46 protein-coding genes (1 of these 46 only partly in view) are annotated in these 49,859 nt (G+C 71.1%); 25 read left to right on the plus strand and 21 right to left on the minus strand.

Annotation, left to right across the window (positions count from 1 at the left end):
* The 3 genes from ACWED2_RS02175 to ACWED2_RS02185 form a co-directional block, all read left to right on the plus strand.
* Window positions 1-661: the 3' portion of a low temperature requirement protein A gene (locus ACWED2_RS02175; RefSeq protein WP_449688575.1), read on the plus strand. It extends 545 nt beyond the left edge of the window; the window shows 661 of its 1,206 coding nt (coding positions 546-1,206); its start codon lies beyond the left edge, outside the window; it ends in the stop codon at window positions 659-661.
* Between the two features lie 100 nt (window positions 662-761).
* Window positions 762-2,057, plus strand: coding sequence for an acyl-CoA dehydrogenase family protein (locus ACWED2_RS02180; RefSeq protein WP_449688648.1), 1,296 nt, complete (start codon window positions 762-764; stop codon window positions 2,055-2,057).
* A gap of 22 nt (window positions 2,058-2,079) precedes the next feature.
* Window positions 2,080-3,285 carry an acyl-CoA dehydrogenase family protein gene (locus ACWED2_RS02185; protein ID WP_449688576.1) on the plus strand — a complete coding sequence of 402 codons (1,206 nt, stop codon included), beginning with the start codon at window positions 2,080-2,082 and terminating at the stop codon, window positions 3,283-3,285.
* Between the two features lie 56 nt (window positions 3,286-3,341).
* On the opposite strand, the gene ACWED2_RS02190 is transcribed toward ACWED2_RS02185, so the two are convergent.
* The 4 genes from ACWED2_RS02190 to map form a co-directional block, all read right to left on the minus strand.
* Window positions 3,342-4,415 (minus strand): alpha/beta fold hydrolase, encoded by a 1,074-nt coding sequence (locus ACWED2_RS02190; protein WP_449688577.1) that lies wholly within the window; start codon window positions 4,413-4,415, stop codon window positions 3,342-3,344.
* Between the two features lie 113 nt (window positions 4,416-4,528).
* On the minus strand, window positions 4,529-5,377 hold the full coding sequence (locus ACWED2_RS02195; RefSeq protein WP_449688578.1) for an SDR family oxidoreductase: 849 nt from the start codon (window positions 5,375-5,377) through the stop codon (window positions 4,529-4,531).
* A 90-nt stretch (window positions 5,378-5,467) separates the two neighbouring features.
* A complete protein-coding gene (locus ACWED2_RS02200; protein WP_449688579.1) occupies window positions 5,468-5,980 on the minus strand; it encodes a GNAT family N-acetyltransferase in 513 nt (170 codons plus the stop codon).
* Window positions 5,981-5,989: 9 nt separating this feature from the next.
* Window positions 5,990-6,754 (minus strand): type I methionyl aminopeptidase, encoded by a 765-nt coding sequence (gene map / locus ACWED2_RS02205; RefSeq protein WP_449688581.1) that lies wholly within the window; start codon window positions 6,752-6,754, stop codon window positions 5,990-5,992.
* A 146-nt stretch (window positions 6,755-6,900) separates the two neighbouring features.
* Between map and ACWED2_RS02210 the strand changes: the two genes are divergently transcribed.
* The 3 genes from ACWED2_RS02210 to ACWED2_RS02220 are packed head-to-tail and all read left to right on the plus strand — an operon-like array spanning window position 6,901 to window position 9,022.
* Window positions 6,901-7,407, plus strand: a complete 507-nt coding sequence (locus ACWED2_RS02210) for a YbaB/EbfC family nucleoid-associated protein (protein ID WP_449688582.1) — start codon at window positions 6,901-6,903, stop codon at window positions 7,405-7,407.
* Between the two features lie 14 nt (window positions 7,408-7,421).
* Entirely contained in the window at window positions 7,422-7,757 is a 336-nt protein-coding gene (locus ACWED2_RS02215) for a hypothetical protein (protein WP_449688583.1), read from the plus strand.
* Window positions 7,754-9,022, plus strand: coding sequence for a hypothetical protein (locus ACWED2_RS02220; protein ID WP_449688584.1), 1,269 nt, complete (start codon window positions 7,754-7,756; stop codon window positions 9,020-9,022). The genes ACWED2_RS02215 and ACWED2_RS02220 overlap by 4 nt, the downstream gene beginning before the upstream one ends.
* 1 nt (window position 9,023) lies before the next feature.
* On the opposite strand, the gene ACWED2_RS02225 is transcribed toward ACWED2_RS02220, so the two are convergent.
* The 4 genes from ACWED2_RS02225 to ACWED2_RS02240 form a co-directional block, all read right to left on the minus strand.
* Window positions 9,024-10,178: an acyl-CoA dehydrogenase family protein gene (locus ACWED2_RS02225; protein WP_449688585.1), complete on the minus strand. Its 1,155-nt coding sequence runs from the start codon at window positions 10,176-10,178 to the stop codon at window positions 9,024-9,026.
* Entirely contained in the window at window positions 10,175-12,160 is a 1,986-nt protein-coding gene (locus ACWED2_RS02230; protein ID WP_449688586.1) for an acetyl-CoA carboxylase biotin carboxylase subunit, read from the minus strand. The genes ACWED2_RS02225 and ACWED2_RS02230 overlap by 4 nt, the downstream gene beginning before the upstream one ends.
* 5 nt (window positions 12,161-12,165) lie before the next feature.
* The gene (locus tag ACWED2_RS02235) at window positions 12,166-13,779 is read right to left on the minus strand and encodes a carboxyl transferase domain-containing protein (protein WP_449688587.1); all 1,614 of its coding nucleotides are present in this window, start codon (window positions 13,777-13,779) and stop codon (window positions 12,166-12,168) included.
* A gap of 126 nt (window positions 13,780-13,905) precedes the next feature.
* Window positions 13,906-14,676 (minus strand): SGNH/GDSL hydrolase family protein, encoded by a 771-nt coding sequence (locus ACWED2_RS02240; RefSeq protein WP_449688588.1) that lies wholly within the window; start codon window positions 14,674-14,676, stop codon window positions 13,906-13,908.
* Window positions 14,677-14,949: 273 nt separating this feature from the next.
* On the opposite strand from ACWED2_RS02240, the gene ACWED2_RS02245 reads away from it, so the two are divergent.
* From ACWED2_RS02245 to ACWED2_RS02255, 3 genes are all read left to right on the plus strand, one after another.
* The gene (locus tag ACWED2_RS02245) at window positions 14,950-15,417 is read left to right on the plus strand and encodes a hypothetical protein (RefSeq protein ID WP_449688589.1); all 468 of its coding nucleotides are present in this window, start codon (window positions 14,950-14,952) and stop codon (window positions 15,415-15,417) included.
* A gap of 71 nt (window positions 15,418-15,488) precedes the next feature.
* The gene (locus ACWED2_RS02250; RefSeq protein ID WP_167454987.1) at window positions 15,489-16,076 is read left to right on the plus strand and encodes an SACE_7040 family transcriptional regulator; all 588 of its coding nucleotides are present in this window, start codon (window positions 15,489-15,491) and stop codon (window positions 16,074-16,076) included.
* A 49-nt stretch (window positions 16,077-16,125) separates the two neighbouring features.
* Window positions 16,126-16,632 (plus strand): hypothetical protein, encoded by a 507-nt coding sequence (locus ACWED2_RS02255; RefSeq protein WP_449659945.1) that lies wholly within the window; start codon window positions 16,126-16,128, stop codon window positions 16,630-16,632.
* Between the two features lie 8 nt (window positions 16,633-16,640).
* On the opposite strand, the gene metX is transcribed toward ACWED2_RS02255, so the two are convergent.
* Together metX and ACWED2_RS02265 are read right to left on the minus strand one after the other, a co-directional pair.
* Window positions 16,641-17,750, minus strand: a complete 1,110-nt coding sequence (gene metX, locus ACWED2_RS02260) for a homoserine O-acetyltransferase MetX (protein ID WP_449688590.1) — start codon at window positions 17,748-17,750, stop codon at window positions 16,641-16,643.
* Window positions 17,747-19,051 (minus strand): bifunctional o-acetylhomoserine/o-acetylserine sulfhydrylase, encoded by a 1,305-nt coding sequence (locus ACWED2_RS02265; protein ID WP_449688591.1) that lies wholly within the window; start codon window positions 19,049-19,051, stop codon window positions 17,747-17,749. Before ACWED2_RS02265 ends, metX begins: the two co-directional genes overlap by 4 nt.
* Window positions 19,052-19,225: 174 nt before the next feature.
* On the opposite strand from ACWED2_RS02265, the gene rdmE reads away from it, so the two are divergent.
* Complete coding sequence (rdmE, locus tag ACWED2_RS02270; RefSeq protein ID WP_449688592.1) at window positions 19,226-20,779, plus strand: aklavinone 12-hydroxylase RdmE; 1,554 nt, start codon at window positions 19,226-19,228, stop codon at window positions 20,777-20,779.
* Here rdmE and ACWED2_RS02275 read toward each other — a convergent pair whose 3' ends face one another.
* The gene (locus ACWED2_RS02275; protein ID WP_449688593.1) at window positions 20,780-21,181 is read right to left on the minus strand and encodes a hypothetical protein; all 402 of its coding nucleotides are present in this window, start codon (window positions 21,179-21,181) and stop codon (window positions 20,780-20,782) included.
* A gap of 304 nt (window positions 21,182-21,485) precedes the next feature.
* Between ACWED2_RS02275 and ACWED2_RS02280 the strand changes: the two genes are divergently transcribed.
* From ACWED2_RS02280 to ACWED2_RS02295, 4 genes are all read left to right on the plus strand, one after another.
* Window positions 21,486-22,370, plus strand: a complete 885-nt coding sequence (locus ACWED2_RS02280) for a hypothetical protein (RefSeq protein ID WP_449688594.1) — start codon at window positions 21,486-21,488, stop codon at window positions 22,368-22,370.
* A 46-nt stretch (window positions 22,371-22,416) separates the two neighbouring features.
* Window positions 22,417-22,839, plus strand: a complete 423-nt coding sequence (locus ACWED2_RS02285; protein WP_449688595.1) for a hypothetical protein — start codon at window positions 22,417-22,419, stop codon at window positions 22,837-22,839.
* Between the two features lie 240 nt (window positions 22,840-23,079).
* Complete coding sequence (locus tag ACWED2_RS02290; protein ID WP_449688597.1) at window positions 23,080-24,636, plus strand: PucR family transcriptional regulator; 1,557 nt, start codon at window positions 23,080-23,082, stop codon at window positions 24,634-24,636.
* Window positions 24,637-24,799: 163 nt separating this feature from the next.
* Entirely contained in the window at window positions 24,800-25,720 is a 921-nt protein-coding gene (locus tag ACWED2_RS02295; RefSeq protein ID WP_449688598.1) for a zinc metalloprotease, read from the plus strand.
* Between the two features lie 60 nt (window positions 25,721-25,780).
* Here the strand turns inward: ACWED2_RS02295 and ACWED2_RS02300 are convergent, their stop codons facing one another.
* Both ACWED2_RS02300 and ACWED2_RS02305 read right to left on the minus strand, forming a co-directional pair.
* Entirely contained in the window at window positions 25,781-26,197 is a 417-nt protein-coding gene (locus ACWED2_RS02300; RefSeq protein WP_449688599.1) for a pyridoxamine 5'-phosphate oxidase family protein, read from the minus strand.
* Window positions 26,194-27,129, minus strand: a complete 936-nt coding sequence (locus tag ACWED2_RS02305; protein WP_449688600.1) for a zinc-binding dehydrogenase — start codon at window positions 27,127-27,129, stop codon at window positions 26,194-26,196. Before ACWED2_RS02305 ends, ACWED2_RS02300 begins: the two co-directional genes overlap by 4 nt.
* Window positions 27,130-27,301: 172 nt before the next feature.
* Here ACWED2_RS02305 and ald point away from each other — a divergent pair, with 172 nt between their 5' ends.
* Complete coding sequence (gene ald, locus ACWED2_RS02310; protein WP_449688601.1) at window positions 27,302-28,417, plus strand: alanine dehydrogenase; 1,116 nt, start codon at window positions 27,302-27,304, stop codon at window positions 28,415-28,417.
* A 76-nt stretch (window positions 28,418-28,493) separates the two neighbouring features.
* On the opposite strand, the gene ACWED2_RS02315 is transcribed toward ald, so the two are convergent.
* On the minus strand, window positions 28,494-29,171 hold the full coding sequence (locus tag ACWED2_RS02315; protein ID WP_449688602.1) for a response regulator transcription factor: 678 nt from the start codon (window positions 29,169-29,171) through the stop codon (window positions 28,494-28,496).
* A 667-nt stretch (window positions 29,172-29,838) separates the two neighbouring features.
* Here ACWED2_RS02315 and ACWED2_RS02320 point away from each other — a divergent pair.
* From ACWED2_RS02320 to ACWED2_RS02335, 4 genes are all read left to right on the plus strand, one after another.
* Window positions 29,839-30,900, plus strand: coding sequence for an ABC transporter ATP-binding protein (locus ACWED2_RS02320; RefSeq protein ID WP_449688603.1), 1,062 nt, complete (start codon window positions 29,839-29,841; stop codon window positions 30,898-30,900).
* Window positions 30,900-31,781 (plus strand): ABC transporter permease, encoded by an 882-nt coding sequence (locus tag ACWED2_RS02325; protein ID WP_449688604.1) that lies wholly within the window; start codon window positions 30,900-30,902, stop codon window positions 31,779-31,781. Before ACWED2_RS02320 ends, ACWED2_RS02325 begins: the two co-directional genes overlap by 1 nt.
* A gap of 96 nt (window positions 31,782-31,877) precedes the next feature.
* Complete coding sequence (locus tag ACWED2_RS02330) at window positions 31,878-35,636, plus strand: ABC transporter ATP-binding protein (protein WP_449688605.1); 3,759 nt, start codon at window positions 31,878-31,880, stop codon at window positions 35,634-35,636.
* Between the two features lie 122 nt (window positions 35,637-35,758).
* Entirely contained in the window at window positions 35,759-36,238 is a 480-nt protein-coding gene (locus ACWED2_RS02335; RefSeq protein ID WP_449688606.1) for a DUF4291 family protein, read from the plus strand.
* Here the strand turns inward: ACWED2_RS02335 and ACWED2_RS02340 are convergent.
* Entirely contained in the window at window positions 36,235-36,507 is a 273-nt protein-coding gene (locus ACWED2_RS02340) for a hypothetical protein (RefSeq protein ID WP_449688607.1), read from the minus strand. The genes ACWED2_RS02335 and ACWED2_RS02340 overlap by 4 nt on opposite strands.
* A gap of 258 nt (window positions 36,508-36,765) precedes the next feature.
* On the opposite strand from ACWED2_RS02340, the gene ACWED2_RS02345 reads away from it, so the two are divergent.
* Window positions 36,766-40,461 carry a multifunctional oxoglutarate decarboxylase/oxoglutarate dehydrogenase thiamine pyrophosphate-binding subunit/dihydrolipoyllysine-residue succinyltransferase subunit gene (locus ACWED2_RS02345; RefSeq protein WP_449688608.1) on the plus strand — a complete coding sequence of 1,232 codons (3,696 nt, stop codon included), beginning with the start codon at window positions 36,766-36,768 and terminating at the stop codon, window positions 40,459-40,461.
* Between the two features lie 53 nt (window positions 40,462-40,514).
* Here ACWED2_RS02345 and ACWED2_RS02350 read toward each other — a convergent pair whose 3' ends face one another.
* The gene (locus ACWED2_RS02350; RefSeq protein ID WP_449688609.1) at window positions 40,515-41,216 is read right to left on the minus strand and encodes a hypothetical protein; all 702 of its coding nucleotides are present in this window, start codon (window positions 41,214-41,216) and stop codon (window positions 40,515-40,517) included.
* 208 nt (window positions 41,217-41,424) lie between these two features.
* On the opposite strand from ACWED2_RS02350, the gene ACWED2_RS02355 reads away from it, so the two are divergent.
* From ACWED2_RS02355 to ACWED2_RS02365, 3 genes are read left to right on the plus strand one after another with little or no spacing between them, the layout of a single operon-like run.
* Entirely contained in the window at window positions 41,425-41,943 is a 519-nt protein-coding gene (locus ACWED2_RS02355; protein ID WP_449688610.1) for a GNAT family N-acetyltransferase, read from the plus strand.
* A 13-nt stretch (window positions 41,944-41,956) separates the two neighbouring features.
* Window positions 41,957-42,937, plus strand: a complete 981-nt coding sequence (locus tag ACWED2_RS02360; RefSeq protein ID WP_449688611.1) for an LLM class flavin-dependent oxidoreductase — start codon at window positions 41,957-41,959, stop codon at window positions 42,935-42,937.
* A 48-nt stretch (window positions 42,938-42,985) separates the two neighbouring features.
* The gene (locus ACWED2_RS02365) at window positions 42,986-43,591 is read left to right on the plus strand and encodes a LysE family translocator (RefSeq protein WP_449688612.1); all 606 of its coding nucleotides are present in this window, start codon (window positions 42,986-42,988) and stop codon (window positions 43,589-43,591) included.
* Here ACWED2_RS02365 and ACWED2_RS02370 read toward each other — a convergent pair.
* Window positions 43,585-44,133 carry a TetR/AcrR family transcriptional regulator gene (locus ACWED2_RS02370; protein ID WP_449688613.1) on the minus strand — a complete coding sequence of 183 codons (549 nt, stop codon included), beginning with the start codon at window positions 44,131-44,133 and terminating at the stop codon, window positions 43,585-43,587. The two genes, ACWED2_RS02365 and ACWED2_RS02370, sit on opposite strands and share 7 nt — an antisense overlap.
* 74 nt (window positions 44,134-44,207) lie before the next feature.
* Here ACWED2_RS02370 and ACWED2_RS02375 point away from each other — a divergent pair, with 74 nt between their 5' ends.
* Window positions 44,208-44,948 (plus strand): SDR family oxidoreductase, encoded by a 741-nt coding sequence (locus ACWED2_RS02375; RefSeq protein WP_449688614.1) that lies wholly within the window; start codon window positions 44,208-44,210, stop codon window positions 44,946-44,948.
* Here ACWED2_RS02375 and ACWED2_RS02380 read toward each other — a convergent pair.
* The 4 genes from ACWED2_RS02380 to ACWED2_RS02395 are packed head-to-tail and all read right to left on the minus strand — an operon-like array spanning window position 44,945 to window position 48,241.
* A complete protein-coding gene (locus ACWED2_RS02380) occupies window positions 44,945-45,817 on the minus strand; it encodes an ABC transporter substrate-binding protein (protein ID WP_449688616.1) in 873 nt (290 codons plus the stop codon). The two genes, ACWED2_RS02375 and ACWED2_RS02380, sit on opposite strands and share 4 nt — an antisense overlap.
* Complete coding sequence (locus ACWED2_RS02385; protein ID WP_449688617.1) at window positions 45,814-46,497, minus strand: ABC transporter permease; 684 nt, start codon at window positions 46,495-46,497, stop codon at window positions 45,814-45,816. The genes ACWED2_RS02380 and ACWED2_RS02385 overlap by 4 nt, the downstream gene beginning before the upstream one ends.
* Window positions 46,494-47,159, minus strand: a complete 666-nt coding sequence (locus ACWED2_RS02390; RefSeq protein ID WP_449688618.1) for an ABC transporter permease — start codon at window positions 47,157-47,159, stop codon at window positions 46,494-46,496. Before ACWED2_RS02390 ends, ACWED2_RS02385 begins: the two co-directional genes overlap by 4 nt.
* A complete protein-coding gene (locus tag ACWED2_RS02395) occupies window positions 47,156-48,241 on the minus strand; it encodes an ABC transporter ATP-binding protein (protein ID WP_449688619.1) in 1,086 nt (361 codons plus the stop codon). Before ACWED2_RS02395 ends, ACWED2_RS02390 begins: the two co-directional genes overlap by 4 nt.
* 92 nt (window positions 48,242-48,333) lie before the next feature.
* On the opposite strand from ACWED2_RS02395, the gene ACWED2_RS02400 reads away from it, so the two are divergent.
* Window positions 48,334-49,746 carry a bis-aminopropyl spermidine synthase family protein gene (locus ACWED2_RS02400; protein ID WP_449688620.1) on the plus strand — a complete coding sequence of 471 codons (1,413 nt, stop codon included), beginning with the start codon at window positions 48,334-48,336 and terminating at the stop codon, window positions 49,744-49,746.
* Window positions 49,747-49,859: the final 113 nt, after the last annotated feature.

Raw genomic sequence — 49,859 nt, forward strand, 5'->3', positions numbered from 1 at the left:
CGTCTACCTCACCGGGCCGGACGGGTGGCGGCTGAACTCGCCCGCGCACTTCGCCGAGCGGTTCGGGCTCATCGTGATCATCGCGCTCGGTGAGTCGATCGTCGCCATCGGGATCGGGATCGGGGCGCTGCCGATGTCGTGGCTGGTCGCCGGGGCCGCCGTGTGCGGGCTGGGGCTGGCCGCCGGGATGTGGTGGACCTACTTCGACGTCGTCGCGCGCGTGTCCGAACACCGGCTCACCCAGGCGACCGGGACCGAGCGCACGAAGCTGGCCACCGACTCCTACACCTTCCTGCACCTGCCGCTGATCGCCGGGATCGTGCTGGTCGCGCTCGGCCTGAAGAAGGCCTTCCTCTACATCGCCGACACCGAGCACCACACCCCCGGCGAGGCGCTGCACGGCGTGCCGATCTGGACACTGACCGGCGGCCTCGCGCTCTACCTGATCGCGCTGAGCGCCCTGCGCAAGCGCAACCTCGGCAGCTGGAACGTCCAGCGGCTGGTCGTCGGTCTCCTGTTGGTCGCGGTGACGCCGTTGCTGGAGCACGTGCCGGCCGCCGCGCTGCTGCTGATCACCGCGGCGCTGGTGCTCGGGCTCATCACTTTCGAGCGCATCCGGTTCGCCGAGTGGCGCAGGAAAGTGCACATCGCGCACTCCTGACCGACCCTGCACTGGCGCTATCCCGGCCCCCGGGTTAACCTACTGGCGAGTAGGTAACGGGATGGAGGGCCACATGGCTGCGCCAAGGAAACGGGACGCGATGGGCTGGGGCCTGTCCGCGCTGACCCGGCTCGCCGGGAGCAAGGTCGTCGATCGGGCCGGGTTGCGGAAGCCCCTCGAAGGCCTGGTCACCGCGGGGACCCGGAACGGCTTCCGCGTCGCCGGCGCGGCTACCCGGTCGTTCAAGTCGGTGCAGAAGCTGGGCAAGCCCGCCCGGCTCACGCCGGCCGCCGACACCGGGCTGTTCGACCTCACACCGACCGAGGACCAGCAGCTCATCGTCGAGACGGTGACCGAGTTCGCCGCCGAGCAGCTGCGGCCGGCCGCCGCGGACGCCGACGCCAAGCTCGAGGCGCCGGAAGGCCTGCTGAGCCGGGCCGCCGAGCTGGGCATCAGCCTGGTCGGCATCCCGGAGGAGCTCGGCGGTGTCGGCACGGAACGCTCGGTGGTGACCAACGCGCTCGTCGCGGAAGCGCTTGCGCACGGGGACCTCGGCCTGGCCGTGGCCGTGCTCGCGCCGTCCGCGGTCAGCACCGCGCTGGTCAGCTGGGGTGACGAGCAGCAGCAGGCCGACTACCTGCCCGCGTTCACCGGCGAGCACGTCCCGGCCGCCGCGCTGGCTCTGCAGGAGCAGAAAGCGCTCTACGACCCCTTCAAGCCCGTCACGAAGGCGCGCCGCACCCCGAAGGGCTACCAGCTCGACGGCGTGAAGTCGCTGGTCCCGCGGGCGACGCAGGCGGAGCTGTTCGTCGTGTCGGCCGATCTCGAAGGCCGCGGGCCGGCGCTGTTCCTCGTCGAGTCGTCGAGCGCCGGGGTGTCCATCGAGGCCGAGCCGGCGATGGGCCTGCGCGGCGCGGCGACCGGCAAGCTGCACTTGGAGCACGTCCACCTGCCCGCGGGTGCGTTGCTCGGCGGCGGGAAGGCGGACGTCTTCGCCGAGGTCGTCCGGCTCTCGCGGCTGGGCTGGGCGGCACTGGCGGCCGGCACCGCGAAGGCCGTCCTCGACTACGTCGTCCCCTACGTCAACGAGCGGGTGGCCTTCGGCGAGCCGATCAGCCACCGGCAGGCGGTCGCGTTCTCGGTCGCGGACATCGCGATCGAGCTGGAGGGCCTGCGGCTGGTCACGCTGCGCGCCGCGGCGCGGGCCGAGCAGGGCAAGTCCTACGCCCGCGAGGTCGCGCTGGCGCGGAAGCTGGCCGTGGACAAGGGCATGCAGATCGGCAACGCGGGCGTGCAGCTGCTCGGCGGGCACGGCTACGTCAAGGAGCACCCGGTCGAGCGCTGGTACCGGGACCTGCGCGCCATCGGCGTCATGGAAGGCGCCGTCCTTCTCTAGGCTTCGGAAAGGCTTTGGACCAATGATCAACCTGGAAGTCCCCAAGAAGGCCGGCGCGCTGATCAACCAGGCGTACCAGGCCGCGGCCGAGGTGTTCCGGCCGATCTCGCGCAAGTACGACCGCGCGGAGCACACGTACCCGAGCGAGCTGGACATGTTCGCGGCACTGCTGGACGGCTTGAATTCGTCCGGCGAGGGCGGCGCGGGCGCGGCGGGTGTGCGTCGCTCCGGCTCCGACGATTCCGCCAAGGGAAATCGCAACGGCGCCAACCTGAACGTCGTGCTCGGCACGATCGAGATGTGCTGGGGCGACGTCGGCCTGCTGCTGTCCATGCCGCGCCAGGGCCTCGGCAACGCGGCGATCGGCTCGGTGGCGACGGACGAGCAGCTCGAGCGTTTCAAGGGCATGTGGGCGGCGATGGCGATCACCGAGCCGTCCTTCGGTTCGGACTCGGCGGCGGTCAGCACGACGGCTCGTCTCGACGGCGACCACTACGTGTTGAACGGCGAGAAGATCTTCGTGACCTCGGGCGAGCGCGCGGACGCGGTGGTCGTGTGGGCGACGCTCGACAAGTCCAAGGGCCGCGCGGCGATCAAGTCGTTCGTGGTCGAAAAGGGCACTCCCGGTTTCGAGGTCGTGCGCACCGAGCACAAGCTCGGCATCCGCGCTTCGGACACGGCGGTGCTGCGCTTCGAGAACTGCCGCGTCCCTCGCGAGAATCTGCTGGGCACGCCGGAGATCGACACCAAAAAGGGTTTCGCGGGCGTCATGCAGACGTTCGACAACACCCGCCCCCTGGTGGCGGCGATGGCGATCGGCGTCGCGCGCGCGGCCCTGGAGGAGACGAAGCGCATCCTCACCGAGGCGGGCATCGAGATCGACTACGACCGCCCGGCCAACGCCCAGCACGCGGCGGCGGCCGAGTTCCTCCGCCTGGAAGCGGACTACGAGTCGGCGTACCTGCTGACGCTGGAATCGGCCTGGATGGCGGACAACCGCAAGCCGAACTCCCTGCAGGCATCCATGGCAAAGGCCAAGGCGGGGCGGTCGGTGGTGGAGATCGCGCTGAAGTGCGTCGAGCTGACCGGGGCCTACAGCGAGGAGTCGCTGCTCGAGAAGTGGGCGCGGGACGCGAAGATTCTGGACATCTTCGAGGGGACGCAGCAGATTCAGCAGCTCATCGTGGCTCGCCGGATCCTCGGGAAGACTTCGGCTGAGCTGAAGTGAAGTTTCTTCCGCGGCTTGTCGTGAGTGGTAATTAGGGTTAGAACCCTAATTACCACTCACGACCGCCGCGGCAGACTCGCTATCTGGTCGTCCAGGAACTCGTCCAAGTAACGCCAGGTAGTCCCGCGGGCCTTCCGGCCCGTCAAGACCCCCAGGTGCCCTCCCGGGGCCGTCTTGAAGCGGACCTCCGGGGCCTTGTCCAGCAGCTCCACCACGCGCTCCACCGACGGCCTCGGCGCGATCGTGTCGTTCTCACCCGCCACCACCAGGGTCGGCACTCGGACCGACGACAGCGAAATGATCCGGCCGTTCAGGTCCACCTTGCCCTCCGCCAGGTCGTTCGTGCGGAACAGGCGGTGGTACAGCTGGCCGAACGTGCGGCCCGGGTACGCGTACATGTTGCTCATGAAGTGGTCGACCGCCTCGATCTGGGCCAGATAATCACGGTCGTCGAGATGAGACAGGATCGCCAGTGGCTTGGTGATTTCCTTGCTGATGCCCGTGGCCCGAAAGACCCGGCTGACCAAATAGGACGGTGCGCCGCCGAACGCCCGGTAGATCGGGGTCAGGAGGTGGCCGTTCGTGAGGTCCACCAGCGGGCGGAACGGTGCCACGATCGGGATGGCCGTGAAGTCGACCGGCGAGCCGATCGCGGTGATCGAGGCGATCGGGAGGTCCGGCTGGTCCGCGTTCACCAGCAGCGAGAAGATGCCGCCCAGCGACCACGACACCAGGTGCACGTCCTGGCCCCCGGCGTCCGCGCTCACGCGGCGGATCGCGCGCGGCAGGACCTCGTCGATCCAGTGCTCGATGCCCAGGCGCCGGTCGGAGAACGCCACCATGCCGTAGTCGACCAGGTAGGTGTTGCGGCCGCCCTCGATCAGGTGCTCGATCAAGCTGCAGCCGCGGCGCAGGTCGAAGCAGATCGCCGGCGCCGCCAGTGGGGGTACCAGCAGGATCGGGGGGCCGGACACCGTCCCGCCGCTGTGCGTCATCCGGTACAGCGAGCGGTTGGGGCCCTGGTCGATCAGCACCCGCGGCATCGGGCGCAGGTCGGCGACGCCGCCGTGCAGCACCTTGCCGACCACGTTCGACGCCGCGGCGGCCAGCCGTGCGGGTGGTGAAACCATTGTTCTCGCGCCTCCAAAAGCCGATCCGGAGGCAATCTTGCCGGGCCGGGCGGGCGGACTCAACATCAGCACACCCGCAAGCACCCGGCAAGCACGTCCAATTCGGACGGTCGCTAGTCCGTCCGAGTTACCCCGGGCCCGCTCTCCGCGGCCCGGGCTTCGTAGGCCGCGCGGGCCGGGGAATGGGCTGCTGAAGCCAAAAGCCGGTCCGCTTTCAACGCCCGCGCGAACGCCTCACCGGCCCGCCGCGGCAGCAGCCGCGTGAGCTTGCCCATAGTGCCCAGCGAGCGGGGCACGAAGACGTCGAAACGAGGCTTGCGCAGCGCGGATACGATGGCGTCCGCCACATCTTCCGGCCGCACGGACTTGAACAGCTTCGCCTCGGCGAGGCCGCTCGCGAGCTCCGTCCGCACGATGCCCGGCATCACGCACGAGACGTGCACCCCGCTGCCGTGCAGCTCCAGGTGCACCGCCTCGGACAGCCCGACGACGGCGTGCTTGGTGGCGCAGTAGGTCGCCGCGCCGGGGAAGCCGGCCTTGCCCGCGAACGAAGCGACGTTGACGATGTGCCCGGACCGCCGCGGCCGCATCCGCTTCACCGCCTCGCGCGTGCCGTGGATGACGGCGTGCAGGTTGGTCTCCAGCTGACGCCGGGTCGTCGCGTCGCTTTCGGTGTCGAGGTCGCCGAGCGGCATGATGCCGGCGTTGTTGATCAGCACGTCGATCCGACCGTGGCGGCGCTCGACCTCGTCGAGGAATCCGGTGAACCCGCGGATGTCGGTGACGTCCAGCGGCAGCGCTTCGGCCCCCAGTTCGCCGGCGGTCTTCTCGGCGCGGACCTGGTCGAGGTCGCCGATCACCACCTTCGCGCCCCATCGCGACAGCGCCGACGCGGTCGCCGCGCCGATCCCCTGCCCGCCACCGGTGATGACGACGACCTTGCCCGCGAGTTCCTCGGCCATGGCGACTCCTTCGTCTGTTGGCACCGCGTCAACAGTGTCGCCCCTGAAGCGGGACGGCGCCACCCCGAGCCGCTCGCCCCGGCGCGGGTGCTAACCCACGCGCTGTTCCAGCACCTGGCCCACCCACTCGTCAACGGCGAACCGGACGGTCGGCTTGAACCCCTGGCTCTCGTAGTACCGCTGCAGTTCGCCGTCGCCGCCGGCCCAGCAGTCGACGCGCACGAGGTCGATGCCGCGCCGCCGGGCCTCGTCGAGCGCGTACTCGACCAGGCGCCCGCCGACGCGCCGCCCGGTGAACCGCCGCGACGTGATGAGCAGGCGGACGTACAGCTCGCGCTCGTCCACCGCGGGCACGTGCGGGTCGTGTTCCTCCGAAACGATCAGCGCGCCGGCGGGCTCGCCGTCGACCACCGCGATGCGCAGGCCCGGGTCGGCAGCCATGATCTTGACCCGTTCGACCCGCTTCGGGACGCGGCTCCACGGCTCGGTGCCCCACTGCTTCGCGCTGCCGCGGGCGACCAGCCATTCGACGGCCTCGTCGAAGAAGCGCAGCAGCGTGTCGACGTCCCCAGAATCACCCGACCGGATGACGATGTTGTCCATCCCCTCTGTCTACCGCACGGTGAGCACGCGCGGGCCGTCTTCGGTGATGGCGATGGTGTGCTCGACGTGCGCGGCCCGGCTGCCGTCGGCGGTCAGGATCGACCAGCCGTCCGCGGCGTACCGGTAGGCGTCGCCACCCCGGGTGAGCATCGGCTCGATCGCCAGCGCGAGACCGGGCTTGAGCCGCATTCCGCGGCCCGCGCGGCCTTCGTTCGGCAGGTGCGGGTCTTCGTGCATCGCCCGGCCGATGCCGTGCCCGCCGTGGTCCTCGACCATGCCGTAGCCCGACGCGCGGCCGGACGCACCGATCGCGTACGAGATGTCGCCGAGCTTCGCGCCCGGCTGGGCGGCGGCGATCCCCGCGACGAGCGCCCGCTCGGTCGCCTCGATCAGCGCGAGGTCGGCGGGGTCGGCCGTGCCGACGACGAAGCTGATCGCCGCGTCGCCGTTCCAGCCGTCGAGGATCGCGCCGCAGTCGATGCTCACCAGGTCGCCGTCCTGGATGCGGTACGCCGTCGGGATTCCGTGCACCACGACGTCGTTGACGCTGGCGCAGAGGACGTTCGGGTAGGGCGTCGGCGCGGACCGCGGCTGGTAGTGCAGGAACGACGGCTTCGCACCGGCCTCGCTGATGACCTGGGCAGCGACCTCGTCCAGCTCGCGCAGGGAGACGCCGATCGCGGCCGCTTCCTTGACCGCGTGCAGCGCGTTCGCCACCACCCGCCCCGCTTCGCGCATCATCGCCAGCTCGGACTCCGTTTTGATCTCGACCATGGCGATAACTATACCGGTATAGTTATCGTTGTCCAGCGCGAGCCGACCTGGCGGCGTTCAGCCGGTGGCTCCGTCCGTGTCATCCGCAGTTCAACGGGCGCTGATTGACTTCTCCTGTTCACGACCTCCTTTGCGAGAAGGACAAATTGACCCAGTCAGTGCCCGACGGCGACGCCTTGGCCGCGTTCGGCGCGGAGCTCGCGGAGATCCAGGCAAGAGCCGCGGCAGCCCAGGAAAAACTCCAAGCCGCCACGGCCAGCGTGCAATCGCCGGACGGAGCGGTCTCGGTGACGGTCGGCCCGAGCGGGGTCCTGCAGGACCTCCGGTTCGGCCCTCGCGCGTACGAGCGGCCCCCGCAAGCCCTTTCCGGCTTGGTGATGCAGCTGGTCGGCCGCGCGCAGCAGAAGGTCTCGGCCCAGGTCGCCGAGGCGTTCAGCGGCATGGTGGGCGAGAACTCGGCCGCCCGCGGGCTGCTCGACGAGTTCCTGCCGTCGCCCGAACCGGACGAAGGAACGCCACCCGGCAAGAGCGAGGTGTTCATGCCGGAGCAAGAGGTGCCGCCTGCGCACCGCCCGCCGCCACCGCAGCACGGTCCGCCGCGTCGCCGTCCCCGGCCCGAGCCGGACGAAGACGACGAGAGCAACCCCTGGTAGGAGGGAAGGGAACCGTGGTTTCCGGAGCAGGATTCTCGGTCGACCCGGCCGAGCTGCAGAAGTTCAGCCAGTTCCTGTCGGGCACCACGCAACCGGCGGTGCAGGACGCCGCGAACCGGATGCAGGCCGCCAACGGGTTCGACAACGCCGCGTTCGGCATCCTGCTCGCGCAGGTGCTCGCCGTGCCTTCGCGGATCACGATGGCGGTGATCACCGGCGAGATCGGCAAGCTCGCCGGGGACATCGGCAAGTCCGCGGCCGACGTGAAGAAGGCGGCCGAAACGTACGCCACCCACGACTCGAACACGGCGCAGGGTTTGAGCACCTTCGAGACGGAGCTGGGCAAGTGACCGTTCCCATCACGGCGTCGAACTCCACGACCGGGGCCGGCGTCTTCGACAGCTGGAAGCAGGTCGGCGACTCGATCGGCAAGGTCCGGACCGAGCACGGGGGCGACCTCGCGGCCGTCAGCGTGGAGCTGGGCATCAACCTCGTCAGCGCCGCGCTCGACACCGTCGCGTTCGTCATGGACCCGCTTTCGAAGCTGATCGCCGCGGGCCTGGGCTGGCTGATCGAGCACGTCTCGTTCCTGAAGTGGCCGCTGGACCAGGTCGCGGGCAACCCGTCGGAGGTCACGAAGGTCGCCAACGAGCTGCACAAGATCGGCGAAAGCCTGCGCAACACCGGCGAGGACCTCGACAAGACGCTCAAGTCGACGATCACCCAGTGGCAGGGCAAGGGCTACGACAGCTTCAAGAAGTCGATCGACGACCGGAAGGGCTGGATCGACGCGAACGCGAAGGCGTCGGACGTCGCCGGCTACATGGTCGAGACCACCGGCGCGCTGATCGCCGCGGTCCGCGCGCTGCTGCGCGACATCATCACGACGATCCTGGGCGACATCATCTCGACGATGCTGATCGCCCTCGCGATGGCCGCGTTCACCTTCGGCGCGTCGATCGCCGTCGGGGTGAGCAAGATCGTCGTGCAGGTCTCGGTGCAGGTGGCGGCGATGGCGGCCAAGCTCGCCAAGGTCGTCGCCTACGCCGGGCGCACGCTGGCCCGGCTCACCGGGCTGTCGAAGCTGGTCAAGGGGAAGCCTGGCTCCTCCTCGAGCGCGGGCCACGAAATGACGCCGGTGCCGCGCCCGGGCGGCGGGAACACCGTGCCCAACTTCTCGCGGCCGCTGCCGCCACCGCCGGGCACCGCGGTCACCCACAACACGCCGGGGGCCGGCGGCGCCACGCCGAGCACCCGGCCGCCGGGCGACGGCACCGTGCCGAACTTCTCGCGCCCGCTGCCACCCCCACCCAAGCCCGCGCCGCCGAAGTCGCACCTGAGCGACCACGACATCTCGACCATCAAGAAGCACGAGGACTGGCTGAAGACGAAGTTCGGCGACAGCTACAAGAAGACGAAGTTCGTCGAGGACTGGCTGAAGGCCAAGCACCCGGACTACTTCCCGATGCTGAAGGCCCTCTCCGACGCCAAGAGCTCGAAGAACTTCGTCGGCTGGGCGGGCAAGGACATCGTGCAGGTCGACCGCGGCCTCACCGACATCCAGATGCAGGCGGAAGCCGCGTGGGCCGAGGAGGACAAGAAGCAGCAGCCCTGAATCAGGCCACGCCGAGGTGGCGCGAGATCAGCATCTTCTGGACCTCGCTCGTCCCCTCGCCGATCTCCAGGATCTTCGCGTCGCGGTAGAAGCGGCTCACCGGGAACTCGTTCATGAACCCGTAGCCGCCGAAGATCTGCGTGGCGTCGCGCGCGTTGTCCATCGCCGCGTTCGACGCCACCAGCTTCGCGATCGACGCCTCCTTCTTGAACGGCTCGCCGCGCAGCATCTTCGACGCCGCCTGGTAGTACGCCAGGCGGGCGGTGTGCGTGCGGACCTCCATGTCCGCGATCTTGAACTGGATCGCCTGGTACTCGCCGATCCGCTTGCCGAACGCCACCCGGTCCTTCACGTAGCGCAGGCACTCGTCCACGCAGCCCTGCGCGAGACCGACCGACAGCGCGGCGATCGCGACCCGGCCTTCGTCCAGGATGGACAGGAACTGCGCGTACCCGCGGCCGCGGACGCCGATCAGGTTCTCCACCGGCACCCGAACGTCCGAAAAGGACAGTTCGTGGGTGTCCGAGCAGTTCCAGCCGACCTTCGAGTACTTGGGCGCCACGGCGAAGCCCGGCGTGCCGGACGGGATGAGGATCGCCGAGATCTCCTTGCGGCCGTTCTCCATCACGTCGGTGACCGCGGTGGCGGTGACGAACCGGGTGATGTCCGTGCCCGAGTTCGTGATGAACGCCTTGCTGCCGTTGACCACCCACTCGTCGCCGTCCTGGCGAGCGCGGGTGCGCGTCGCGCCGGCGTCCGAGCCGCCGCCCGGTTCCGTCAGGCCGAAGCCGCCCAACGCCGTCCCCGCGCACAGGTCGGGGAGCCACTTCTCCTTCTGCTCCTGCGTCCCGAATCGGTAGATCGGCATGGCGCCGAGGGAAACCCCTGCTTCCAGGGTGATCGCGACCGAGGAGTCGACCCGGGCCAGCTCCTCCAGCGCCAGGCACAGCGCGAAGTAGTCGCCGCCCATGCCGCCGAACTCCTCGGCGAACGGCAGGCCGAACAGGCCCATCTCGCCCATCTTCGCGACGATCGCGTACGGGAATTCTTCCTTCTCGTACAGCTCGCCGATCACCGGCGCGACCTCGGCGTGCGCGAAGTCCTCGACGGTCTTGCGGAGGGACTCGTACTCCTCGTCCAGGCGAAAGTCGATCACTGCTGCTCCTCGTGGGGCGTCACTACGGCTAGGGTTTCGTCGAGCGCGACCTGTTGGCCGGCCCGGACGGGGAGCTCGCTGACCACGCCGTCGATCGGCGCGGTGACCGTGTGCTCCATCTTCATCGCTTCGACGACCAGCAACGGCGTCCCGGCGCGCACGACGTCCCCGGCCGCGACCTTCACCACGAGCACCGTGCCCGGCATCGGGCTGGTGACCGGCCCGGCCCCGGCGGCCTCGCCGCGGGACGAGAGCACGAACTCCTGGTCCCCGAAGGGGAAGCTGAGCCCGTCACGCGCGAGCCAGACCGTCCGATCCGGACCGCAGGCCTGCCGGTAGCGGTGGAACCCGCCGGCGTGCCGGACCTCCAGAACGTCGCCGTCACGCCGGGCCGACACGTGCACCGGCGACGCGTCGTCGACGAACACCGTCGCCGCGGCGGGCGTGCCCTGCACCCGGACCACCGCACGGGCGGTGCCGGACTTCAGCCGGAACGTCACCCCGCCGGAGCCGCCCATCCGCCAGCCGTCCGGCACGTCCCACGGGTCCACGACGGGCCCGGACGGCTGCAGTTCGAGGAACCGGTCCAGCGCGGCCGCCACGAAGAACTCCGCGGGCACGTCCGAGGAGACCAAAGTGGACAGCCGCCGGTCGACGAGTTCGGTGTCGAGCTTGCCCGCTCGGACATCGGCGTCGGCCAGCAGGCCGCGCAGGAACGCCGTGTTCGTGCCGATGCCCAGCAACGCCGTGTCGGCCAGGGCCAGGTCGAGCCGGTGCAGCGCGGCCGCGCGGTCCGGGCCCCAGGCGATGACCTTGGCCAGCATCGGGTCGTAGTTCGAGCCGACCACCGCGCCCGGCGTCATCCACGAGTCGACGCGGACGCCGTCGCCGGATGGCTCGTGCACCGCCAGCACCGTGCCGCCGGTCGGGATGAAGCCGCGCGCCGGGTCTTCGGCGTACACGCGCGCCTCGACGGCGTGGCCGTTCAACACCACGTCGTCCTGCGCCACGGAAAGGTGTTCCCCCGCCGCCACCCGGACCTGCCACTCGACGAGGTCGAGGCCGGTGACCAGTTCGGTGACCGGGTGCTCGACCTGCAGCCGGGTGTTCATCTCCATGAAGAAGAACTCGTCGGGGTCGTGGGCCGACATGATGAACTCGACGGTCCCGGCGCCGACGTACCCGACCGAGCGCGCGGCCTCGGCCGCCGCCGAGCCCATCTTCTCCCGCGTCGCGGGATCGAGCAGCACCGAAGGCGCTTCCTCGATGATCTTCTGGTGCCGCCGCTGCAGGCTGCACTCGCGCTCGCCGAGGTGGATGACGTTGCCGTGCGTGTCGGCCAGCACCTGGATCTCGATGTGCCGTGGAGTCGTGACGAACCGTTCCATCAGCAGCGTGTCGTCGCCGAAGGACCCCTTGGCTTCCCGCCGCGCCGACTCGATCGCGGCGTCCAGCTCGTCGGGCGCGTGCACCAGCCGCATGCCCTTGCCACCACCGCCGGCGGACGGCTTGAGCAGCAGCGGGTAGCCGACTTTCGCGGCGGCCGAGGCGAAGTCGCCGTCCGGGATGTCCACATCGGACGCGCCGGGCACGACCGGAACACCGGCCGCGGACACCGTCGCCTTGGCGCGGATCTTGTCGCCCATGGCGTCGATCGCCGCGACGGGCGGCCCGATGAACACCAGCCCGGCGGCCTCGCAGGCGCGCGCGAACTCGGCGTTCTCGGCCAGGAAGCCGTACCCCGGGTGCACCGCCTGCGCACCGGAGGACACCGCGGCGTCCACAATGGCCGGAATGTTCAGGTAACTGCGAGCGGCCTCCGCCGGGCCGATGCGCACGGCCGTGTGCGCCTCCCGGACGTGCCGCGCGTCGGCGTCCGCGTCGCTGTACACGGCGACCGCGCGGATGCCGAGTGCTCGCAGCGTGCGGATGACCCGGACCGCGATCTCGCCCCGGTTCGCGACCAACACTGAGTCGAACATGCCCCTCACATCCGGAAGACGCCGTAGTTGACCTCGGCCAGCGGCGCATTGGCCGCGGCCGAGAGCGCGAGGCCGAGCACGGTGCGGGTGTCCGCCGGGTCGATGACGCCGTCGTCCCACAGCCGCGCGGTGGAGTAGTACGGGCTGCCCTGAGCCTCGTACTGCTCGCGGATCGGGTCCTTGAACGCCTCTTCGTCCTCGACGGACCATTCGCCGCCGCGGGCCTCGATCGAGTCGCGGCGGACGGTCGAGAGCACCGAAGCCGCCTGCTCGCCGCCCATCACCGAGATCCGCGCGTTCGGCCACATCCACAGGAACCGCGGCGAGTACGCGCGGCCGCACATCGAGTAGTTGCCCGCGCCGAACGAGCCGCCGATCACGACGGTCAGCTTCGGCACCCGCGCGCACGCCACCGCCGTGACCATCTTCGCGCCGTGCTTGGCGATGCCGCCCGCCTCGTACGCGCGCCCGACCATGAAGCCGGTGATGTTCTGCAGGAACAGCAGCGGGATCGAGCGCTTGTCGCACAGCTCGATGAAGTGCGCGCCCTTCATCGCCGACTCGGCGAACAGCACGCCGTTGTTCGCGATGATGCCGACCGGGTGGCCGTGGATCCGGGCGAAGCCGGTGACCAGCGTCGACCCGTACTCCTTCTTGAACTCGCCGAACCGGCTGCCGTCGACGATCCGGGCGATCACCTCGCGCACGTCGTAGGGCACGCGCGGGTCGGTCGGCACGACGCCGTACAGCTCGGCCGGGTCGACGGCGGGCGCTTCGGTCGGCAGGACGTCCCAGGGACGCGGGGTGCGCGGCCCGAGCGTCGATACGATCGAGCGGACGATCCGCAGCGCGTGGGCGTCGTCGTCGGCCAGGTGGTCGGTGACACCGGACTGGCGGGCGTGGACGTCGCCGCCGCCGAGCTCTTCCGCCGTGACGACCTCGCCGGTCGCCGCCTTCACCAGCGGCGGGCCGCCGAGGAAGATCGTGCCCTGGTTCCGGACGATCACGGCTTCGTCGCTCATCGCCGGGACGTACGCGCCGCCCGCGGTGCAGGAGCCGAGCACCGCGGCGATCTGCGGGATGCCGCGCGCGGACATCGTCGCCTGGTTGTAGAAGATCCGGCCGAAGTGTTCACGATCCGGGAAGACCTCGTCCTGCCGGGGCAGGAACGCGCCGCCGGAGTCCACCAGGTAGACGCACGGCAGGTTGTTGTGCAGCGCGACCTCCTGGGCGCGCAGGTGCTTCTTCACCGTCATCGGGTAGTACGTGCCGCCCTTGACGGTGGCGTCGTTGGCGACGACCACGCACTCCCGGCCCGAAACCCGCCCGACGCCGGTGATGATGCCGGCCGACGGCGCTTCGTCGTCGTAGAGGCCGTTCGCGGCCAGCGGGGACAGCTCGAGGAACGGCGAGCCCGGGTCCAGCAGCGTGTCGACGCGGTCGCGCGGCAGCAGCTTGCCGCGCTCGACGTGCCGGGTGCGGGCCTTCTCCGGCCCGCCGAGCCGGGCGGCCGACAGGCGTTTGCGGAGGTCTTCCACCAGCTCCGCGTGGGAGGTGGCGTTGCGGGCGTAGGCCTCGCTGTCCGGGGCGGCGGCCGTCCCCAGTACCGGCGTGTCCATGGGCTCCCTCGACGTTAGCGGTCGTTAACCTCCGCCTCGATGTTAGCGACCGCTAACGTGGGTGTCCAGTCGCCGGAACGCGCGAACGGCCACCCCGGCGGACCGGGGTGGCCGTCACGGGGCAGATCAGCCGATCGCCGCCCGCAGCGGGGCGTAGTAGCCGCCCGACTGCCCGGCCGCGGTCGGGTGATAGGACTCGATCACCGGCCAGGTCAGGCTGTGCAGGTAGTCATCCGCCGACGAGCAGATGTTGTGCCCGGCGAACGACGGCCGGACGTCGACGAAGGTCGCCCCCGCCGAGGCCGCCCGCGACTGGGTCACCGACGCGAGCGCGTCCGCGCCGGAGTTGATCGCCGACCGCTTGGTGTCGCTCAGCCCCACCCAGCAGGAGCCGGGCACGGTGTAGAAGCGCGGGTAGGACAGGACGACGAGCCGGGCACCCGGCGCCTTGGCCTTGATCGCGTTGTAGGTGTTGGTCAGCAGCGGCGGGAACGTGTTGTTCACGTACGCCTTGGCCGTGTTGACGCGGTTCACGCAGTCGGAGTCACTGCCCAGGGTGCAGGTGGTGATCACGTCGCTGAACCCGGCGTCGTTCCCGCCGACGGTCACCGTGACGAGCGTGGCCGACGAGGGGATCGAGTTCGCCTGGTTGATCACGTCCCCGGTCTTCGCCCCCGAGCAGGCGAGGAACGTGAACGAGGTGCCGCTGTGGGCGTTGGCCCACAGCTGCGAGTAGGCCTTGGAGCTGCGGTAACAGCTCCCGGAACTGCCGTAGCTGCCGGCTCCGACCCCCGAGGAGTAGGAGTCGCCGAGCGCGGCGTAGACGGTGCCGGCGGCTTGGGCGAGGCCCGTGACGCCGAGACTGGCAAGGACAACGGCCCCCAGGGCCGTGCTCAACCGTAGGAGGGATCGCCTGAAATTACGGGTGGGAACAGCCATGGGTCACTCCTTTGTGACAGGGCCGACCCAAATAGAACAGCAGGTGGGAGGCTGACAAGGAACCCCTTGTTACCGGTAGGTACCCACTCGGCCCACACCGGAAGTGTGAAACATCAGCGGTTCGTCAGCGACATTCGAGTGAATAGGCCGTTTGCCCCTCAACCACCGGCCCGCGCCACGCAATTACCCGGGGAAGCCCCGGCGACCGGGGCTCGACGAGAGGGGACTCCGATGGCGTTCACACGCAAAGCCGTCGCCGGCTTGATCACCGTCGCCGCGGGCCTGGGGCTGGCCGCGGCGACCACGGGCACCGCCGCGGCCGCGGAAAGCGGCTCCTGGCGCGCCTACGGCAACACCAACCCGATCACCTCCAGCTCCGCCACGTGGCACTGCGCCGGCTCGAAGACGATCGCCACCAGCGTGCTCGCCCAGGTCTGCGCGATCAGGTCGGCAAGCGGGGCCTCCGTGCAGGGGGCGGTGATCGTGCGCAACAACCGGACGGCCCTCTTCTCCGCGTACGCGGCCATGGACCTGTACACCTCGGCCGGGACCGAACTCGGCCTCTGGTCGTGCGCGTCGTCGGGCGTCGCGGCGAACTCCTGGTCGGTTTGCTTCGGGCGGGTTCTCACCCAGAGCGCCTCGGTGAACTCGATGGGTACCGCCAAGGGCGTGAACCTGGGCACGTCGCCGTTCGTGTGATCCGGCCCGGCCGGCATCCGCCCCGGACCGGGACGTTAGCGCTCGCTAACCTGCCGCTCTACTATGACCGGATGCCGGCCAATCCCACCCCTCTCGTGAACGGCGAGAAGGCGAGCAGGCGCGAACAGATCCTGTCCGCGGCCGCCGAGCTGTTCGCCCACCACGGCTTCCACGGCGTCGGCATCGACGACATCGGCGCCGCGGTCGGCATCTCCGGCCCGGGGCTGTACCGGCACTTCCGCAGCAAGGACGCGATCCTCGGCGAGATGCTGAACTCGATCAGCCGCTACCTGCTCGACGGCGGCACGGCCCGTGCGGCCCGGCCGGGTGCGCCGGACGACACGCTGACCGGCCTCGTGCGGTTCCACGTCGACTTCGCGCTCGCGCACCCGGCGTTGATCACCGTTCAGGAGCGCAACCTCGCCAACCTCACCGACGCCGACCGCAAGCAGGTGCGCGCGCTCCAGCGCCAGTACGTCGAGGTGTGGGTGCGCGTGATCCGCGAGGCCGTCCCGGAGCTGGGCGAACGGCAGGCGCGGTCGGCCGCGCACGCCGTGTTCGGACTGATCAACTCGACCCCGTACAACCGCCATCTCGGTGATGACGAACTCGCCGAACTGCTCTGCCGGCTCGCGCTGGGTGCCCTTCGCGCGGCCTGATGGCCATCGGCGGATCAAGGTATCCCGCCGAGCGCCGTCGTGGTGTTTGATGGGGCACGTGGACCCGGATTGGAGCGAGCAGGAGCGCCGGCTCGTCGAGAAGGCCCAGCGCGCGTTGACGGCGCTGAGCCTCGGCGACGACGCCGAAGCGCTGGGCGAGGTCGCCCCGACGGCGGCCGAGCCGCAGGCCCGCGCGGACGAGACGAAGGCCCTGATGCTGCTGCTCTTCGGCGAGTGCAGTGCGATGGTCTCCACCCTCGGCGACGGCGGCAGCGCCCCGGTGAAGGTCCAGGTGTTCGACGAGGACGGCGAAGAGGTCTCGATCGACCAGGCCGACCCGCCGGTGCGGACCGCGGTCCGCACGCTGCTCGCGGAAGTCCACGGCAACACCGAGGCCGCGCAGGAGCAGGTCGAGATCGCCCTCGCCAACGCGGCCCCGGACGAGGTCGACAGCCTCGTCCTGCAGGCGCTGCGCTGGACCATCCGGCTGTCGGTGGAGTGCCTGGACCGCGACCTGCCGGTGGCCCCCTGGATCTCCGAGGCCGTCTCCGACTAGGGCTTCCCTCAGCCGAGCAGGTGCTTCACCAGGGCGGCGATCTGACCGGTTTCGATGAGGAACGAATCGTGGCCGTAGGGCGACGACACCACCGACGGCTCCGGCGTACCCGGGATGCCGGCCGCGATCTCCGCCGACTGGTGGAGCGGGTAGAGCCGGTCGCTGTCGACGCCGGCGACCACCGCCCGGGCGGTCACCCGGCCCAGTGCCGCCGCCACGCCGCCGCGGCCGCGGCCGATGTCGTGGGTGTTCATCGACTCCGTCAGCACCAGGTAGCTGTTCGCGTCGAAGCGGCGGGCCAGCTTGGCCGCGTGGTGGTCCAAATAGGACTCCACGGCGAACCGGCCGCCGCGCAGGGGGTCTTCGCCGTCCTGCGGCGAACGGCCGAACCGCTGCGCCAGCTCCGGCTCGCTGCGGTAGGTGACGTGCGCGATCCGGCGGGCGATGCCGAGCCCGGCCACCGGTCCCGAAGGCGCCGAGTAGTAGTCGCCGCCGTGGAACGCCGGGTCGCTGCGGATCGCGTGCAGCTGCGGGGCGGCCCAGGCGATCTGCTCGGCCGACGCCCGCGCGGTCGACGCCAGCACCAGCACCGAAGCCACCCGCGAAGGCAACGACACCGCCCACTCCAGCGCGCGCATCCCGCCCATCGACCCGCCGATGACGGCCGCCCACCGGCCGACGCCCAGCGCGTCCGCCAGCGCCGCTTCGGCCGCGACCTGGTCCCACACGGTCACCACCGGGAACCGGCTGCCCCACGGCGTCCCGTCCGGATCGGGGGACGACGGCCCGGTCGAGCCCTGGCAGCCGCCGAGCACGTTCGGGACCACGACGAAGAACTCGTTCGTGTCCATCGCCTTGCCCGGCCCGATCAGCGCGTCCCACCAGCCCGCGCTCGGGTGCCCCGGCTCGGCGGGCCCGGCCGCGTGGCTGTCCCCGGTCAGCGCGTGCTCGACGAGGATCGCGTTGGACGCGTCGGAGTTCAGCGTCCCCCATGTCTCGTACGCGAGCGTGAAGGACGGCAGCACGCCACCGGCCTCGAGCGCGAGCGCGCCGGGGCCGGTGACGAACTTCCGGCGGCCCGGCGGGTCGCCGGCCCGCCAGGCGCCGGTGACGGTCACAGTTCCGCCTTGGCCGCCCGGAATCCGGCCTCGAGGTCGGCCTTGAGGTCCTCGATGCCCTCCAGCCCGACGGCGAGCCGGACCAGCCCGGGCGTGACGCCGCTGGAGAGCTGCTCCTCCGGCGTCAGCTGGCTGTGGGTGGTCGACGCCGGGTGCACGATCAGGCTGCGGACGTCGCCGATGTTCACCAGCTGGCTGTGCAGCTCGGTGCCGTCGACGAACTTCCGGCCCGCCTCGACGCCGCCGCGCAGGTCGAACGACAGGACCGCGCCCGCGCCGCGCGGCAGGTATTTCTGCGCGTTGGCGTGGTGCGGGCTCGACGGCAGGCCGGCGTAGTACACCTTCTCGACCTCGTCGCGCTGCTCCAGCCACTCGGCCAGCGCCTGCGCGTTCGAGACGTGCCGCTCGAGCCGCAGCGACAGCGTCTCGATGCCCTGCAGGATCAGGAAGCTGTTCAGCGGCGAGATCGCCGCACCGGTGTCACGCAGGATCTGGACGCGCGCCTTGGCCGCGTACGCGCCCGGGCCGAGCGCCTCCCAGTACTTCAGGCCGTGGTAGCTCGGGTCGGGCTCGTTGAAGCCGGGGAACCGCTCCGGGTCCTTGCCGAAGTCGAACGTCCCGCCGTCCACCAGCACGCCGGCCACCGTGGTCCCGTGGCCGCCGAGGTACTTCGTCGCGGAGTGCACGACGACGTCGGCGCCGTGCTCGATCGGGCGCAGCAGGTACGGCGTCGGCACGGTGTTGTCGACGACGAGCGGCACCCCGGCCTCGTGCGCGACGTCGGCGACGCCGCGGATGTCCAGGACGTTGCTGCCCGGGTTGGCCAGCGTCTCGGCGAAGAACAGCTTCGTGTTCGGCCGGACGGCGGCGCGCCACTGCTCCAGGTCGTCCTGGTCCTCGATGAAGGTGACCTCGACGCCGAGCTTCGGCAGCGTGTAGTGGAACAGGTTGTAGGTGCCGCCGTAGAGCGACGGGCTGGAGACGAAGTGGTCGCCGGCGCCGGCGAGGTTCAGGATCGCCGCCGTGGTCGCGGCCGAGCCGGAGGCGAACGCCAGCGCCGCGACGCCGCCCTCGAGCGCGGCGAGGCGCTGCTCCAGCACGTCCTGGGTCGGGTTCATGATCCGCGTGTAGATGTTGCCGGGCTCGGCGAGGCTGAACAGGTCGGCGCCGTGCTGGCTGTCGCGGAAGACGTACGACGTCGTCTGGTAGATCGGCGTCGCCCGCGCCCCGGTGGCCGGGTCCGGCGCGGCGCCCGCGTGGATCTGCTTGGTCTCGAAGGACCACGCCGAAGTCTCGGTCATCGGTTTTCTCCTTGCGGCTCAAGGGGTTCGTGGAAGGGCTGCCGGGACGAAGCTACTTGCGCCGAACGGCCTACCCAACCCTTCCCACCTCCTGGGAGCCAAATTGCCTTGCCGGTCGAATATCTTTGTGTCTAAGATATCAACACAGGAAGATTCACGGGCAGGGAGGAAGTCATGACCGAGCGGGTTCAGGTGCTGGTCGTCGGGGCGGGGCTGGGCGGGCTGTCGGCATCGCTGTTCCTGGCGCAGGCCGGAGTGGACGTGCTGACCGTCGAGCGGCACGCGGGGACGTCGATCCACTCGCGCGCGGCCGGCCAGAGCTGGCGCACGATGGAGTTGTTCCACTGGGCGGGAATCGACCGCGAAGTGCTGGCAGCGAGCCCACGGGCGTCGCAGGGGCTGCGGATCACCGTCGCGACCAGCCTGGCCGGCCGCGTGCTGCACCGGCTCGTCCAGGACGGCAGCGAGTTCGACGTCTCGGCGGCGACGACGCTGCCCGCCGGCATGGCCGGCCAGGACGTCGTCGAGCCGATCCTGCTGGCGCACGCCGAAAAGGCGGGCGCGCGGGTGCGGTTCCGGACCGAGCTGACGCACCTGACGCCGGACGACGACGGCGTCACCGCGACGCTGCGCCACCGCGACTCCGGCGAGGAAACCGTGGTGCGCGCGGACTACGTCGTCGCCGCCGACGGCGGGCGCAGCGGGATCCGGCAGCGGCTCGGCATCGGGACCACCGGGATGGACGCGCTGAGCCACTGCCTCGGCGTGGTGTTCGACGCCGACCTCGGCGACCGCGTCCACCCCTCGCTGTCCGACCTGTTCTACCTGCAGCACCCGGACTTCACCGCCGGGTTCGTCAGCACCGACGTGCCGGACCGGTACGTCTTCGCCCCGGACTACTTCCCGGACCGCGGCGAAAGCCCGGCGGACTTCACCCACGACCGGCTGGTCGCGATGATCCGCGCGGCCACCGACCTGCCGGACCTCGACCCGGAGATCGTCTGGACCGGCTCGTGGGAGGTCGCCGCGCGGCTCGCCGACCGGTTCCGGGCCGGGCGCGTCTTCCTGATCGGCGACGCGGCGAAGGTGACGCCGCCGACCGGCGGGATGGGCGGCAACACGGCGGTCGGCGACGCCGCGGACATCGCGTGGAAGCTCGCCGCGGTGCTGCGCGGCGAAGCGGGCCCGGCGCTGCTGGACACCTACGAAGCCGAGCGGAAGCCGATCGCGCGGATGGTCATCGACACCTCGCTGCACAACATGAAGCAGCGCATGCACCCCGGCCTCGACGTTTCCGGGCTGACGAAGGCCGAAGACCAGCTCGCGATCCTGCTGGCGTTCCGCTACCGCTCGACGGCGGTGCTCTCGGAGGAGCCGGACGACGGCGAGCGCGTCGAGGACGTGCAGGCGCCGACCGGGCGGCCCGGCTTCCGGTCGCCCGGCCTGGCGTCCACTGTGGACCTGCTCGGGCACTCGTGGGTGCTGCTGTGCGCGGGCGACGGCACGCGGTGGCAGCCCGCCGCCGCGGACGTCGCGGCGGAGCTGGACGTCCGCCTCGCCTGCCACGCGATCGACGACGAACTTTTCGTCTCCCGCCACGGTCTTTCGGCGGGTGGCGCTTCCCTCGTCCGGCCCGATGGCATCGTCGCGTGGCGGTCCCCGGAGCCGGCCGAGGACCCGGCCGGCGAGCTGTGGCGGGTCCTGACCGCCGTCCTGTCACGCTCCTGATCATCCCGCGGCGGGCCGCCGGCCGACCCCGGCGAAGTGTTCGTGCAGCTCACGCACGTGCTGAGCCCAGAACAGCTGGCGCCCACCGCGGGTGCGCGGCACGGCCAGGCCCTTGCCGGCCGCCAGCCGGTAGAAGCCGGGCCCGGCGTCGTCGGCGCCGAGGTTCCGGACGAGCGCGCCGAGCAGCCGCCCGCCCGCCTCGTCGAACGCGGCTTCGGAGATGCGGTCGAGCAGGTAGGCCATGCTCGCGCGGCCGGCGCTGGTGGTGAAGTCGAACCCGGCCACCCCGGTCCGCCGGGTCAGCGCGGCGGCGAATTCACCGAAGGAAGTCGTCCTGTCCACGACCGCGCGGGCGATCAGAATCGCCTTGCCCTCGTCGATCATCTTTTGCCATTCCGCCACGTCACGTCCGTACAAGCCGACCACCTCTCGCGCTTTCCCGGCGAAACCGCCGGGTCGATCGCGAGAGGATGCCACACGTCCGATCCACTCCGAAACCGGGGCCGGTTTCCCTTGCCAGCACGGAAAACTTCGGCCTCCCTGACGGTTTCTTTCGCTCTCCCGGCCGGTCCGGCCGGAGTTTTCCGCCGTTGCGATGAATGGGGGAACCGGCTGGGAAACCGTACCGGGATGAAATAGAGTCGGCGCCTTCCCGGACCCGGGACCGATCGCCGGGTCCGGCATTCGGAGAAATCACAGGAGCGCAGTGAGCCATACCCGAGCCCGGTCTTCGTTCGGCTTCCTCGCCCGTGCACTGGGCGCGTGCCGGGCCGACCGGACCACCGGTTCGCTGTACCTCGCCGGCCACCCCGGCGGCGTGGTCCACCTGCGCGAGGGCACGGTGGCGGCGGTCGACAGCCCGGGCGCGCCCGGGACGGACGCGCTGCTGCTGCGATCGGGCCGGATCAGCGAGCCGGACTGGTCGGCGGCCCTGCGCGCCGGCGGCGCCCCGCACGGGATCGGCGGCACCGAACTGCGGCTGGTCGCCACGATGGCCGCTCAGGACGGCGCCTTCGCCATCGTCGCGGGGACCATCGACGAGTACGCCGTCGACCCCGACCCGTTGGAGGTACCGCTGCCGATCAGCCCGGGTATCGAACCCGACCGGCTGCTGACCGAAACCGCGCGACGGCTCCACGCGCTCGCCTCGCTGCCCACGCCGGTGTCCCCGCACCGGGAACGCCTCGCCGCCGTCTCCGGGGCCGACCCGGCCGCGCTGAGCGGCACGCGCCGCGCCATCATCACCCGCGCCGACGGCCGGCGCTGTGCGCGGGACATCGCGTTCCTCTTGGGACGCAACGTCTTCCCGGTGACGGTCGAGGTGTCCAGGATGGTCGGCGACGGGCTGCTCGCCATCACCGACCGAGTGCCCGGCGGCACCACGGGTTCACTCGCTCCCCTGCGGCCACGCGCCCCGGAGACCGGCGCGGCAGCCGACGTCACGGACCCGAAGCCGCCCCTCCCGCGCCGCAGTCCCGGCGCGAGCGGTGCCGGGGACACCCCGCCGAGGCCGTCCGGCTGGCAGGTGCTGCCCCGGTTGCTCAACCGCATCCGGGCCGGGCCCCGCGACGACGTCCCCCGTGCACCGTGACGCGCCCCGCCTGCTGAACCCCAACCCCCGAAGAAGGAGAACCGCCGTGCTGGGCAAAGGCCAGACCCTGTCCGACCAGATGGAGCTGATGGTGAAGCGGATGCGGAAGGAGGTGCCCGACTGCCTGGCCTCCGGCGTCGTCGACCTGGCGACCGGCATGCTGCTGGCCGTCGAGACCACCGACGCCCACCCGCCCGAAGTGCTGGACCTGCTGGCCGGGGCGACGCTCGACCTGTTCCAGGGCCGCACGGTGGTGATGATCGAGGACATCTTCAAGGAGCGCCGCGGGATCGCCAGCGGTGAGCACTACTTCCAGGAGATCCTGGTCAACAGCGCCAACCTGACCCACCTGTTCGTCCGCAACAACCAGAACGCCGACGTGGTCGCGGTCGTGGTCTGCCCGAAATCGGTGAACATCGGCATGCTCCTCGCCGGTGCGCGCCGCGTGGTCAAGAGCCTGGAGCTCTGACCCCCGGAACGCCTGCCGGGGTGGCGCGTCCGCCCGCCGCCACCCCGGTAGGCCCCGGCCACCGTTCACCCGCGGCGGGGAAGCGGCGCCGCCGTCCGGAAAGGACAGTGGGGCGGGTCACCCTGCTCGCCGTGCCACTGCGCGCCACGCCGCCGTAACCGCTTCCCACGCCCCGCCCGGCGTCGCCCGCCCCGGCGACCCTACCGAGCCGTCCACAGGTTTCTCGGCGAGAATGCTCTTGTGGTTTCGGTGCGGAGCGTGGTCGACCGGGTGGGGCCGACGCTGCTCCACGCGCTCCAGGTGCCCGACGACTCGCCCGCGGTCGCCGACGTCGTGATCGCCGAACCCGGCGGGGCGCTCACCCTGTCCGCCGGCGACCTCGTGCTCGGCGTGGCCACGACCGGGCCCGAAGACGCCGCCGATCTCGTCAAGCGGAGCGCCGGGCAGGGCGCCGCGGCTGTGCTGCTGAAGCCGCCGCTGGCCGCGAAACCGGCGGTCAAGCGGGCCGCGAAGGCCAGCGGGATCGCGCTGGTCCAGGTGCACGCCGCGACGTCGTGGGCGCAGCTCGTCTGGCTTTTGCGGACCGTCCTCGACGCCCTCGCCGACGAGTCGGAGGACCTCGACCCGGGCTCCGGTGACCTGTTCCGGCTGGCCGACGCCGTCGCGAGCGTCGTCGACGCGCCGGTGACCATCGAGGACACCAACTCGCGTGTGCTCGCCTACTCCGCGCGCCAGGACCTGACCGACCCGGCCCGCGTGGCCACGATCATGGGCCGGCGCATCCCCGACGACGTCCTCGCGCGGTTCCGGTCGCGCGGGGTGTTCCGCGAGCTGTCGCGCGGCCGGCAGACGATCTTCGTCCCGGCCCAGCGCGACGGCACGCTGCCCCGGCTGATCGTGCCGATCCGGATGGGCGGCGAGCTGCTCGGCTCGATGTGGGCGGTGGTCGCCGGGCCGGTGTCCGACGAGCGCGCGGCCGCGTTCGCCGACGCCGCCCCGGTCGTCGCGCTGCACCTGCTGCGGCGCCGCGCGCACACCGACGCGCAGCGGCGCGCGTCGGCCGAACTGCTGCGCGCGGTGCTCGAAGGCAACGCGAACCCGCGCAAGGCGATGGCGGAGCTGGACCTGTCCGACGAGCCGCACCGCGTGGTCGTCATCGAGGTCACCGGCGGCGACGGGCGCGACGCCGAGGGCCTGCGGCTCGCCCTGCTCGAACGGATCTCCCAGGGCATCGGCAGCCGCCCGGTGGCGACCGAGCTCGGCGGGCTGCTGTACGCCGTGGTGCCGGACCGGCCGGGTCCGGGTGGCTGGGCCGAGCTGCGGCAGGCGCTGGCGCTGCAACCGGCGTCCCGGCGCGGCGGGGCCCCGCGGGCGGCGGCGGGCGCACCAGGCGGGATCGGAGATCTCTCGGCGTCACGCGCCCAGGCCGACGAAGCCCTGGGCCTGCTGCGCGCCGAGATCCTGGCCGAGCGCGTGATCGCCTTCGACGAGGCCTGGACGGCGCTGACCCTGCACCGCGGCGCGACGGCGGCGGCCGCGGCGCGGGTCGCCGACCTCGGCCCGCTGCGCGCCCTGCGCGCGCACGACGAATCGGGCCGGGCCGGCTACGTCGAGACGCTCTACGAGTGGCTGCGGCACGCCGGCGACCCGCGGGCGGCGGCGCGGGAGCTGCGGATCCACCCGAACACCTTGCGGTACCGGATGCGGAAGCTCCTCGAACTGGTGCCGCTGGACCTCGACGACCCTGACGTCCGGCTGGCGCTGCTGACCCAGCTGGTGGCCGCGCGCTGGAGCTGATGGGCCATTCGGCCCAACGTGGGACTTATGCGTTACTCCGCATGGATCGCGCCGATCGTTCCGATTGTCTTTTCCCGCCGAAAGACGGTGGATTTCGAAGATCGCGTGCCGCATTTTCTCCTGACCACCCGGGGTAGCCGGGTCGTGGCAGAGGAGTTCGTCCATGAGCAGTTCGGAGCGGTTCGGCCGGGCCGTCAAGGTGGGTGCGGTGTCCGCACTCTCCCTGGTCGCCCTGGCCGTCCCGGCCGCAGGAGCCGGAAGCGCCGTCGCGGCGCCGAGCGGCGACTGCTTCACCCCCACCCACGCCGCGGACCGCAGCAAGGACGGCCACGCCGACACGGTGTCCCCGGCCGAGGCGGCCCGCATGGAAGCGGACCTGCAGAGCAAGCTCGCCGGCAAGCGCACGGCGTTCTCGGCCCAGGCCGCGGCCGCGGTGTCGATCCCGGTGTACTTCCACGTGATCACCAGCGGTTCGACCGGCAACCTGCCCGCGTCGACGATCAGCAAGCAGATCTCGGTCCTGAACAGCGCGTACGCGTCGAGCGGCTTCAGCTTCTCGCTGGTCAGCACCGACTACACGAACAACTCGACCTGGTACAACGGCATCACCGACGGCACCTCGGCCGAGCGCAACATGAAGAACGCGCTGCGCAAGGGCGGCAAGAACGCGCTGAACATCTACACGGCCAGCCTCGGCGGCGGCCTGCTCGGCTGGGCGACGTTCCCGTCGAACTACAGCTCCCAGCCGAAGCTGGACGGCGTGGTCATCCTCGACGAGTCCCTCCCGGGCCGCTCGGCGACGAACTACAACGAGGGCGACACGGCAACGCACGAGGTCGGCCACTGGATGGGCCTCTACCACACGTTCCAGGGCGGCTGCTCCGGCTCGGGCGACTACGTGTCGGACACCCCGGCCGAAGCGACGGCGACGTCGGGCTGCCCGGCGAACAAGGACACCTGCTCGTCGACGGGCAAGGACCCGGTCCACAACTTCATGGACTACAGCTACGACAGCTGCATGTACGAGTTCACCGCGGGCCAGGCCACGCGGATGAACAGCGCGTGGTCGGCGTACCGCGCCTGAGTTCTCCGTCTTCCCGCGGCGGAACCCGTGAAGGCCTTCTCGAGCTCTTCGAGGGGGCCTTCACGGCTTTTCCGGCACTCGGTAGCTGAGGTCCTGCATCACCAGCCGCGAAGGCCGCAGGTGCACCCACACCGCGCCGACGTCCCCGTGCAGGTACTCGCGGAACCGCGGATCCCACCGCTGTTCGTCGGCCCCCAGGTACCGCACCAGCTTCCGCCGCCCGCGCGCCACGTCGAACGGCCGCACCTCCGCCTCACCACGGGCCAGCACCTGCACGACCACCCCGGTGCCGAGCTCGCAGACGTCCACCGTCAGCGCGATCCGCGGCCGCTCGCGCAGGAGCGCCGGCAGGCGGGACCACGGGCCGCTGAGGATCCAGAACGCGCCGTCCTCCCAGAGGTACCAGACCGGCCGGACCGTCGGGCCGTCCGTCGCCACCCGGGCCGTGAGCGGCCGGGCCAGGAAGTCGTCGATCATGTGACCAGCAACGTCTTGCCCACCGTCGCGCGCGACTCGATCGCCGCGTGGGCGTCCGCCGCCTTCTCCAGCGGGAAGCGCCGGCCGATCACCGGCACCAGCCGCCCGGCCGCCGCCGCGGCCAATGCCGATTCCGTGAACCCCCGCAGGTCCGACGGCGACCCGATCGACCGCACCAGCGAAACGCCGCGCGCCGCAGCGTCCTCTTCGGACACTTCCGCCCACGAGCCACCGGCCAGGCCGTACACCGCCATCCGCCCGCCTGGGCGCACCAGCCCGAACGCCGCCGTGCCGATCGCCCCGCCCACGCCATCGAACACGACGTCCACCGGGCCCACCGAAGCCGGCCAATCCGGCCGTAGGTAGTCGACCACCGAATCGGCCCCGCGGACGTGGGCCACCTTCGCCGGCCCGCCCGCCGCGCCGATCACCGTGGCCCCCGCCGCCTTCGCCAGCTGGACCAGGAGGCCGCCCACGCCGCCCGCCGCCGCCTCGACCAGGACCCGGTCGCCCGGGCGCACGCCGGTCGCGTGCACCAAGCCGGTCGCCGTCCGGCCGTCCGCGAGGAGCGCCACCGCCGCGTCGAGCGGCAGCGCGGAGGGCACTTCGAACACCGCCGCCGCGTCCACCGCGACGCGCTCGGCGTACCCGCCGGACCCGCCCGTCGATGTCACCACCCGCTGCCCCGCCAGCCCCGGGTCCACCCCCGCGCCGACCACGCTGATCACGCCGCCGACGCCGTTGCCCGGGATGACCGGCAGCGCGGCCCGGAACGGCCCCGGTGCACCGGCCCGGAACTGCGTCTCCACGAACGTCGTGTTCGCGAACGCCACCTCCACCAGCACCTGGCCCGGCCCGGGGACCGGATCCGGCGCCTCCCCCGGGACGAGGGCTTCCGGACCACCGAACTCTTTCAACCACACCGCACGCATGCCGCAACGGTGCAACTTCAAGTGAAGTCGAGGTCAAGGAGCTTGTTCGCACAGCACTACGAATACCGCCGTAAACTGTCCGTTCAGCACGATGACACCGCCGTCCGGGTGGCTCACCGTGAGTGGCAACACCGCACCGATTCCGGACGCAGACCGACCCAGGAGGCCGACCGTGCGTATCGCCGTTCCCCGTGAGATCAAGAAGCACGAATACCGGGTCGCGCTGACCCCGGCCGGGGTGCACGAGCTGGTCGGCCGCGGGCACGACGTCTTCGTCGAGACCGGCGCCGGGGTGGGTTCGTCCATCACCGACGAGGAGTACGTCGCCGCCGGTGCGAAGATCCTCGCCACCGCCGCGGAGACCTGGGCCGAGGGCGAGCTCGTCCTCAAGGTCAAGGAGCCCGTCGCCGAGGAGTACGGCCGGCTCCGGCGCGACCAGGTCCTCTTCACCTACCTCCACATCGCCGCCGACCGGCCGCTGACCGACGCGCTGCTGGCCGCCGGCACCACCGCGATCGCCTACGAGACGGTGCAGACCGCGAGCGGCGCGCTGCCGCTGCTCGCCCCGATGTCCGAGGTCGCGGGCCGGCTGGCCCCGCAGGTCGGCGCGTTCTCCCTGATGAAGCCGAGCGGCGGGCGCGGTGTCCTGCCCGGCGGCATCCCCGGTGTGCACCCGGCGCGCGTCGTGGTCATCGGCGGCGGTGTCGCGGGCCTCAACGCCGCCCGCGTCGCGCTCGGCCTCGGCTCCGACGTCGAGATCCTGGACACGAACGTCGACCGCCTCCGCCAGATCGACAACGACTTCGGCGGCCGCATCCGCACGGTGACCTCGAACCGGCTCTCGGTCGAGGAGTCCGTGCTGCAGGCCGACATGGTCATCGGCGCGGTGCTGGTGCCCGGCGCGAAGGCGCCGAAGCTGGTCTCGAACGACCTGGTGGCCCGGATGAAGCCGGGCAGCGTGCTCGTCGACATCGCGATCGACCAGGGCGGCTGCTTCGCCGACTCGCGCCCGACCACGCACGACGAGCCGACCTACACCGTGCACGAGTCGGTCTTCTACTGCGTGGCGAACATGCCGGGCGCGGTGCCCCGGACCTCGACGTACGGTCTCACGAACGTCACCCTGCCCTACGCGGTCCAGCTGGCCGAGCACGGCTGGAAGGCCGCGCTGCAGGCCGACGCCGCGCTGGCCAAGGGTCTCAACACGCACGGCGGCGCGCTGACGAACGGCCCGGTCGCGGTGGCCCACGACCTGCCGCACACGCCGCTGGACTCCGTCCTCGCCTGAGCCATCCCGCCCGAGCGGGCTCCTGTCGCGTCGCGGCAGGGGCCCGCTCCCCTTTACCGGTGACCGGCGCCGGCGGTCAGGCGCCCGCGGTCACCACGTGGTAGCCGGCGCCGCGGACGGTCCGGATGGTCTCGACCCCGAACGGCAGGTCGATCTTCCGCCGCAGCGCGCTGACGTGTACTTCCACCAGGTTGGCGGTGGCGGAGGCGGCGAAGTCCCAGAGGTTGTCGACCAGTTCGGCCTTGGTGACGACCTGGCCGGGCCGTTGCATGAGGTAGGCGAGGAGGGCGAACTCCTTGCCGGTGAGCGTGATGTCGGCGGTTCCGCGTCGGCAGGTCCGCCCGGCCTGGTCGAGTTCGAGGTCGCCCAGTTTGAGAACACCGGCCCGGGTGGCGCCGCCACGCCGGATGAGTGCCCGCAGCCGCGACAGCAGCACGCCGTAGGAGAAGGGCTTGGGCAGGAAGTCGTCGGCGCCGGTGTCCAGCGCCTCGATCTCGTCGTCCTCACCATCCTTGGCGGTGAGCATGAGGATGGGTGTGCTGTTCCCCTCTTCCCGAAGCCGCCGGCAGACCCGATAGCCGTTCAGTCCGGGAAGCATGATGTCGAGCACGATGGCGGCATAGGGGTGCTCACCGGCAAGCCACAAGGCATCCCGCCCATTGTGCGCAACATCAACGGCATAACCCTCAGCACTCAGCCCGCCTCGCAGCGCCTCGGCAAGCCGCTGTTCATCCTCGACGAGCAAGATCCGCACGCGGATCACGATGCCACAGCCCACCCCCACAAGGCACCCGCCAACCCCGCCCCGCCCCGCCCCGCCCCGCCCCGCCCCGGCGACCCGACACCCCGGCGACACGACACCCCACCGCCACCCGGCGACACGACAACCCAGGCCCGCCACCCCACCGACACGGCACCCCACCACCACCGCCCCGGCAACACGACAACTCACCGCCCCCACCCCGGCGACACGACAAACTCACCGCCCACCCCGGCGACACGACAACCCACCACCGGCAGGGGCAAGCCACGGCAGGGCTGGAAGCCATCACAAAGGCACCGTGGGGGGTCCGGGGGGGCTCGGCCCCCCGGGAGAAACGACAAAGTCGACATGAGCGGCGAAGCCGCGATGCAGAGACGAAGGGGCGACCCGCTCAACCAGCCTGGGGGTCACTGGGAGCGGGCCGCCGAGTCCTAGCTTAGAGGGCTTTGGCGGAGTTGGCTGCACCGGGTCGGCAAGTCGCACGAATTCTTTACCAAGTTGATCTGCCGGAGATCGAAAACCCTGTGGTCAGCGGCGCCGGAGGCCCTACTGGCCGGTAGCGGAAAGTGACGAAGGTCGCTCTCGGGCGTTCCGTGCGCGCGAGCGGCGCCGGTAGGGCAGGATGACGCCGCATCAGCGGGGAACGTTAGGGGACGGTATGCACGACGGCAGTGGCCGGATTGTGGTGCAGAACCTGAGCAAGCGGTTCGGCGCAGTGAACGCCGTGCAGAACCTGAGCTTCACGGTCGAGCCTGGTTCGGTGACGGGTTTCCTGGGCCCGAACGGCGCCGGCAAGACGACGACGTTGCGGATGTTGCTCGGGTTGGTGGCGCCGACGTCGGGGTCGGCGACGATCAACGGGCGGCCGCACTCGCAGCTGGGGAATCCGGCGCGGGTGGTGGGCTCGGTGCTGGAGAACGAGGGCTTCCACCCGGGCCGGACGGCCCGCAACCACCTTCGGGTGTACGCGGCGGCCATCGGGGTGCCGGATCGGCGGGCGGACGAGGTGCTCGGCCTGGTGGGTCTGGGCAGCGCCGCGGACCGCAAGGCGGGCGGGTTCTCCCTCGGCATGCGGCAGCGGCTGGCGCTGGCGACGGCGCTGCTGGGCGACCCGCAGGTGCTGGTGCTCGACGAGCCGACGAACGGCCTCGACCCGGAAGGCATCCTGTGGCTGCGCAACTTCCTGCGCTCCTACGCGCGGGAGCAGCGGCGGACGGTGCTGGTGTCGAGTCACCTGCTCAACGAGGTCGAGCAGCTGATCGATCAGGTGGTGATCATCAGTCAGGGTGTCACGCGCTACTACGGTCCGCTGGAGCAGCTGCGCAAGAGCCAGCAGTCGCGGGTGCTGGTGCAGCCCGCGGATCCGTCGGCGCTGGTGAAGGCGTTGCAGGACAACGGCATCACCGGGGTTTCGCCGACGCCGGACGGCCGGGTCGCGGTCGCCGGGTCGAGTGTCCAGCAGATCGGTGACATCGCCGCGAAGGCCGGGATCGCCGTCTACGGGATGCAGGAGGAGCACGCCGATCTGGAGCGGATGTTCTTCCAGCTGACGCAGGGTCAGTACGCCGGCGGCCCGCCCGGGTACCCGCCGCCGCAGCCGCAGTACCAGGGGCCGCCACAGCAGCAGTACCCGCCGCAGCCCCCGCCGCAGCACTACCAGCAGGGCCCGCCGTCGGGTCCGCAGCAGCAACAGCAGTACTGGGGAGGACCGCAGCAGTGATGGGCAACCTGATCAAGGCGGAGTTCCGCAAGACGCTCTCGCTGAACACGTGGTGGGTGCTGTTGATCCCGCTGGCGCTGGTGGCGTTCTGGCTGACGTTCTTCTGGGGCAAGCTCACGAACAACTTCGTGGACTACATCGGCGGCTCCGACGCCCGGGAGATCGCGGCCGCGGTCGGCCTGGACGCGAGCAAGCTGCCGGTGGGGCTGCTGGCGTTCGCGCACGGCGTGAACATCGCGCAGCTGATCCCCGGCCTGTTCGGCGTGTTCGCGCTGGCCGGCGAGTACCGCAACAAGACGATCACGACGACGTTCCTGACGGCGCCGAACCGGGTCACCGCGCTGACCGCGAAGATGCTCACGTACGTGGCGTGGGGCGCGATCTACGGCCTGGTGAGCGCCGGTGTCTCGGCGATCGCGGTGATGGCCTCGGTCGATTCCACGCGGTGGCCGAGTGCGGGTCAGTGGCTCGCCGCGCTCGGCGGCACGATCCTGGCCTCGGTGCTGGTGACGCTGTTCGGCATCGGGTTCGGCGCGGTGCTGCGCAACGTGCCGCTGGCCGTGGTGATGTTCCTGGTGTGGTTCCTGATCGTGGAGAACGTGCTGGTCGTCGCGCTCTGGGGCCCGGCTGACGTCCTGGGCGGGATCCTGCCGAACGGCACCGCCAACGGGATCGTGGGCGGGATCGCGGCGGACGCGTTCGGGATCAACTCGCTGAACCTGCCGGGCGGGGTCGACCACTGGTCGGCGCTCGGCCTGCAGCTCGCGGCGGGTGCTCCCGGCGTGATCTCGTGGTGGGCCTCGGCGCTGATCTTCTTCGCCTGGACGATGGTGTTCTTCGGCCTCGGCTGGGCGGGCAACCAGAAGCGCGACATCACGTAGTTCTCCCTGCCCGGGAAGGCCACCTCGAGCAGCTCGAGGTGGCCTTCTCCGCGTTCGGGGAAATATTTTGTCGGTGGTGGCGCTTACTGTCACAACGTGACCGTCGCTCCGCCTCGCTCCCGTCAAGAGCTTCCACCCACCGAGACGGCCGGCTGGATCCGCCGGCTGTCGGCGGCGGCGTGGGAGCACCGCGTGCTCGTCGTGCTGTCGCTGCTCGCCGCCGCGGTCGGTGTCGGCGTGCAGGCCGCGAGCCCGCTGCTGGTGCGCACGGCGGTGGACGACGCGGTGGCCGGGCAGACCGGCGGCCTGCCCGGGATCGCCGTCTTCCTGGTCGTGCTGCAGCTGGTCGCCTTCGGCACCGCGTTCGCGCGCCGCTACCTCGGCGGGAAGCTCGCCCTCGACGTGCAGCACGATCTGCGCCAGCGCGTCTTCAGCGCGGTTTCGCGGCTGGACGGCGGCAAGCAGGACGCCCTGCGCACCGGCCAGGTCGCCTCGCGCGCGATCTCCGACCTGCAGCTGGTGACCGGGATCCTGATGCAGGTCCCGCTGTCGTTCGGCTCGGTGGTCTTCGCGCTGCTGTCGTTCGTCGCGATGCTGTGGCTGTCTCCGGTGCTGACGTTGATCGCGCTGGTCGTCACGCCCGCGGTCGGCGTCATCGTGGCGCGCAGCCGCAAGCGCCTGTTCCCGGCCACGTGGTCGGCGCAGCAGCGCGCGGCGGACGTCGCCCAGCAGGTCGAGGAGACCGTCACCGGCGTTCGGGTGGTCAAGGGCTTCGGCCAGGAGGCGCGCGAAGTCTCGAAGCTGGAAGCGACCGCGCGCAAGCTGTTCGGGGAGCGGCTTCGCGCGGCGAAGCTCTCGGCGGTCCCGACGGCGACCACCGCCGCCCTGCCGGCCGCCGGCCAGGTCGCCGTGCTCGGCATCGGCGGCGTCCTCGCGCTGAACGGGTCGATCACGCTCGGCACCTTCCTGGCCTTCGCCACCTACCTCGCGACGCTGATCGGCCCGGCCCGGATGCTCTCCGGCCTGGTGGTGCAGGCGCAGCTGACGCGCGCCGGCGCCGAGCGGGTGTACGAGCTGATCGACGCGCAGCCGGAGGTCGTCGACGCGCCGGACGCGCGGCCGCTGCCGGAGGGCCCGCTGGGCGTGGAGCTCGACGCCGTCCGGTTCGGTTACACCCGCAGCGAGCCGGTGCTGGACGGGCTGTCGGTCACCGCGCGCCCGGGTGAGACCCTCGCGCTGGTCGGCACCGCGGGCTCGGGGAAGTCGACGATCTCCCTGCTGCTGCCGCGCTTCTACGACGTGCACGAGGGCGCGGTGCGGGTCGGCGGGCTCGACGTCCGTGACGTGCCGCTGCGGCAGTTGCGGCAGGCGATCGGCGTGGTGTTCGAAGAGGCGTTCCTGTTCTCCTCGTCGATCCGGGAGAACATCGCCTACGGCCGTCCGGACGCGACCGAAGAGGAGATCGTCGCGGCGGCCAGTGCCGCGGAGGCGGACGGCTTCATCCGCGCCCTGCCGGAGGGCTACGACACGCTGGTCGGCGAGCGCGGGCTGACGCTCTCGGGCGGGCAGCGGCAGCGGCTCGGGCTGGCCAGGGCGCTGATCACCGACCCGAGGATCCTCGTCCTCGACGACGCGACCTCGGCCATCGACACCGTCACCGAGGCGGCGATCCACGACACGTTGCGGTCGGTGACCGCGGCTCGGACCACCCTGCTGATCGCCCACCGGCGCTCCACGCTGGCCCTGGCCGACCGGATCGCGGTGCTCGACGAGGGCCGCGTCGTCGACGTCGGCACCGAGGCCGAGCTGATGGCGCGCTGCCCGCTGTTCCGCGAGCTGGTGGCCGGTCCGGGTGACGACGTCGAGGAGAAGCACCGCTGCGAGGGCCTGGACTGCGGGCCGGGCGGGGTGACGCCTTCGCTGTGGCCTCGCGACGAGCGACAGGACGAGGTCGATGCCCTGGCCGAAGCCGCGCGGATGCGCAGCGGCAATCCGAACAGCAGCGGGTTCGTCGGCGGGGGCCCCGGCGGGGGTGGCGGCCTCGACGTGCCGCCGACGCCGGAGCTGATCGAGGGTGTGCGCAAGCTCCCGCCGTCCGTCGACGAGCCGCGGCTGCCCGGGGTGGACGTCACCGCGCCCGATCCGAAGTTCCGGCTGGCCGGGCTGCTGCGGCCGGTCCGCTGGCCACTGGCCGTGGTGATCGCGCTGGTGGCGGCGGACGCGCTGGCGTCGATCGCGCTGCCGGGGCTCTACCAGTTCGGCGTCGACCACGGCGTCCGCGCGGGCGTCGAGTGGCTGATCTGGCTGGCCGCCGGCATCGGCGCCGCGGTGATCGCGGCCGACTGGCTGGTGGTCTTCGCGCAGACGCGGCTGACCTCACGAGTGGGTGAGACGGTCCTGTACGCGTTGCGCGTCCGCAGCTACGCGCACCTGCAGCGGCTCGGGCTCGACTACTACGAGCGGGAGCTGTCCGGGAAGATCATGACCCGGATGACGACGGACGTCGACGCGCTCTCGACGTTCCTCCAGACCGGGCTGGCCACCGCGGTGGTCAGCGCGCTGACGCTGGCCGGGATCACGGCCGCGCTGCTGGTCACCGACGCCGGGCTGGCGCTGTACGCGCTGGCGATGGTGCCGGTGCTGGCGGTGGCCACGGTGATCTTCCGGCGATCGGCGTCGAAGGCGTACAACGAGGCCCGCGAGCGGGTCAGCGTCGTGAACGCGGACATGCAGGAGAACGTCAGCGGGCTGCGCGTGGCGCAGGCGTACACGCGTGAAGACCGCTCCGCGGAGGCGTTCGCTTCGCGCAGTGACGACTACCGCCGCTCGCGGCTGCGCGCCCAGCGGTACGTGGCGACGTACTTCCCGCTGGTGGCGCTGCTGTCGGACCTGGCGACCACGACGGTGCTGGTGGTGGGCGCGGGCCGCGTCTCGGCGGGCACGCTGTCGGCCGGGGTGCTGCTGGCGTTCCTGCTGTACCTGCAGCAGTTCTTCTCGCCGATCCAGCAGCTGTCGGCGGTGTTCGACGGCTACCAGCAGGCGAGCGTCGGCCTGAACCGGATCGGCGACCTGCTGCGCACGCCGACGTCGGTCCCGGCGGCGGAGAACCCGGTGGCGGTGCCGTCCCGGCTGCGCGGCGAAGTGTCGTTCAAGGAGGTCGATTTCTCCTACGCCGGTGCCGAGACCCCGGCGCTGGCGGAGTTCTCGCTGGACGTCGCGGCCGGCGAGACGATCGCGCTGGTCGGCGCGACCGGGGCCGGGAAGTCGACGGCGGTGAAGCTGGTGGCGCGCTACTACGACGTCACCGGCGGCGAGGTCCGGATCGACGGCACGGACGTCCGCGAGTTCGAGCTGGCCGGCCTGCGGCGCCGGATGGGCGTGGTGCCGCAGGAGGCGCACCTGTTCTCGGGCACGGTGGCCGACAACGTCCGCTACGGGCGCCCGTCGGCGACCGACGCCGAGGTCGAGGCGGCGGTCCGCGCGGTGGGCGCGCTCGACGGCGTCGCGGCCCTGCCGGCGGGCTTCCTGCAGCCGGTGGGCGAGCGCGGCCGCTCGCTGTCGGCGGGCCAGCGCCAGCTGGTGGCCCTGGCCCGGGCGGAGCTGGTCGATCCCGACGTTCTCCTCCTCGACGAAGCCACCGCGGCACTGGACCCCTCGACGGAGGCGGCGGTCCTCCGCGCCACGGAGACGGTCGCCCGCCGCCGCACGACGTTCGTGGTCGCCCACCGCCTGGCCACCGCGGCCCGCGCCGACCGCATCGTGGTCCTGGACCACGGCCGCATCGTCGAAACCGGAACCCACGCCGAGCTCCTGGCCGCCAACGGCCCCTACGCCCGCCTCTGGTCCCTCGGCTGAGTCCGTAACTCGCGTGATCAGGCCCGTAACTCGCGTGATTGAAGCCGGATCTCACGAGTTACGGCTTCAATCACGCGAGTTCCGCCTCCAATCACGCGGGATACGGGTGGGAACCTGGGAGGATGGCGGGCATGTTCGAGGAGAAGCGGGTGCCAGACCGGCAGGTCCGGGCGGCGCAGGCGGGGAACACCGTCCGGGTCTACCTGACCTGCTCGCCCGCCGTCGCCGACGCCGCGCTCGAGAAGCAGGCCTTCGTGCGGGGCGAGACCCTGGAGTTCACGCCGTCGTTCCGGCTCGCGGCCCACGACAGCGACAACGGGCGCAAGCCCGGCCACGAGCGCGTCCTGGCCGTCGACCTCACCCGTGAAGGCTTCGAGCGAGCCCTCCGGGGGCACGTCGAGTGGGTGCCGGAGCGAGATCTCGACCACACACCGCTGAACTTCCAGGCGATCCGGATCGTCGGCGAGCTCCCCGACGAGTGGATCACCGGCATCACCGACGTCACACCGGTGATCCGCGACATAGCCGGGCTGCTGGCCACCGATCAGCTGCACCTGGCGGTCAAGCTCGTCCCCCACGAACCGCCGTACGAGCTCGGCTAAGGCAGTGCGCGCCACCTCAGCGCACCCATCCCGGCCGCCTCGACGTCGGGCCGCGACGCCCAGCGGACCGTCCCCGGCCGGACGTGGATCCCGGCCCCGACCAGCCAGTCCGGCTCGTCGGGCTCGACCCACGCCATCTCCTCGAAGTCGGCCGGCGTCGGCCAGACGGCGGAGCACGAATCACACCGCAGCACGACCGTGCCGGACTCCGTCACCAGCGGCCGCACCAGGCCCTGGTCCCAGAACGAAGGACATTCGACCAGCCACATCGCCCCAGCAGAACCCACCGCGGTGAACGCGCGCGGGACAAGAAGAGAAGCCGGGCGAAAGAGCCCGGGAACCCTGTACCCGGTCCAGTGCTTAAGGTTCCCTTAGCACATCTTGATCGAGTCAGTGACCGATACCCTAGTGCGCCACGCCTCACACAGGCCGGTTCCATCACATCGCGGTCACCGAGGGGGTTAGCCTGGTAGGCGCATCAGCGGATTCAAGATCGAGATCGAGACGGATAGAGGCGAGCCCCAGCCGTGTCCAGCAGCAGCCCTGCGTCACAGTTCGGCCCCAATGAGTGGCTGGTCGAAGAGATGTACGACCAGTTCCTCGCCGACCCTTCCTCAGTCGATGCCGCATGGCACGACTTCTTCGCGGACTTCAAGCCGACGCAGAGCGCGCAGGCCAAGGCGGACACCGCCCGGCAGCAGGCCGACGCCAAGCCCGCCACCAACGGCCAGGCCGCGCAGCCGTCGGCCAAGGCCGTGCAGAACGCGGAGTCGGCGGCCAAGCAGGCCGCGCCCGCCAAGCCGGCCCCCAAGGCCGAGCCGAAGGCGGCCCCGAAGCCGGCGGCCGCGAAGGCCGAGCCCAAGGCCGAGGCGAAGAAGGAAGAGCCGGAGTCGAAGCAGCTGCGCGGCGCCGCGGCGGCCATCGCCAAGAACATGGACGCCTCGCTGAGCGTCCCCACCGCGACCAGCGTGCGCGCGGTCCCGGCGAAGCTGATGGCGGACAACCGCATCGTCATCAACAACCACCTCAAGCGCACCCGCGGCGGCAAGATCTCCTTCACGCACCTCATCGGCTACGCCATGGTGCGGGCGCTGAAGGACTACCCGAACATGAACCGGCACTACCAGCAGATCGACGGGAAGCCGTTCGCGATCACGCCGGAGCACGTCAACTTCGGGCTCGCCATCGACATGAAGGGCAAGGACGGGTCCCGCAACCTCGTCGTGGCCTCGGTCAAGAACGTCGAGGACATGACGTTCCTGCAGTTCTGGCAGGCCTACGAGGACATCGTCAAGAAGGCCCGCAACAACAAGCTGACGGCCGACGACTTCTCCGGCACCACGATCTCGCTGACCAACCCGGGCGGCATCGGCACCAACCACTCGGTGCCGCGCCTGCAGGCCGGCCAGGGCGCCATCATCGGCGTCGGCGCCATGCAGTACCCGGCGGCCTTCGAGGGCACCAGCGAGAAGACCCTGGTCGACCTCGGCATCAGCAAGATCATGACGCTGACCTCGACCTACGACCACCGCATCATCCAGGGCGCGGAGTCGGGCGAGTTCCTCAAGCGCATCCACCAGCTGCTGCTCGGCGAGGACGGCTTCTACGACGACGTCTTCACCAGCCTGCGCCTGCCGTACGAGCCGATCCGCTGGGTCGCCGACATCCCGGACGGCCCGGTCGACAAGACCGCCCGCGTGATCGAGCTGATCGACGCGTTCCGGATGCGCGGCCACCTGATGGCCGACACCGACCCGCTGAACTACCGCCAGCGCAGCCACGCGGACCTGGACGTCCTGTCCCACGGTCTCACCCTCTGGGACCTCGACCGCGAGTTCCCGGTCGGCGGCTTCGCCGGCCAGGAGCGGATGAAGCTGCGCGACATCCTGGGCGTGCTGCGCAACTCGTACTGCCGCACGGTCGGCATCGAGTACACCCACATCCTCGACCCCGAGGAGCGCCGCTGGATTCAGGAGCGCGTCGAGATCCCGCACGAGAAGCCGGACCCCGCGGTCCAGAAGTACGTGCTCTCGAAGCTGAACGCCGCCGAGGCGTTCGAGACGTTCCTGCAGACCAAGTACGTCGGCCAGAAGCGGTTCTCGCTGGAGGGCGGCGAGACGGCGATCCCGCTGCTCGACACGCTGCTGGACAAGGCCGCCGAGCACGAGCTCGACGAGGTCGTCATCGGCATGCCGCACCGCGGCCGGCTGAACGTGCTGGCCAACATCGTCGGCAAGCCGATCAGCCAGATCTTCCAGGAGTTCGAGGGCAACCTCGACCCGGGCCAGGCGCACGGCTCCGGTGACGTGAAGTACCACCTCGGCGCCGAGGGCAAGTACTTCCGGATGTTCGGCGACGGCGAGACGAAGGTGTCGCTGACGGCGAACCCGTCGCACCTCGAGACCGTGGACCCGGTGCTCGAGGGCATCGTCCGCGCGAAGCAGGACCTCCTGGACAAGGGCGGCGAGGGCTACACCGTGCTGCCGGTCCTGATGCACGGCGACGCGGCCTTCGCGGGCCAGGGCGTCGTGGCCGAGACGCTGAACCTGGCGCTGCTGCGCGGCTACCGCACCGGCGGCACCGTGCACGTCATCGTCAACAACCAGGTCGGCTTCACGACCGCGCCGGAGCACTCGCGCTCGTCGCAGTACGCCACCGACGTCGCGAAGATGATCGGTTCGCCGATCTTCCACGTGAACGGTGACGACCCGGAAGCCGCGCACTGGGTGGCCAAGCTGGCCGTCGAGTACCGGCAGGCGTTCCACAAGGACGTCGTCATCGACCTGATCTGCTACCGCCGCCGCGGCCACAACGAGGGCGACGACCCGTCGATGACCCAGCCGGCGATGTACGACATCATCGACACCAAGCGCTCGGTCCGGAAGACCTACACCGAGTCGCTGATCGGCCGCGGCGACATCTCCGTCGAGGAGGCCGAGGCGGCGCTGCGCGACTTCTCGAGCCAGCTGGAGCACGTCTTCAACGAGGTCCGCGAGCTGGAGAAGCACCCGGCGAAGGCCAGCCCCTCCGTCGAGGAGGAGCAGCAGGTCCCGGCCAAGGTGAAGACGTCGGTGAGCAACGAGGTCATCGAGCGCATCGGCGACGCGTTCGTCCAGGTGCCCGAGGGCTTCACGCCGCACCCGCGCGTCAAGCCGGTGATGGAGCGCCGCCACAAGATGTCCCGCGAAGGCGACATCGACTGGGCGTTCGGCGAGCTGCTGGCCTTCGGGTCGCTGGCGATGGAGGGCCGGCTGGTCCGGCTGTCCGGCCAGGACTCCCGCCGCGGCACGTTCACCCAGCGGCACTCGGTGTTCATCGACCGCAAGACCGGCCAGGAGTACGCGCCGCTGCAGAACCTGGCCGACGGCCAGGGCCGCGTGATGATCTACGACTCGGCGCTGTCGGAGTACGCGGCCGTCGGCTTCGAGTACGGCTACTCGGTGGCGAACTCCGAGGCGCTGGTGATGTGGGAAGCGCAGTTCGGCGACTTCGTCAACGGCGCCCAGACGGTCATCGACGAGTACATCTCCTCGGGCGAGGCCAAGTGGGGCCAGCGCTCGGACGTCGTGCTGCTGCTGCCGCACGGCCACGAGGGCCAGGGCCCGGACCACACGTCCGGCCGCATCGAGCGCTTCCTCTCGCTGTGCGCGGAGGGCTCGATGACGGTGGCGGTGCCGTCCACCCCGGCGAACTACTTCCACCTGCTGCGCCGCCACGCCCTCGACGGCATCCAGCGCCCGCTGGTGGTCTTCACGCCGAAGTCGATGCTGCGCAACAAGGCGGCGACGTCGGCGGTCGAGGACTTCACCGGCGAGAGCCGGTTCATGTCGGTCATCGACGACGTTACGCCGGACCCGTCGAAGATCCGCAAGGTGCTGCTGACCTCCGGGAAGCTGTACTGGGAGCTGGTGGCGGAGCGGGCGAAGCGCGAGGCCGACGACGTCGCGATCGTGCGGATCGAGCAGTACTACCCGCTGCCGAAGAAGAAGCTGCTGGCGGCGCTGGAGCGCTACACGAACGCGTCGCAGGTCGCGTGGGTCCAGGAGGAGCCGGAAAACCAGGGTGCGTGGCCGTTCTTCGGCCTGAACCTGCCCCGGAAGTTCCCGGAGGTGCTCTCGGGCCTGCAGGTCGTCTCGCGTCGTCCGATGGCGGCCCCGTCGGCGGGTTCGTCGAAGGTGCACGAGGTCGAGCAGAAGGCGCTGATCGCGAAGGCGTTCGACTGATCGCTTGAACGAAAAGGCCTCCCCACGGTTTGCCGTGGGGAGGCCTTTTTCGGCTATTCGAGGGACTCGGAAGCGGCCTTGGCCAGGCTGTGCGCGTTGCGGCGGCAGCGTTCGAGGTTGCGATCGGTGGTGTCGGCCGCGGTGACGACCACGGTCACGTCGACGTTGCCCTGGTAGAACCGCACCCCGCACTGCATCGCGCCGCTCTGGTCGTACTCGACGTCCGCCGCCTTGGTGGCCTTGCCGATCGTCTCGGTGATCGGCTTCGCGCCGCGGCTCACCTCGATCTCGTAACCCGCCTTCGCGTACCCGGGGCCTTCCCCCGAGCCGGGCCGGGTCGACTTCGCGAGGAACATCGACAGCGTGCCGGACGACGAGCCGGGCTTCGTCCACGAGCAGCTCAGCTGCGAAAGCTGGATCTTGTCGTCCGAGGTGCTCGCCGGCTCCGCGGGGCTGTCACTGGTCAACGGCGGCAGGTTGTTCATCCGGTTCCCGACCTCACTGCACCGCGGCAGCGAGGAGTACTTGTCGGGTTCGCCGGCCGGAGCGCTCGAGGTCGGCGAGGCCGTGGACGACCTGCGGTCCGCCGTCAGCAGGAAGAACGCGCCGACCCCCACCCCACCCAGCAGAAGAACCCCGACCACGACGAGCACGACGACGAGCGCGGTCTTCCCCCCGGACTTGGGCGGCGGATACCCGGGGTACTGCGGCGGCGGCTGGTACTGCGGATACGGGTACTGAGGTCCTTGCTGCACGAATCGGACACTAGGCCATTCGGGCTCGCTGAGCGGGCCGTTCACCCGAAATCGTCAGACCCCACGACTAGCCTGGGACATCGGGGGGCGCTCAGCGCGGGTCGCCGAAACTGTCGGTCCCCTCCGCCAGCGTTGAATCGGGGGCTGCTCGGAACCGGCGCGGAAACCCGATTGCCGTCCGCCGCCGGTTCGCGGCAAGGTAGCGATCATGCTGATCCGCCGCGAAACGCCCGCCGATCAGGCGGCGATCCACGCCGTCCACCGCGAAGCGTTCCGGCGCGAAGCCGGTGTCACCCCGGTCGAAGCGCCGCTCGTCGACGAGCTCCGTGCCGAAGGCGACCTGATCAACCCCCTCTCCCTGGTGGCGGTCCGCGACGGCGCCGTCGTCGGGCACGTCTGCTGCAGCCGGGCCCGCCTCGGCGACGACACGACCGCCGCCGTCGGGCTCGGCCCGCTCGGCGTGCTGCCCGCGCACCAGAAGAGCGGCGTCGGCTCCGCGCTGGTGCACGCCGTGCTCGGCGCGGCGGACGCCCTCGGCCACGGCCTGGTCGTCCTGCTCGGCAATCCGGCCTACTACTCGCGGTTCGGGTTCGTCACGGCAGCAGACCTGGCGATCACCGCACCGGACCCGCAGTGGGGCCCGCACTTCCAGGCGCGGACGCTGGCTGCGTACCAACCCACCCAGGCGGGCGCCTTCGAGTACGCGCCCGCGTTCTCCCGGATCTGAACAGGAGCCGCGCGTGTACACACCGACCTCGTCCGTGGGTGTCCGGATCAACCGCGAGCAGCCGCCGGCCAAGCTGCGCGACCTCGCGCGCCAGGCCGAAGACGCGGGGCTCGACGAGCTCTGGCTGGTCGAGGACTGTTTCTGGGCGGCCGGCGTCGCCACGGTCGCCACGGCGCTGGCGGTGACGTCGACGATCAAGGTGGGCATCGGCGTGCTGCCGGCGGTGGCGCGCAACCCGGCGATCGCGGCGATGGAGGTCGCGGCGCTGGCCGAGCTGCACCCGGATCGCCTGATCGCCGGCTTCGGCCACGGCGTCGCGTCGTGGATGCGGCAGATCGGCGCGTACCCGGAGTCCCCGCTGGCGGCGCTGGAGGAGACGCTGCTGGCGGTCCGGCGGCTGCTGGCGGGCGAGCGCGTCTCGATGGACGGCCGCCACGTCCACCTGGAGGAGGTCGAGCTGGTGTTCCCGCCGGCCTCGCCGCCCCCGCTGGTGGCGGGCGTCCGCCGCCCGAAGTCCCTGGCGGTGGCGGGCGCGGCGGCGGACGGCACGATCCTGGCCGAGCCGGCCCCGCCGGAGTACGTCCGGACGGCGCTGGCGGGCATCGCCCCGGGCCGCGCGGCCGAGGGCGCGCCGCCCCACCACACGGTGGTGACCTACAACTGGCTGGCCCTGGGCGACCGCGAGCGGGCGCGCCGGACGGTGGCGGAGTCCCTCACGCCCGGATCGCGGGTGCAGGTGGAGGGCTTGCCGTTCGCCGGCGAGCTGCTGGCGCTGCTGGATTCGTCGTCCACAGTGGACGAGCTGGCCGCGGGCCTGCGCCCGGAGTGGATCGACCGGCTGGCGATCTGCGGCGAGCTCGACGAGTGCGCGGCGGCGGTCCGGGCGCTGCATTCGGCCGGCAGCGGTTCGGTGGTGCTGCTGCCACTGCCGGAGGAGCCCCCGGAGAAGGCCATCGAGGACGCAGCCCGCGTGGCGGCGGCCGTGCGCGGCTGACACCGAAAAGGAGTTCGCCCACCGAGGCAGGCGTGTCAGGATCGGCCCATGCCGGTCGACCCGCACCTCCTGCTGGCCTTCCTCGTCACCACCGCCGTCGCCATGGTGACTCCCGGGCCGGACATGCTCTTCATCCTCGGCTGCGGCATGCGCGGTGGCGCGAAAGCCGGCCTGCTCGCCACCGCCGGGGTCGCCACCAGCGAGGCCATCCACGTCGCCGTGGCCGCGGCCGGGCTGGCCGCGCTCTTCGCCGCCGTTCCGGTCGCCTTCACCGTCGTGCGGATCGCCGGCGCCGCCTACCTCATCCACCTCGGCGTGCAGGCCATCCGGAACCGCAAGCCGCTCGTCGAGCGGAAGAGCGACCGCGCCTACCTGTCCGGCCTGCTCACCAACCTGCTCAACCCCAAGATGGTCACCTTCACCATCGCCTTCCTGCCGCAGTTCGTCGACCCGGCGAAAGGCCACGTCTGGCTGCAGTTCGCCGTCCTGGGGGCGATCATGATCGTGTTCGAGTTCCTCGTCGACGGCACCGTCGGCGTGCTCGCCGGCCGCGTCGGCGGGTGGGTCCGCAAGAAGAAGAACCAGCGGCGGATCGAGGTCGCCACCGGTGGGATCTTCATCGGTCTGGGCCTCAAACTGGCCACCGATCACTGAGCGCGCAGGCCGTCGACGATCACCGCCACGAGCCGGGGCGCACGCGAATCCCAGTCCTCCTGAGCGATCCGGGACAGCGCCCCGAGCAGCAGGATGACGTCGGCGGCATCGACGCCGAGACGGATCTCCCCGGCCGCCTGTCCCCGCTCCAGCAGCGTTCCGAGCGCTTCGTCGAGCCGGTGGTGCTGGCGGGCGTAGAGGTCCTGCCACGCCGGCACCTCGATCGCCGCCATGACGCCGCGTTTGACGCGCGCGTACTCGACCAGCCTGTCCAGCCAGCGGGACAACGCGTCCAGCGGGGGGTGTTGCGCCAGCAGCGGCGCCACGGTGTCGACGAGCTGGGTCAGCTCGGCCCGGTACACCTCCGCCAGCAGGTGCTCGCGCGTCGGGAAGTGCCGGTAGAGCGTGCCCTGCCCGACGCCCGCGGCCTTGGCGACCCGGTGCAGCTTCAACTCATCGGCCACGCCGTTGGACTCGCTCAGCTCCGCCCGGGCGGCCTCGACGATCCGGTCGCGGTTGGCGACGGCATCCGAACGCGGCACGACGAGCTCCTCGCATAAGTGGACAATTGTCCGGTAAGCTTAAGCGGACAGTTGTCAGTTTAGCGGGAGGTGCCATGTCGAACGGACTGGACAAGGTCGTCGCCATCACGGGCGCGAGCAGCGGGATCGGCGAAGCGACGGCCGTGGAGCTGGCGAGCCGCGGCGCGGCCGTCGTGCTCGGCGCCCGGCGCACCGACCGGCTCGAAGTGCTCGCGCAGAAGATCCGGGACGGCGGCGGCCGAGCGGAGCTGCTGGACGTCGACGTGACCCGCCGGGCCGATCTCGAGCGGCTCGTCGCCCTCGCCGTCGACCGCTTCGGCCGCCTCGACGTCCTGGTGGCCAACGCCGGCGTCGCCCGGATCGCGCCGGTGAGCGCGCTCGACGTCGACGACTGGGACGCGATGATCGACGTCAACCTCCGCGGGGTGCTGCACGGGATCGCCGCCGCGCTGCCGGTGTTCCGCGCGCAGGGCCGCGGGCACTTCGTCGCGACCGTCTCGACGTCGGGGTTGAAGATCGTCCCGACCCAGGCCGTCTACGCGGGGACCAAGAACGCCGTGCGCACGCTGATGGAGGCGCTGCGGCAGGAGTCGACCGACGGCGTCCTGCGCACGACGGCCATCTCGCCGGGGTACGTGCGCACCGAGCTGGTCGACCACGTCGCGGACGCCGGGCAGCGCGAGCAGGCGCAGCAGGCGATGGCGGCGCTCGGCATCAGCCCGGACGCGGTGGCTCGGGCGATCGCGTTCGCCATCGAGCAGCCGGACGACGTCGAGATCGGCGACCTCACCATCCGCCCCACCCGGCAGGGTTAGGCCCGTGCGAGGAAGTCCTCCGCGATGTCCAGCGGATTGCGCTTCTCCTCCGTGAACTCCACGTTCAACCGCGTGAGTTCCGCGGTCGTCAGCGCCGCCGAAACCCGGTTCAGCGCCGCCACCTCGGCGGGTGACAGCGTCCCCTTCGCCACCAGTGGCACGATGTTCTGCGCCGGGAACATGTTCTTGTCGTCCACCAGCGGCACGAACCCGTTCGCCGCGATGGTGGACGACGTGCTGAACAGGTCCACCACCTGGACGTCGCCGGACTTCAAGGCCGCCACCGTCACCGGGCCGCCGGTGTCGGTGGTGCGGATCTCCTTGAATTCGCAGCCGTACAACGACTTGATCTTGTCCTTCCAGCGGCTGCTCCACTGGCCCGGCCCGCCGAACACCAGCTCGCCGCAGCGCTTCCCCAGGTCGGAGAACGTCTTGACGCCCGAAGAAGCCAGCTGCGGGCCGACCACGAGCAGGTCCTTGTCTTCGGCCGGCGCCTGGTCCAGGACCTCGAAGCCCGCCGGGATCTTCTGCCGAAGCTGCGCGTAGACGTCCTGCGACGTCGTCGCCGTGGTGTCCTTGTCGAAGTACCGCAACAGGTTCCCGCTGTAGTCCGGCACCACCGAAAGCGATTTGTCCTGCAGGGCCTTGACGACGACCTCGCGGCTGCCGACCGGCGGCCGCACGGTCACGTTCGAAGCACCGGCCTGCCGCAGCGCCCCGGCGTAGATCTGGGCCAGCAGCAGGCTTTCCCCGACGTCGGACGCGCCGATGATGATGTCCCCCGAGGTGCCGCCCTCGCCGCCGCCGGCCAACGGATTCCCGCAGCCGGCGGCCAGCGCCAGCACCAGGAGCAGGACCAGCCGCTTCACGCCGTCACCTTCTTCACGGCCGCCGCGAGCCGGACACCCCGGGGCACCAGCGCCCGGTTCAGCAGCGCGAAGAGCAGATCCAGGACGATCGCCAGCAACGTCGTCAGCAGCGCGCCCGCGATCACCTCGGCATAGTCCAAAATGGCCAGTCCGTCGAGCAGGAACCGGCCCAGGCCACCGAGTCCGACGTACGCGGCCACCGCGGCGGTCGCGACGAGCTGGAGCACGGCGTTGCGGATCCCGCCGAGCACGAGCGGCAGCGAGATCGGCACCTCGACCTGCCACAGCCGCTGCCAGCCGGTCATCCCGACCCCTTCGGCGGCGTCGACCACGCCGTGGTCGGTCGCCTGCAGGCCGGCGTACGTGCCGGCCAGGATCGGCGGCACGGCCAGCACGACGAGCCCGATGATCGTCGAGGTGACGCTCTCGGTGAAGAGCAGGAACAGGAACGTCACCAGGCCCAGCGTCGGCAGCGCCCGGATGGCGTTGCCGGCGCTCACCAGCGCGACGCCGCCGCGGCCGGTGTGGCCGACGAACAGCCCCAGCGGCACCGCGATGACCAGCGCGAGCACCAGTGACAACGCCGTGTAGCCGAGGTGTTCCAGCAGCCGCTGCGGGATGCCGTCGGGCCCGGACCAGTGCGCCGGGTCGCCGAACCAGTCGAAGAGATCGGTGATCATGCGGCCACCCGGGTCCACGGGGTCAGGAGGTTTCGCGCGCCCACCAGCACGAGGTCGACGACCAACGCCAGCAGCAGCGTCAGCACGATGCCGACCACGATCGGCGAGAAGTACTCGCGCTGGAAGCCGTCGGTGAACAGCACGCCGAGGCCGCCGGTGCCGATCAGCGCGCCGACGCTGACCAGGCTGATGTTGCTGACCGACGCGACCCGCACCCCGGCCGCCAGCACCGGCACCGAAAGCGGCAGCTCGACGGCGAAGAAGCGCCGCACCGGCTTGTACCCGACGGCGGTCGCGGCGGCGATCACCGGCGGCGGCACGGCGTCGAGCGCGTCGAGCACCGGCCGGACCAGCAGCGCGGTGGTGTAGATGGTCAGCGCGACGACGACGTTGGCGCTGTCCAGGATCTTCGTCCCGATCAGGCCGGGGATGACCACGAACAGCGCGAGCGACGGGATCGTGTAGAGCAGGTTGGCCAGCACCATCAGCACCTGCCGGGCGGGCGCCCACCGGTACCCGAGCCAGCCCGCCGCGATCGCCAGCACGATGCCGAGCACCAGCGGGAGCAGCGCCAGGTAGACGTGGTCGCCCAGATCACCCAGGATCTGGCCGCGGTTGTTCGCGCTGCCGAGGTACCGCCCGAGCTCGTCGAAGAAGCTCATGACGCCTGGGGCGTGCCCTCGATGACGTCCAGTACCTGCCGCGCGAGGACGGCGCCGAGCACCCGGTGTTCTTCGTCGACGACCACGCCGAGGCTGGCGGGCGAGGACAGCGCGGCGTCGAGCGCGCCGCGGATCGGGGTCCCCCGCACCCAGAGCGAACCGCCGGCCACCAGGTCGTCCTCGGCCAGCGCACCGTCCACAGTGGAGTTCGGCGGCAGCCAGCCGCGGGGCTGCTTCTCGGTGTTGACCGCGAGCCGCCAGCCGTCGCTCGCCGGCACGGCGGAGCCGATCTCGACCAGCTCCAGCTCCTTGACCTCGACACCTTCGGCGGAGAGGAACGACAGGCCGCGGTAGCCGCGGTCGCGGCCGACGAACGACGCGACGAAGTCGTCCACCGGGTGCCGCAGCACGTCGGCGGGCGTGCCGTACTGGGCCAGCTTGCCGCCGACCCGCATCACGGCCACCTTGTCGCCGAGCCGGACGGCCTCGTCGATGTCGTGGGTGACGAACACGATCGTCTTGCCCAGCTGCGACTGCAGCCGCAGCAGCTCGTTCTGCAGGTCCTCGCGCACGATCGGGTCGACCGCGGAGAACGGCTCGTCCATCAGCAGCACCGGTGAGTCGGCGGCGAGCGCGCGGGCGACACCGACGCGCTGCTGCTGCCCGCCCGAGAGCTGGGCCGGGTACCGCTTGCCGAGCTCGACCGGCAGGCCGATGATCTCCAGCAGCTCGGCGGCCCGCTTGCGCGCCTTCGCCTTGTCCCAGCCGGAAAGCAGCGGCACGGTGGCGATGTTGTCCAGCACCGTCCGATGTGGAAAGAGGCCGGCGTGCTGGATGACGTAGCCGATGCCGCGGCGCAGCAGCGCCGGGTCGCCCTCGGCGACGTCCTTGCCGTCGAGCAGCACCTGCCCGGCGGTCGGCTCGACCATCCGGTTGATCATCCGCAGCGACGTCGTCTTGCCGCAGCCGGACGGGCCGACGAACACGGTGATCGTGCCGTCCTCGACCGTCAGGTTCAGCTTGTCGACGGCGACCGTCCCATCCGGATACTGCTTGGTCACGTCGCGGAATTCGATGGTCACTGCCACTCCCCATGTCCCGGTGCGTTCGACCGTAGCCGAGTAGGCGGTGGTTGGCACGCTGTTCCGGCAGGTGGCCACTAGGCTCGGAGTCCGTGAAGGCCCTCGACGACGTCCTCGCCGCGCACGGTGTCGGCGTCCGCCCGCTGTACCGCGTCCTCGACCTGCTGCGCACCGGCGACCACGACCTCGGCGAGCTGGTCCGGCTGAGCACCGCCCCGCGCCGCAGCGTGGAGGCCGTCCTCGCCGCCCTCGGCGACGACCTGGACCGCAGCGGCGACCGCCTGCGCATCGCCCCCGGCGTCGCGGCGTCGTACCTGCAGTACCGCGCGCCGCGCTACGCCGACCCGCTCGAAGAAGCCGTCGCGGCGCACGAGCTGCTGCCGAAGGTCGCCGAGTGGGTGGCCGAGGTGCCGTCGCCGCTGGCCGCGCTGGACCACGTGCAGGCCACGCCGGAGACCGTGCTGCGCCGCGCGCTCTGGCTGGACGCCCAGTACGACCTCGCCTCGGCGCGCCTGCTGTTCCTCGGCGACCACGACCAGACGTCGCTGGCGGTGCGCGCGGTCTGCCCGTCGGCGGCGCTGACGGTCGTCGACCTCGACGAGCGGGTGCTGGCTTACCTGGACGACCGCGGCGGCCGCGAGATCCGGACCGTGCACGCGGACCTGCGCGTCGGCCTGCCACCGGCGCTGAGCGGCGGCTTCGACCTGGTGTTCAGCGATCCGCCGTACACACCCGAAGGGATGGGGTTGTTCGCGGCGCGCGGGGTGCAGGCGCTGCGCGAGCCGAGCGAGGGACGGCTGCTGCTGGCGTACGGCTACAGCCCGCGCCACCCGGCGCTGGGCGCGCAGGTGCAGCGCTCGCTGGCGACGCTCGGGCTGACGTTCGAGGCGATCCTGCCGGGCTTCAACCGGTACTTCGGCGCGCAGGCGATCGGCAGCGCGGCCGACCTGTACGTCTGCCAGCCGACGGCGAAGGCCAAGAAGATGCGCAGCGGCAAGGCGATCTACACGCACGGGCCGCAGTCGGTGGAGGCGGCCGGCACGAAACCGGCGCTGCTGGAGAAGCTGAAGGAGATCGCGGGCGCGGGCGGCCTCGCGCTGGAGTCGCGGCCGGTGGACTGGTCGATCTCCGGCCCCGAGGGTGACGCGATCGCGATGGACCTCTCGGCCGACCCGGGCCCGTGGCTGCTGCGGACGCTGCTGGGCACGAACGCCCGGCGCCTGGCTCTCCTGCTCCCGAACGCCCACCCGGACCTGGCCGACCAGGTCTCCCAAGAAGCGCTGGCGTCACTCGTCCGGGGGAAGTACGCGCTGCGGTACCTGCGGAGCACCCCGGACAACCGGCACGCCGTGGTGGTCGCGGAAGCGGTGGAGCACCAGGACGAGATCCTCACCCGCGCCCACGCCCGCCTGGCGAACGTCTCCCTCGACGTCCCCGAGGACCTGACGGACCTCCGCCTGGTCGACGTCCCTCGCCACCGCCTCGCCGAACTCCTGCGTTCGTGAGCCTGCCGCGGCTGTCGTGAGTGGTAATTAGGGCCGACGAGCGTTCGGCGGAGGTCGAGGCGACGTACGGCAACCCCGGCGTCGACCTGGAAGCCCTCCAGTCCACAGTGGAC

It is taken from the genome of Amycolatopsis sp. NPDC005003 (assembly GCF_053600695.1).

Excerpts from the sequence above, each read along its gene's own strand:
- ACWED2_RS02180 (WP_449688648.1), top strand. The coding sequence starts at position 762 with ATGGGCTGGGGCCTGTCCGCGCTGACCCGGCTCGCCGGGAGCAAGGTC.
- ACWED2_RS02185 (WP_449688576.1), top strand. The coding sequence starts at position 2,080 with ATGATCAACCTGGAAGTCCCCAAGAAGGCCGGCGCGCTGATCAACCAG.
- ACWED2_RS02190 (WP_449688577.1), bottom strand. The coding sequence starts at position 4,415 with ATGGTTTCACCACCCGCACGGCTGGCCGCCGCGGCGTCGAACGTGGTC.
- ACWED2_RS02195 (WP_449688578.1), bottom strand. The coding sequence starts at position 5,377 with ATGGCCGAGGAACTCGCGGGCAAGGTCGTCGTCATCACCGGTGGCGGG.
- ACWED2_RS02200 (WP_449688579.1), bottom strand. The coding sequence starts at position 5,980 with ATGGACAACATCGTCATCCGGTCGGGTGATTCTGGGGACGTCGACACG.
- map (WP_449688581.1), bottom strand. The coding sequence starts at position 6,754 with ATGGTCGAGATCAAAACGGAGTCCGAGCTGGCGATGATGCGCGAAGCG.
- ACWED2_RS02230 (WP_449688586.1), bottom strand. The coding sequence starts at position 12,160 with ATGTTCGACTCAGTGTTGGTCGCGAACCGGGGCGAGATCGCGGTCCGG.
- ACWED2_RS02235 (WP_449688587.1), bottom strand. The coding sequence starts at position 13,779 with ATGGACACGCCGGTACTGGGGACGGCCGCCGCCCCGGACAGCGAGGCC.
- ACWED2_RS02245 (WP_449688589.1), top strand. The coding sequence starts at position 14,950 with ATGGCGTTCACACGCAAAGCCGTCGCCGGCTTGATCACCGTCGCCGCG.
- ACWED2_RS02250 (WP_167454987.1), top strand. The coding sequence starts at position 15,489 with ATGCCGGCCAATCCCACCCCTCTCGTGAACGGCGAGAAGGCGAGCAGG.
- ACWED2_RS02255 (WP_449659945.1), top strand. The coding sequence starts at position 16,126 with ATGGGGCACGTGGACCCGGATTGGAGCGAGCAGGAGCGCCGGCTCGTC.
- ACWED2_RS02265 (WP_449688591.1), bottom strand. The coding sequence starts at position 19,051 with ATGACCGAGACTTCGGCGTGGTCCTTCGAGACCAAGCAGATCCACGCG.
- rdmE (WP_449688592.1), top strand. The coding sequence starts at position 19,226 with ATGACCGAGCGGGTTCAGGTGCTGGTCGTCGGGGCGGGGCTGGGCGGG.
- ACWED2_RS02295 (WP_449688598.1), top strand. The coding sequence starts at position 24,800 with ATGAGCAGTTCGGAGCGGTTCGGCCGGGCCGTCAAGGTGGGTGCGGTG.
- ACWED2_RS02300 (WP_449688599.1), bottom strand. The coding sequence starts at position 26,197 with ATGATCGACGACTTCCTGGCCCGGCCGCTCACGGCCCGGGTGGCGACG.
- ACWED2_RS02305 (WP_449688600.1), bottom strand. The coding sequence starts at position 27,129 with ATGCGTGCGGTGTGGTTGAAAGAGTTCGGTGGTCCGGAAGCCCTCGTC.
- ACWED2_RS02320 (WP_449688603.1), top strand. The coding sequence starts at position 29,839 with ATGCACGACGGCAGTGGCCGGATTGTGGTGCAGAACCTGAGCAAGCGG.
- ACWED2_RS02325 (WP_449688604.1), top strand. The coding sequence starts at position 30,900 with ATGGGCAACCTGATCAAGGCGGAGTTCCGCAAGACGCTCTCGCTGAAC.
- ACWED2_RS02335 (WP_449688606.1), top strand. The coding sequence starts at position 35,759 with ATGGCGGGCATGTTCGAGGAGAAGCGGGTGCCAGACCGGCAGGTCCGG.
- ACWED2_RS02340 (WP_449688607.1), bottom strand. The coding sequence starts at position 36,507 with ATGTGGCTGGTCGAATGTCCTTCGTTCTGGGACCAGGGCCTGGTGCGG.
- ACWED2_RS02355 (WP_449688610.1), top strand. The coding sequence starts at position 41,425 with ATGCTGATCCGCCGCGAAACGCCCGCCGATCAGGCGGCGATCCACGCC.
- ACWED2_RS02365 (WP_449688612.1), top strand. The coding sequence starts at position 42,986 with ATGCCGGTCGACCCGCACCTCCTGCTGGCCTTCCTCGTCACCACCGCC.
- ACWED2_RS02375 (WP_449688614.1), top strand. The coding sequence starts at position 44,208 with ATGTCGAACGGACTGGACAAGGTCGTCGCCATCACGGGCGCGAGCAGC.
- ACWED2_RS02385 (WP_449688617.1), bottom strand. The coding sequence starts at position 46,497 with ATGATCACCGATCTCTTCGACTGGTTCGGCGACCCGGCGCACTGGTCC.
- ACWED2_RS02390 (WP_449688618.1), bottom strand. The coding sequence starts at position 47,159 with ATGAGCTTCTTCGACGAGCTCGGGCGGTACCTCGGCAGCGCGAACAAC.